The 57,671-nt window shown below is 34.7% G+C and carries 58 protein-coding genes, 1 tRNA gene and 1 rRNA gene; 21 read left to right on the forward strand and 39 right to left on the reverse strand.

The window, feature by feature from the left end:
* Window positions 1-86: 86 nt before the first annotated feature.
* The 11 genes from R1T42_RS06345 to R1T42_RS06395 all read right to left on the reverse strand — a co-directional run bounded on the left by R1T42_RS06345 (window position 87) and on the right by R1T42_RS06395 (window position 11,538).
* Window positions 87-160 (reverse strand) — tRNA-Ile (locus R1T42_RS06345).
* A gap of 147 nt (window positions 161-307) precedes the next feature.
* Window positions 308-1,833: ribosomal RNA gene (locus tag R1T42_RS06350) — 16S ribosomal RNA — on the reverse strand.
* A gap of 352 nt (window positions 1,834-2,185) precedes the next feature.
* On the reverse strand, window positions 2,186-3,532 hold the full coding sequence (locus tag R1T42_RS06355) for an MATE family efflux transporter (protein ID WP_317291729.1): 1,347 nt from the start codon (window positions 3,530-3,532) through the stop codon (window positions 2,186-2,188).
* Between the two features lie 107 nt (window positions 3,533-3,639).
* A complete protein-coding gene (locus R1T42_RS06360) occupies window positions 3,640-4,515 on the reverse strand; it encodes a PPK2 family polyphosphate kinase (protein WP_317291730.1) in 876 nt (291 codons plus the stop codon).
* A gap of 6 nt (window positions 4,516-4,521) precedes the next feature.
* Window positions 4,522-5,685 (reverse strand): sigma-54-dependent transcriptional regulator, encoded by a 1,164-nt coding sequence (locus R1T42_RS06365; RefSeq protein WP_036584666.1) that lies wholly within the window; start codon window positions 5,683-5,685, stop codon window positions 4,522-4,524.
* A complete protein-coding gene (locus R1T42_RS06370; RefSeq protein WP_317291731.1) occupies window positions 5,686-6,561 on the reverse strand; it encodes a DUF6268 family outer membrane beta-barrel protein in 876 nt (291 codons plus the stop codon).
* On the reverse strand, window positions 6,561-7,421 hold the full coding sequence (locus tag R1T42_RS06375; protein WP_317291732.1) for a mechanosensitive ion channel family protein: 861 nt from the start codon (window positions 7,419-7,421) through the stop codon (window positions 6,561-6,563). The genes R1T42_RS06370 and R1T42_RS06375 overlap by 1 nt, the downstream gene beginning before the upstream one ends.
* A complete protein-coding gene (locus R1T42_RS06380) occupies window positions 7,421-8,713 on the reverse strand; it encodes an ABC transporter permease (protein WP_317291733.1) in 1,293 nt (430 codons plus the stop codon). The genes R1T42_RS06375 and R1T42_RS06380 overlap by 1 nt, the downstream gene beginning before the upstream one ends.
* Window positions 8,706-9,635 (reverse strand): ABC transporter ATP-binding protein, encoded by a 930-nt coding sequence (locus tag R1T42_RS06385; RefSeq protein ID WP_036584655.1) that lies wholly within the window; start codon window positions 9,633-9,635, stop codon window positions 8,706-8,708. The genes R1T42_RS06380 and R1T42_RS06385 overlap by 8 nt, the downstream gene beginning before the upstream one ends.
* Window positions 9,636-9,842: 207 nt before the next feature.
* Window positions 9,843-10,976 carry a molecular chaperone DnaJ gene (gene dnaJ / locus R1T42_RS06390; protein ID WP_036584653.1) on the reverse strand — a complete coding sequence of 378 codons (1,134 nt, stop codon included), beginning with the start codon at window positions 10,974-10,976 and terminating at the stop codon, window positions 9,843-9,845.
* Window position 10,977: 1 nt separating this feature from the next.
* Entirely contained in the window at window positions 10,978-11,538 is a 561-nt protein-coding gene (locus R1T42_RS06395; protein WP_036584651.1) for a nucleotide exchange factor GrpE, read from the reverse strand.
* Between the two features lie 237 nt (window positions 11,539-11,775).
* On the opposite strand from R1T42_RS06395, the gene R1T42_RS06400 reads away from it, so the two are divergent.
* Entirely contained in the window at window positions 11,776-12,429 is a 654-nt protein-coding gene (locus R1T42_RS06400; RefSeq protein ID WP_317291734.1) for a YceI family protein, read from the forward strand.
* 89 nt (window positions 12,430-12,518) lie between these two features.
* On the opposite strand, the gene R1T42_RS06405 is transcribed toward R1T42_RS06400, so the two are convergent.
* The 9 genes from R1T42_RS06405 to R1T42_RS06445 form a co-directional block, all read right to left on the reverse strand.
* A complete protein-coding gene (locus R1T42_RS06405; protein ID WP_036584647.1) occupies window positions 12,519-13,430 on the reverse strand; it encodes a TIGR01777 family oxidoreductase in 912 nt (303 codons plus the stop codon).
* Window positions 13,431-13,596: 166 nt separating this feature from the next.
* Window positions 13,597-14,004, reverse strand: coding sequence for a DUF2141 domain-containing protein (locus tag R1T42_RS06410; protein WP_317291735.1), 408 nt, complete (start codon window positions 14,002-14,004; stop codon window positions 13,597-13,599).
* Window positions 14,005-14,120: 116 nt separating this feature from the next.
* On the reverse strand, window positions 14,121-14,525 hold the full coding sequence (locus R1T42_RS06415; RefSeq protein WP_317291736.1) for a hypothetical protein: 405 nt from the start codon (window positions 14,523-14,525) through the stop codon (window positions 14,121-14,123).
* Between the two features lie 14 nt (window positions 14,526-14,539).
* Entirely contained in the window at window positions 14,540-15,886 is a 1,347-nt protein-coding gene (locus R1T42_RS06420; RefSeq protein ID WP_317291737.1) for a DUF58 domain-containing protein, read from the reverse strand.
* Window positions 15,886-17,040, reverse strand: coding sequence for an AAA family ATPase (locus tag R1T42_RS06425; RefSeq protein ID WP_317291738.1), 1,155 nt, complete (start codon window positions 17,038-17,040; stop codon window positions 15,886-15,888). Before R1T42_RS06425 ends, R1T42_RS06420 begins: the two co-directional genes overlap by 1 nt.
* Window positions 17,041-17,046: 6 nt before the next feature.
* On the reverse strand, window positions 17,047-18,360 hold the full coding sequence (locus R1T42_RS06430) for a DUF4350 domain-containing protein (protein ID WP_317291739.1): 1,314 nt from the start codon (window positions 18,358-18,360) through the stop codon (window positions 17,047-17,049).
* A complete protein-coding gene (locus R1T42_RS06435) occupies window positions 18,357-19,115 on the reverse strand; it encodes a DUF4129 domain-containing protein (RefSeq protein WP_317291740.1) in 759 nt (252 codons plus the stop codon). The genes R1T42_RS06430 and R1T42_RS06435 overlap by 4 nt, the downstream gene beginning before the upstream one ends.
* Window positions 19,112-20,044 (reverse strand): hypothetical protein, encoded by a 933-nt coding sequence (locus R1T42_RS06440; RefSeq protein WP_317291741.1) that lies wholly within the window; start codon window positions 20,042-20,044, stop codon window positions 19,112-19,114. Before R1T42_RS06440 ends, R1T42_RS06435 begins: the two co-directional genes overlap by 4 nt.
* Window positions 20,013-20,993, reverse strand: coding sequence for a stage II sporulation protein M (locus R1T42_RS06445; RefSeq protein WP_036585375.1), 981 nt, complete (start codon window positions 20,991-20,993; stop codon window positions 20,013-20,015). Before R1T42_RS06445 ends, R1T42_RS06440 begins: the two co-directional genes overlap by 32 nt.
* 37 nt (window positions 20,994-21,030) lie before the next feature.
* Here R1T42_RS06445 and R1T42_RS06450 point away from each other — a divergent pair, with 37 nt between their 5' ends.
* The gene (locus R1T42_RS06450) at window positions 21,031-21,753 is read left to right on the forward strand and encodes an RDD family protein (protein WP_036585372.1); all 723 of its coding nucleotides are present in this window, start codon (window positions 21,031-21,033) and stop codon (window positions 21,751-21,753) included.
* Window positions 21,754-22,362, forward strand: a complete 609-nt coding sequence (locus R1T42_RS06455) for a trimeric intracellular cation channel family protein (RefSeq protein WP_317291742.1) — start codon at window positions 21,754-21,756, stop codon at window positions 22,360-22,362.
* Window positions 22,363-22,424: 62 nt separating this feature from the next.
* Here the strand turns inward: R1T42_RS06455 and R1T42_RS06460 are convergent, their stop codons facing one another.
* Genes R1T42_RS06460 through R1T42_RS06475 form a run of 4 tightly spaced genes read right to left on the reverse strand, consistent with a single transcriptional unit; the run spans window position 22,425 to window position 26,114 of the window.
* Entirely contained in the window at window positions 22,425-23,288 is an 864-nt protein-coding gene (locus tag R1T42_RS06460; RefSeq protein ID WP_317291743.1) for a rhomboid family intramembrane serine protease, read from the reverse strand.
* On the reverse strand, window positions 23,288-23,989 hold the full coding sequence (locus tag R1T42_RS06465) for a rhomboid family intramembrane serine protease (RefSeq protein ID WP_317291744.1): 702 nt from the start codon (window positions 23,987-23,989) through the stop codon (window positions 23,288-23,290). The genes R1T42_RS06460 and R1T42_RS06465 overlap by 1 nt, the downstream gene beginning before the upstream one ends.
* Window position 23,990: 1 nt before the next feature.
* Window positions 23,991-25,823, reverse strand: coding sequence for a DNA mismatch repair endonuclease MutL (mutL, locus tag R1T42_RS06470; RefSeq protein WP_042296259.1), 1,833 nt, complete (start codon window positions 25,821-25,823; stop codon window positions 23,991-23,993).
* 9 nt (window positions 25,824-25,832) lie between these two features.
* Window positions 25,833-26,114: a hypothetical protein gene (locus tag R1T42_RS06475; RefSeq protein WP_036584620.1), complete on the reverse strand. Its 282-nt coding sequence runs from the start codon at window positions 26,112-26,114 to the stop codon at window positions 25,833-25,835.
* 236 nt (window positions 26,115-26,350) lie between these two features.
* On the opposite strand from R1T42_RS06475, the gene R1T42_RS06480 reads away from it, so the two are divergent.
* The gene (locus tag R1T42_RS06480; protein WP_317291745.1) at window positions 26,351-29,953 is read left to right on the forward strand and encodes a S8 family serine peptidase; all 3,603 of its coding nucleotides are present in this window, start codon (window positions 26,351-26,353) and stop codon (window positions 29,951-29,953) included.
* 35 nt (window positions 29,954-29,988) lie between these two features.
* On the opposite strand, the gene ribH is transcribed toward R1T42_RS06480, so the two are convergent.
* Entirely contained in the window at window positions 29,989-30,510 is a 522-nt protein-coding gene (gene ribH / locus R1T42_RS06485; protein WP_317291746.1) for a 6,7-dimethyl-8-ribityllumazine synthase, read from the reverse strand.
* 4 nt (window positions 30,511-30,514) lie between these two features.
* Window positions 30,515-31,303, reverse strand: a complete 789-nt coding sequence (locus tag R1T42_RS06490) for a tetratricopeptide repeat protein (protein WP_317291747.1) — start codon at window positions 31,301-31,303, stop codon at window positions 30,515-30,517.
* Between the two features lie 183 nt (window positions 31,304-31,486).
* On the opposite strand from R1T42_RS06490, the gene recF reads away from it, so the two are divergent.
* From recF to R1T42_RS06505, 3 genes are read left to right on the forward strand one after another with little or no spacing between them, the layout of a single operon-like run.
* Window positions 31,487-32,566 carry a DNA replication/repair protein RecF gene (gene recF / locus R1T42_RS06495; protein WP_036584613.1) on the forward strand — a complete coding sequence of 360 codons (1,080 nt, stop codon included), beginning with the start codon at window positions 31,487-31,489 and terminating at the stop codon, window positions 32,564-32,566.
* On the forward strand, window positions 32,563-32,973 hold the full coding sequence (locus R1T42_RS06500) for a lipocalin-like domain-containing protein (protein ID WP_317291748.1): 411 nt from the start codon (window positions 32,563-32,565) through the stop codon (window positions 32,971-32,973). Before recF ends, R1T42_RS06500 begins: the two co-directional genes overlap by 4 nt.
* Entirely contained in the window at window positions 32,960-33,259 is a 300-nt protein-coding gene (locus R1T42_RS06505; RefSeq protein ID WP_317291749.1) for a DUF721 domain-containing protein, read from the forward strand. The genes R1T42_RS06500 and R1T42_RS06505 overlap by 14 nt, the downstream gene beginning before the upstream one ends.
* Window positions 33,260-33,303: 44 nt before the next feature.
* On the opposite strand, the gene R1T42_RS06510 is transcribed toward R1T42_RS06505, so the two are convergent.
* The gene (locus R1T42_RS06510; RefSeq protein ID WP_317291750.1) at window positions 33,304-37,668 is read right to left on the reverse strand and encodes a translocation/assembly module TamB domain-containing protein; all 4,365 of its coding nucleotides are present in this window, start codon (window positions 37,666-37,668) and stop codon (window positions 33,304-33,306) included.
* A 146-nt stretch (window positions 37,669-37,814) separates the two neighbouring features.
* Here R1T42_RS06510 and tsaD point away from each other — a divergent pair, with 146 nt between their 5' ends.
* Both tsaD and R1T42_RS06520 read left to right on the forward strand, forming a co-directional pair.
* Entirely contained in the window at window positions 37,815-38,831 is a 1,017-nt protein-coding gene (gene tsaD / locus R1T42_RS06515; protein WP_036584604.1) for a tRNA (adenosine(37)-N6)-threonylcarbamoyltransferase complex transferase subunit TsaD, read from the forward strand.
* Window positions 38,831-39,535 (forward strand): 16S rRNA (uracil(1498)-N(3))-methyltransferase, encoded by a 705-nt coding sequence (locus R1T42_RS06520; RefSeq protein ID WP_317291751.1) that lies wholly within the window; start codon window positions 38,831-38,833, stop codon window positions 39,533-39,535. Before tsaD ends, R1T42_RS06520 begins: the two co-directional genes overlap by 1 nt.
* 13 nt (window positions 39,536-39,548) lie before the next feature.
* Here the strand turns inward: R1T42_RS06520 and R1T42_RS06525 are convergent, their stop codons facing one another.
* The gene (locus R1T42_RS06525; RefSeq protein ID WP_036584600.1) at window positions 39,549-39,734 is read right to left on the reverse strand and encodes a hypothetical protein; all 186 of its coding nucleotides are present in this window, start codon (window positions 39,732-39,734) and stop codon (window positions 39,549-39,551) included.
* Between the two features lie 130 nt (window positions 39,735-39,864).
* Between R1T42_RS06525 and R1T42_RS06530 the strand changes: the two genes are divergently transcribed.
* The 7 genes from R1T42_RS06530 to purB are packed head-to-tail and all read left to right on the forward strand — an operon-like array spanning window position 39,865 to window position 46,076.
* Complete coding sequence (locus tag R1T42_RS06530; RefSeq protein ID WP_042296251.1) at window positions 39,865-40,503, forward strand: DUF4159 domain-containing protein; 639 nt, start codon at window positions 39,865-39,867, stop codon at window positions 40,501-40,503.
* A gap of 3 nt (window positions 40,504-40,506) precedes the next feature.
* The gene (locus tag R1T42_RS06535) at window positions 40,507-41,610 is read left to right on the forward strand and encodes an AI-2E family transporter (RefSeq protein ID WP_036584598.1); all 1,104 of its coding nucleotides are present in this window, start codon (window positions 40,507-40,509) and stop codon (window positions 41,608-41,610) included.
* On the forward strand, window positions 41,611-42,774 hold the full coding sequence (locus tag R1T42_RS06540; protein WP_317291753.1) for a THUMP-like domain-containing protein: 1,164 nt from the start codon (window positions 41,611-41,613) through the stop codon (window positions 42,772-42,774).
* Between the two features lie 9 nt (window positions 42,775-42,783).
* Window positions 42,784-43,467: an SIR2 family NAD-dependent protein deacylase gene (locus tag R1T42_RS06545; protein WP_317291754.1), complete on the forward strand. Its 684-nt coding sequence runs from the start codon at window positions 42,784-42,786 to the stop codon at window positions 43,465-43,467.
* A 4-nt stretch (window positions 43,468-43,471) separates the two neighbouring features.
* Window positions 43,472-44,116, forward strand: coding sequence for a hypothetical protein (locus R1T42_RS06550; RefSeq protein ID WP_317291755.1), 645 nt, complete (start codon window positions 43,472-43,474; stop codon window positions 44,114-44,116).
* Window positions 44,094-44,678: an adenylosuccinate lyase gene (locus tag R1T42_RS06555; RefSeq protein WP_317291756.1), complete on the forward strand. Its 585-nt coding sequence runs from the start codon at window positions 44,094-44,096 to the stop codon at window positions 44,676-44,678. Before R1T42_RS06550 ends, R1T42_RS06555 begins: the two co-directional genes overlap by 23 nt.
* 57 nt (window positions 44,679-44,735) lie before the next feature.
* Complete coding sequence (purB, locus tag R1T42_RS06560; RefSeq protein WP_317291757.1) at window positions 44,736-46,076, forward strand: adenylosuccinate lyase; 1,341 nt, start codon at window positions 44,736-44,738, stop codon at window positions 46,074-46,076.
* Between the two features lie 11 nt (window positions 46,077-46,087).
* Here purB and R1T42_RS06565 read toward each other — a convergent pair whose 3' ends face one another.
* On the reverse strand, window positions 46,088-46,783 hold the full coding sequence (locus tag R1T42_RS06565; RefSeq protein WP_317291758.1) for a hypothetical protein: 696 nt from the start codon (window positions 46,781-46,783) through the stop codon (window positions 46,088-46,090).
* A 185-nt stretch (window positions 46,784-46,968) separates the two neighbouring features.
* Between R1T42_RS06565 and R1T42_RS06570 the strand changes: the two genes are divergently transcribed.
* Window positions 46,969-47,139, forward strand: a complete 171-nt coding sequence (locus R1T42_RS06570; RefSeq protein ID WP_042247515.1) for a YqaE/Pmp3 family membrane protein — start codon at window positions 46,969-46,971, stop codon at window positions 47,137-47,139.
* Here R1T42_RS06570 and R1T42_RS06575 read toward each other — a convergent pair.
* On the reverse strand, window positions 47,134-47,832 hold the full coding sequence (locus R1T42_RS06575) for a hypothetical protein (RefSeq protein ID WP_317291759.1): 699 nt from the start codon (window positions 47,830-47,832) through the stop codon (window positions 47,134-47,136). The two genes, R1T42_RS06570 and R1T42_RS06575, sit on opposite strands and share 6 nt — an antisense overlap.
* Before the next feature lie 186 nt (window positions 47,833-48,018).
* Between R1T42_RS06575 and R1T42_RS06580 the strand changes: the two genes are divergently transcribed.
* Entirely contained in the window at window positions 48,019-48,174 is a 156-nt protein-coding gene (locus R1T42_RS06580; protein ID WP_036584577.1) for a YqaE/Pmp3 family membrane protein, read from the forward strand.
* A 58-nt stretch (window positions 48,175-48,232) separates the two neighbouring features.
* Here the strand turns inward: R1T42_RS06580 and mazG are convergent, their stop codons facing one another.
* On the reverse strand, window positions 48,233-49,006 hold the full coding sequence (mazG, locus tag R1T42_RS06585) for a nucleoside triphosphate pyrophosphohydrolase (protein WP_317291760.1): 774 nt from the start codon (window positions 49,004-49,006) through the stop codon (window positions 48,233-48,235).
* A 154-nt stretch (window positions 49,007-49,160) separates the two neighbouring features.
* Between mazG and R1T42_RS06590 the strand changes: the two genes are divergently transcribed.
* Window positions 49,161-49,910 carry a thioredoxin family protein gene (locus tag R1T42_RS06590; protein ID WP_042270157.1) on the forward strand — a complete coding sequence of 250 codons (750 nt, stop codon included), beginning with the start codon at window positions 49,161-49,163 and terminating at the stop codon, window positions 49,908-49,910.
* On the opposite strand, the gene R1T42_RS06595 is transcribed toward R1T42_RS06590, so the two are convergent.
* The 4 genes from R1T42_RS06595 to R1T42_RS06610 form a co-directional block, all read right to left on the reverse strand.
* Entirely contained in the window at window positions 49,907-50,767 is an 861-nt protein-coding gene (locus tag R1T42_RS06595; RefSeq protein ID WP_317291761.1) for a hypothetical protein, read from the reverse strand. The two genes, R1T42_RS06590 and R1T42_RS06595, sit on opposite strands and share 4 nt — an antisense overlap.
* Before the next feature lie 11 nt (window positions 50,768-50,778).
* Complete coding sequence (locus tag R1T42_RS06600; RefSeq protein WP_317291762.1) at window positions 50,779-52,242, reverse strand: magnesium chelatase; 1,464 nt, start codon at window positions 52,240-52,242, stop codon at window positions 50,779-50,781.
* Window positions 52,243-52,346: 104 nt separating this feature from the next.
* Window positions 52,347-53,003: a hypothetical protein gene (locus tag R1T42_RS06605; protein WP_317291763.1), complete on the reverse strand. Its 657-nt coding sequence runs from the start codon at window positions 53,001-53,003 to the stop codon at window positions 52,347-52,349.
* A 75-nt stretch (window positions 53,004-53,078) separates the two neighbouring features.
* Window positions 53,079-54,224, reverse strand: coding sequence for a vWA domain-containing protein (locus R1T42_RS06610; RefSeq protein ID WP_105069664.1), 1,146 nt, complete (start codon window positions 54,222-54,224; stop codon window positions 53,079-53,081).
* A 193-nt stretch (window positions 54,225-54,417) separates the two neighbouring features.
* On the opposite strand from R1T42_RS06610, the gene R1T42_RS06615 reads away from it, so the two are divergent.
* Window positions 54,418-54,960 (forward strand): inorganic diphosphatase, encoded by a 543-nt coding sequence (locus tag R1T42_RS06615; protein WP_036584563.1) that lies wholly within the window; start codon window positions 54,418-54,420, stop codon window positions 54,958-54,960.
* Window positions 54,961-55,084: 124 nt separating this feature from the next.
* Here the strand turns inward: R1T42_RS06615 and R1T42_RS06620 are convergent, their stop codons facing one another.
* Complete coding sequence (locus tag R1T42_RS06620) at window positions 55,085-55,606, reverse strand: hypothetical protein (RefSeq protein WP_042247526.1); 522 nt, start codon at window positions 55,604-55,606, stop codon at window positions 55,085-55,087.
* Between the two features lie 57 nt (window positions 55,607-55,663).
* Between R1T42_RS06620 and R1T42_RS06625 the strand changes: the two genes are divergently transcribed.
* Window positions 55,664-56,371 carry a hypothetical protein gene (locus tag R1T42_RS06625; RefSeq protein ID WP_317291764.1) on the forward strand — a complete coding sequence of 236 codons (708 nt, stop codon included), beginning with the start codon at window positions 55,664-55,666 and terminating at the stop codon, window positions 56,369-56,371.
* Here R1T42_RS06625 and R1T42_RS06630 read toward each other — a convergent pair whose 3' ends face one another.
* From R1T42_RS06630 to R1T42_RS06640, 3 genes are all read right to left on the reverse strand, one after another.
* On the reverse strand, window positions 56,372-56,575 hold the full coding sequence (locus R1T42_RS06630; RefSeq protein WP_036584559.1) for a helix-turn-helix transcriptional regulator: 204 nt from the start codon (window positions 56,573-56,575) through the stop codon (window positions 56,372-56,374).
* Entirely contained in the window at window positions 56,575-57,027 is a 453-nt protein-coding gene (locus R1T42_RS06635) for a hypothetical protein (protein ID WP_317291765.1), read from the reverse strand. The genes R1T42_RS06630 and R1T42_RS06635 overlap by 1 nt, the downstream gene beginning before the upstream one ends.
* Window positions 57,028-57,110: 83 nt before the next feature.
* Window positions 57,111-57,593 (reverse strand): DoxX family protein, encoded by a 483-nt coding sequence (locus R1T42_RS06640; RefSeq protein ID WP_317291766.1) that lies wholly within the window; start codon window positions 57,591-57,593, stop codon window positions 57,111-57,113.
* Window positions 57,594-57,671 lie beyond the last annotated feature (78 nt).

Here is a 57,671-nt window from a genome sequence, read left to right on the forward strand (position 1 = left end):
ATTCAGAATTAGCAATGTTGAACAACCAACCTCTAGAATTTCCTTTAAGTATTTTAATGAACTATTGTATAGCGAACCATACATTGTAGTCTCAGGCAGACTCGAACTGCCGACCTCTACATTATCAGTGTAGCGCTCTAACCAGCTGAGCTATGAGACTGTATAACTAAACAGACATAACTATCTAATTAAAAGTCTTTTCGACTTAATATATCAAGATTGACAACTTTAAAATATAAATAAACACGCTAATCAAATAGCTTAACCATACAAATCTATTGTTGTTCCATTATTTCAGGAACTCCAGAAAGGAGGTGTTCCAGCCGCACCTTCCGGTACGGCTACCTTGTTACGACTTAGCCCCAGTTACCGGTTTTACCCTAGGCAGCTCCTTGCGGTCACCGACTTCAGGTACCCCCAGCTTCCATGGCTTGACGGGCGGTGTGTACAAGGCCCGGGAACGTATTCACCGCATCATGGCTGATATGCGATTACTAGCGATTCCAGCTTCACGTAGTCGAGTTGCAGACTACGATCCGAACTGTGATAGGGTTTATAGATTCGCTCCCACTCGCGTGGTGGCTGCTCTCTGTCCCTACCATTGTAGCACGTGTGTGGCCCAGGACGTAAGGGCCGTGATGATTTGACGTCATCCCCACCTTCCTCACGGTTTGCACCGGCAGTCTCGCTAGAGTCCCCGACATGACTCGCTGGCAACTAGCAATAGGGGTTGCGCTCGTTATAGGACTTAACCTGACACCTCACGGCACGAGCTGACGACAACCATGCAGCACCTTGTAATATGTCCGAAGAAAAATCTGTTTCCAAATCTGTCATACTACATTTAAGCCCTGGTAAGGTTCCTCGCGTATCATCGAATTAAACCACATGCTCCACCGCTTGTGCGGGCCCCCGTCAATTCCTTTGAGTTTCATTCTTGCGAACGTACTCCCCAGGTGGGTTACTTATCACTTTCGCTTGGCCACTCAGACGTCAATTCGTCCAAACAGCTAGTAACCATCGTTTACGGCGTGGACTACCAGGGTATCTAATCCTGTTCGCTACCCACGCTTTCGTCCATCAGCGTCAATATATTGTTAGTGATCTGCCTTCGCAATCGGTATTCTATGTAATATCTAAGCATTTCACCGCTACACTACATATTCTAACCACTTCACAATAATTCAAGACTAACAGTATCAATGGCAGTGCCGGAGTTGAGCCCCTGCATTTCACCACTGACTTATTAGCCCGCCTACGGACCCTTTAAACCCAATGATTCCGGATAACGCTTGCACCCTCCGTATTACCGCGGCTGCTGGCACGGAGTTAGCCGGTGCTTATTCTTACGGTACCGTCAGCTATCCTCACGAGGATAGGTTTCTTCCCGTATAAAAGTAGTTTACAACCCATAAGGCCGTCTTCCTACACGCGGCATGGCTGGATCAGGCTTGCGCCCATTGTCCAATATTCCTCACTGCTGCCTCCCGTAGGAGTCTGGTCCGTGTCTCAGTACCAGTGTGGGGGATCTCCCTCTCAGGACCCCTACCTATCGTAGCCATGGGGAGCCTTTACCTCTCCATCTAGCTAATAGGACGCATACTCATCTATCACCGTAACCTTTAATTATAAAACCATGCGATTCTATAATACTATGAGGTATTAATCCAAATTTCTTCGGGCTATCCCTCAGTGATAGGTAGATTGTATACGCGTTACGCACCCGTGCGCCGGTCGTCAGCAGAAAGCAAGCTCCCCCTGTTACCCCTCGACTTGCATGTGTTAGGCCTGCCGCTAGCGTTCATCCTGAGCCAGGATCAAACTCTTCATCGTAGAATCTTTTTAAAGATCGTTTTATGACCTATATAATCAATACTACTTAATTAGCGTAATTGTGTTTATTTACATTAAATCTTACCAGAAAATATTATAAAATATCTCCTTATTATTTTTGTGCTGTCAATCAAAATCTCAATGAACTACTTCAAATCATAAAATTAAAACTTTGACAATCCTCTCCCGATTCTTGAACTAGTATTCTAACCTTCTTTGAAGAACTAACGCTCTACTTTAGACATCACGTCTGCTGCAAAGCGGGTGCAAATATACTCACGTTTTTCTCTACCAACCAAACTTTTTGTCAAATTAAATTAAAATAATTCGTAAAACACAAACAAACAAGTCATTACGAAAATGATTTAACAAATCTAACCCTTATCAAATATCGATAACGCAGATACATCAACATACTTGACACACTTAATCCTAGTAATAAGCCAATCCAAATACCTTGCCCGCCGTAATCAAGCACAATCCCTAAGTAGTAAGAAACAGGAAATCCGACTAACCAATATGCAATAAAACATATTGCACTAGGTATCCATACATCTTGTAATCCTCGTAATGCACCCAAGAAGACTACTTGTAAACCATCACTTACTTGAAAAAATGCAGCTACAATCAACAAACTAGAAGCAATATTCACTACTTCTACGTCTTGAATATAAATCCAAGGTAATTGATCCTTAAAAGCATAAAATATTACAGCAAAAATCACATCTAAAATTAATGTCAACAAGAATATAGATCTCGCAATTCTTTTAAGCTCTAAAATATTACCATTTCCCAGTTGATTACCAATTCTTATGGTCGCTGTTACACTAAGACCAACACCAACCATAAATGTCATTGCTGATAAATTGAGAGCAATTTGATTTGCTGCCTGACTTTTAGTACCCAACACACCACTAAGAATGATTGCTGCAGTAAAAAGACTAACTTCAAAAAACATTTGTAGCGCTGTAGGAAATCCTAAGTTCAATAATTTTTTAAATATTACAACAGAAAATGCTTCTACTGTAGAAAAATATCTTTTTAGCTCTACTTTTCGCGAAAGCAAAAACATCAAAACAGGAACCATGAGTATCCTTGCTACTAAAGTCCCATAAGCAGCTCCTTCAACCTCTAATCTTGGAAACCCAAACTTTCCATAAATCAATAAATAGTTCAAGATAATATTCACAATGTTTGCTATTATCGTAGCCTGCATGGCAAACACCGTCTTAGAAAGACCATCTGCAAATTGTTTAAACGACTGGAAAATCATTAAAGGAATCATGGATATCGCTACAATTCTCATATAAGGAATAGCTAAAATAATAACCTCTTCTGGCTGATCAAGGTAATACAAGATTGGTTCTGACAGAAATAGAAGAACACATAATATCACTCCATTAATTGTGGAAACTAAAACTCCATTGTGAAAAATACTTTTTACTTTTTGAAAATCACCTTTAGCATCAGCCTCAGCAACTAAAGGTGTTATCGCAAATGAAAAACCAATACCTATACTAAGGGCTATAAAAATTAATGTATTTCCTAGAGAAACAGCAGCTAGCTGAGCGTCACCCAATTTACCTACCATTACATTATCTGCAAATGCAACTAGAAGATGCGCTATTTGCCCAGCCATTATAGGATAAGCAATATTTAAATTCTTACCAAATTCACGTGTATAGTCCTGTAGTGCCATGCTTATCAAAAAGATGGCAAAGATAATGACAAAGAGCTACTCAAATTATGATATGAAAATCTTTAAAGTTAGAATTATCATAAATTGAAAAAACTATAAAGAGTTAACTATTCGTTTTCTAAAACTTTAATATAGTCATCAATTTTTTCAACGTCATTATCATCTAATTGTGGCATTACAATATGGGTTTTAGATTCTAGCGTCTGTAATAAGATATCGCAAACAATTTTACGCGCCATAGGTTTGTCATCAGATGGAATTATATACCAAGGAGCAATGTCTGTTGAAGTATTGGAAATAGCTTCTTCATAACAGCTCATGTATTTATCCCAAAGAGCTCTTTCTTTCAAATCACCTCCTGAAAATTTCCAGTTTTTTTCAGGAAGATGCAGTCTTCTCAACAATCTATTTTTTTGTTCGTCTTTAGAAATATTCAAGAAAAACTTAAAAATATATGTTCCGTTTTGAGAAAGTTCTTTTTCAAAATTATTTATCTGCTCAAAACGCATCTCCCAAAACTCTTCATTCACATCATCGGTACTCTTAATACCTGGTAAATTCTCAGCCATTAAGTATTCAGGATGTACACGTGTAACTAACACGTTTTCATAATGAGTACGATTAAAGATTCCAAAATAACCCTTTGATGGTAGCGCTATATAATGTCGCCATAGATAACCATGTGATAATTCCAGTTCAGTAGGTACTTTAAAACTGTGTTGTACGACACCACGAACATTAAAGTCTTTAAAAACTTCCCTTACCAAACTATCTTTCCCTGCAGTATCCATACCTTGAAAACAAACCAATACAGCATGGCGATCATGAGCATAGAGTTTTTCTTGAAATTTAGCTAACGCTCTTCGAGATTTTTCAAGTGATGCCTTTGCTTCTTTCTTACTCAATAATTCCTTAGGTGTAGTATCAAAATTACTTAACTTGATATCCCCAGAAGCGAGATAATTTAAAGGGTTGGTTTTCATACGTCTTTATTTACTAGCAAATGAATTAACATCTGTCTCACTTATTTCTTCACTACCTAAAATAATTAGTCGTTCCACGACATTACGCAGCTCTCTAATATTACCCGTCCAATCATAATTTTGCAGCTTTCCTACCGCTTTATCAGAAAACTCCTTTGTAGTACCACCATGTTCTTTTGCTATTTTAGCTGCAAAGTGCTTTATAAGTAACGGAATATCTTCACGTCTATCATTAAGCGATGGCACATTAATGAGAATAACAGCCAAACGGTGATATAAATCCTCTCTAAATTTATTTTCAGAGATCTCTTTTTTTAAATCCTTATTAGTAGCTGCAAGAATGCGCACATCTACTTTAATATCTTTATCACTACCTACTCTTTGTATTTTGTTTTCTTGTAGAGCTCTCAGCACCTTTGCTTGAGCTTTAAGACTCATATCTCCTATTTCATCTAAAAAAATAGTTCCGCCGTTTGCTGCCTCAAACTTACCAGCACGGTCCTTATTAGCTCCGGTAAAGCTACCTTTAACATGACCAAAGAGCTCACTCTCGATCAACTCACCTGGTATTGCAGCACAATTTACTTCGATAAACGGTGCTGATGATCGGTGGCTTTTTTCATGCAACCAATGTGCTACTAATTCTTTTCCCGTTCCATTGCCTCCCGTAATAAGAACACGAGCATCTGTAGGAGCTACCTTTTCAATAATGTTTTTGATAATAAATATCAGCTCACTATCACCGACCATTTCATAGTTCTTACTTACTTTCTTTTTTAGACGTTTATTCTCTACAACAAGACTTTTACGATCTAATGCATTACGAACTGTGTTAAGTAATCTATTTAAATCTGGCGGCTTAGAAATATAATCAAAAGCTCCTAAACGCATCGTATTGACAGCCGTATCTAAATCTCCATGACCAGATATCATAACAACTGGTATTTCAGGTTTGATTTTTTTGATTGCCTCTAGCACCTCAACTCCATCCATTTTAGGCATTTTAATATCACATAGAACTAGATCATAATCTTCTTTCTTTATGAGTTCAATGCCTTCTAACCCATCTACTGCTTCTGTAACAGTATAACTCTTATTCTCTTCAGACAGTATTTTACTTAATACACGTCTAATTGCTGCCTCATCCTCTATTAATAGAATATTTGCCATTTATATTTTAAATTTTATACCTGCTCTAGAATAGAACGTATTACTATCATTTACATTTTTAACATCATCACCACCTGCATCTCTTAACCTTATATCGTTAAAGATAGTATATCCAGTATACACATAAACACTAATATGTTTAGTAAAGTTATACTGATATCCAGGACCGGCCATAGCTGTAGTCATTGAAACATTATCTGCAACGCCATTAGTTGTGTTTACATTGTTTTGAATATTTCCATAAAACCCATCTAATCGTGCATATAATTGTACCATATTTTTATCATTAAAGCGATACACGAGATTCATTTTTGGAGCTCCTAAGGTGAAACTCCATTTTGGAGCAAATTCTCTGTAATAGTTCAAATACGGTAATGGAAAAGGACGTCCAGCAGTTGTGGAGTATTGAATCCCTACGACTAATCTCCAAGGTTTTCCACCATCATCTCTTTTTGTCATACTTTTAATAAAATAAGCGCTGGCCGTTAAAAAATAATCATCACTAATAGCTTTTCCTGCATCAAAATTTGATGCTGCTAACAAGCCTATACGAGTTCCTAATCTCCAGTTATTTTTTAAAGGCGTAGTGTAACCTAATGCAACTTCATAACTTTCATACCGATCAGTACCGAATTGTCTGAAATCTTCAGAATCTTTTACTACAAAGTGAACATTCCTGTATTCTAGATACGGAACGAGATAAGTACCATCTCCAATTTTAAGGGGTACATTCACAAAGGTTCTAAATCTCCTGAAACTATTGTCTGAATTGCGTTGTGGGAAATAGGTATACTCTGTACGGAACAAATCGGTACCTTGTGAATACGCTTTCGCGAAAGCGAGTATAAAAAAACAAATTAGAAGTCTTTTGAACATTAAATGGTTTTATCTTTTGATTGAAAAATATGAACATCCCTTTGTGGAAAAGGAATTGTAACATTTTGAGCTCTAAAGGATTTGTCAATAGCAAATCTCAACTCACTTTTAATACGAGGATCCACAAAACTATCTCGCACAAAAAAGTAAAGTGCAAACTCTAACGCACTATCTCCAAAATTATTGAACAAGACAAATGGTTGAGGACTTTTAAGTACACCGCTTTGATTAGTTGCGCACTCAAGCAACAGCCTTTTAACTAGTTCTGTATCGCTACCGTAAGCGACACCTACTTTTATATTTTCTCTCGTTTTTGGGTGGTTTTGGGTATAATTATATATTGTCTGTTGTAAAAATAAATGATTAGGAATCACTAGTACTTTATCATCTCTAGTTATAGCTCGTGTTGTACGCAATCGTATTTCAAAAACACGACCTACCTTACCTTCCATTTCTATAATATCATTCACTAACAATGACTTATCAACTAATATGGTAATTCCTGCAATTATATCCTTAAAAAAGTCTTGCAGGGCAAAACCAATACCTACAAATAATGCCGCACTAGCCGTTAATATAGCAGTTAAGTCTACACCAGAACTGTTGAGAACGATAATTATGACTATAATGTAAACTATGTAATTGAAAAACTTGAAAATACTATCAAATTTGAGCTTGTCGGTTTCATCCATCTTACGTGTAAGAAGTCTTTTTATACCTCTTAATGCAAGCGATGCTAAAACGATAGCCAGTATTGCCAGAATAATATGACCGGCGTCTAGATGAAAATCACCAGGTTTATCTGCACTGATTATTTCATAATCAAAGAATCCTTTAAGCTTTTTCCAAAGTTCTTTCATTAATACTTAAGCCATTTATATAGTTCTTTCCAATTTACTTTTTTACCATACATTAATATACCTACTCTGTATATTTTTGCAGCAAACCATGCCACACCAAAGATACTTACATATAGTAATAACATACTAAGTCCTATCTCCCAGTATGCAATCTCTCCAAAAGGAATACGCATTAACATCACTATAGGAGAAGTTAATGGGATATACGAAAATATGACTGCAACAGTTCCATGAGGATTATCCATGACAGAAAAGAATCCTACATAGATTGATAATATTAAAGGTAATATAACCGGTAGCATAAATTGCTGTGTATCTGTTTCATTATCTACAGCAGCACCTATCGCTGTATATATTGCTGCATATAAAAAGTATCCACCTATAAAATAAAGAAAGAAACAAATCACCAATTTAAGTAAAGGTAGCTGCATGATATCATTAATAATGAGCTGCATCTTATCCATATTCTCTAATTGGGACATGGCCATTTCGTTACCAGGACTCTGCACGGCTTCAGGCCCTAAAAATGTACTAGCAATGGTGAAGAGAATTCCGCCTAGTATTACCCAAATGATGAACTGAGTAATTCCCGCAAGCGATGTTCCGGTAATTTTACCTATCATTAAATAAATAGGTTTAATAGAACTAATAATAATTTCTATAATACGATTTGTTTTCTCTTCTATAACTGATCGCATTACCATATTACCATAAATGATAATAAACATCATTAATAAATATCCTGCTCCACCACCGAAAGCCATTTTAATCCATCCGTTTGCTTTACTGGTTTGCACACCAGTATAACTTTGTAATTTTAAGTCTGCTGTGATTTTAGATTCTTTAATAGTCTCTAGATTAATACCTCTGGCTACTAATCGGTCTTCTGTAGCTTTTTTACTAATCTTATCTTCTATCTCATTTATAAAACCTAAAGATGGAGAATCATCAGAATATAAGGTAACCTCACCTAACTGATTCTTATTTTCACTTATATGTATTAATCCATAATAATCTGCTGTTTTACTTGCGTCTATAGCTACCTGCAAATTATTATTTTCAAGTATTATATATTCTGTACGTTCTGAGTCTTCAAAAAGTGGAGCATATATACTCGTGTCATCTAGTATAGCAATTTTTCTAGTAGTATCATTATTAAGACTAGTAAGAAAGCCGACTAGTAAAGCAACACCCACAAATATCATAGGACTTACAAAAGTCATGATAATGAAGGTTTTGTTTCTGACCTTATTAAGGTATTCTCTTTTAATTATAAGCCACAACTTATCCATCTTGCTTCACTGTTTTAATAAAGATATCATTAACACTAGGTATAATTTCACTGAAATGGGTCAACTCGCCTAAACTCGTTAAATCATTTAACGACTGGGCTATAGTTATATCTTCTGGCAATCTAATTTTAAAATCTAATGTATTATCTAAACCAGATAACTCGATACCTTCTGCATTATATAAATCTGGTATTGATTGTAAAGTTCTAGCATTATCTTGAGTAATAAGTGACACAGCGTATTCTCTATTACGAAATTGTTGTTTCACCTCACTGAGTTTACCACTTAAAACTACGTTAGATTTATTGATAAGAGCTATGTGGTCACACATTTCTTCTACACTTTCCATACGATGGGTAGAGAATATAATAGTTGCTCCTTGATCTCTTAATTGCAAGATTTCATCTTTTATTAGATTTGCATTCACAGGATCAAAACCAGAAAACGGTTCATCAAAGATTAGTAAATCTGGTTCGTGCATTACCGTGACAATAAATTGCACTTTTTGAGCCATCCCTTTTGATAGTTCTTGTAATTTCTTGTTCCACCAGCCTTGCATTCCTAAACGATCAAACCAGTATTCTAATTTTGCCTTTGCTTCAGATTTTGAAAGACCTTTAAGCATGGCTAGATAGATACATTGTTCACCTACCTTCATGGATTTATACAGACCTCTTTCCTCTGGCATATAACCAATTTGTGAGATATGTTTAGGCTCAAGTGGTTCTCCATTAAGAAGAATATCACCACCATCAGGCATCGTAATTTGATTTATAATTCTGATTAAAGATGTCTTACCAGCTCCATTAGGTCCTAGTAATCCATAAACACTTCCCTTGGGAACTGCAATATTTACGTCATTGAGTGCCCTAAAGTCACCGTAACGTTTTACAATGTGTCTTGCTTCAAGCGTGTTCTTCATATTATATCTAAAGCTTGCTAATTTAAAAATATCTCGCACCTTCTAACGAGCATTTACATTTATTTAGGTTACAAATAACAAAAAACCCACCTTCCTAATTAATAGAAAGGTGGGAAAAATTGCTATGAAAAAGAAAAATAACATTTGGTTGGTTAACCAATTGTTAAACCAAATATATAATTAAATTTTCAATTATTTAAGATTCTTTTAAGAAAACATATCCTTCACTTTCTCAAAGAAAGATTTGTCCCCTTTTTCAGGTGCTGGTTCAAAATGCGAGTCTGCCATCATGGATTCAAAAAATTCTTTTTGATCTCTTGATAGGTTACGTGGCGTCCATACATTAACATGTACTAATAAGTCACCGGTTGCATAGCCATTAACATTAGGCATACCTTTACCGCGCAGTCGCAATATTTTACCGCTTTGTATTCCTGCTTCAATAGGAATACGAACTTTACCAGTTACCGTCTGAATTTCTTTAGTCGTTCCTAGAACCGCTTCTGGCACACTTACATAAAGATCATAATGTAGATTATTACCTTCACGCTGCAGTTCTGCATGTTCCTTAACCTCTATATCAACTAATAAATCACCGGATATTCCATTACCAGGTGCTTCATTACCTTTCCCGCTTACTTTTAACCTCATATCGGTTTCTACACCAGCAGGTATTTTGATAGATACAGTTTCCTCATCTATTACCAGTCCTTGTGCATCTGCTCCAGCTGGTTTTTTATCCATGGTTTGTCCTGCTCCACCACACACATTACATGGTGCACTGGTTTGCATACGACCTAAAATGGTATTCTGTATACGTGTAACCTGACCAGATCCACCACATGTAGTACATGTTTTATAGGTAACACCTGGTGCTTGCTTTTTACGTTTTACCTTAACTTTTTTCTCAACTCCTACAGCTGCTTCTTCTAGTGTTAAAGAAACTCTTATACGCAAGTCTTTTCCTTTAACTCTACGACGTCCGCCGCCACCGAAACCGCCGCCACCGCCGAAACCAGAGAATCCGCCGCCACCGAAAATATCTCCAAACTGGCTGAATATATCGTCCATATCCATGCCACCGAAACCACCGCCGCCGCCGAAACCGCCTGCACCACCTGATGTGTATGCTTGATGACCTAACTGATCATAACGAGCTTTTTTCTGCTGATCGCTTAAGGTTTCATAAGCTTCTGCTGCTTTTTTGAAATTCTCTTCTGCGGTTTCATCACCAGGATTTTTATCTGGATGGAATTCAATTGCTTTCTTACGGTAAGCCTTTTTAATTTCTGCTGCCGTGGCACTTTTTGAAATGCCTAATATGTCATAAAAATCTGCCATGTTATTGTCCTATAACTACTTTAGGGTAACGTATTATCTTATCACCCAGTTTATAACCTTGCTCAATTACATCAATTATTTTTCCTTTCATCTCATCACTAGGTGCAGGAATCTGTGTAATCGCCTCATGATAGTCTGCATTAAAAGCGTCTCCAGCTCTAACTTCCATTTGCTCTAATCCTTTACCATTTAAGGTATTGCGCAGTTTGTTAGAAATAAGAGTAACTCCTTCAATAAGGTTTTTATCTTCTGACTTATTGATCTCAATCATTGCTCTGTCAAAATCGTCTATAACTGGCAACATGTCTTTTAAAACACCTTCTCCAGCTGTTTTAAATAACTCGATACGCTCCTTTGCTGTGCGTCTTTTAAAATTTTCAAACTCTGCAAATAGTCTTAAGAACTTATCCTTTTCTTGTTGCAGTTGCTCTTCTAATTCTACTATAGGATCTTTTTGCTCTTGTTCTTCATCTGTAGTGTTATCATTTACACCATCCTGTTGATCAACAGTTTGCGATTCTAGATCGTTTAATTCTTGTTCTTCGTTTTTATTCTTTGCCATAACTGGTCTCCTAGTTTTGTTAGGAATTAATGGTTAACATATTGCCGTTGTTTGTTTAAATCGTGCTTTCGCGAAAGCGTAATCACAACAGCCTTTTTGCTCATTCTACATCCTATAGTCAAAAGTACTGCCATACAAAAATCAATGTCAAAATGTCACTGAAATATTTAATATAGTTTTAACGGCTTTATTTGTAGGTACATTTAATTTTACAATTCAAATTAAAAAATATAAACAATGAACACAACATCAATAAAATTAATGGGAATGGCTGCCGTGGTAGCGTTTACAATGTCATGTAAAGATGCACAAAATGAAGTAGAAGCTACTGCTGCCGAGGCTGAAGCACAAGCTACAGTTGAATCTATAACTTATAAGGTGGACACAGCGGCATCTAATATCGCATGGGTAGGTTCAAAGCCTACTGCAGACCACACTGGGAACATTTCTTTAACTAGCGGTATGGTAACTGTTAATGGTGAGTCACTAGAAAGTGGTGAATTTACCATTGATATGAAAAGTATTGAAGTAACTGACATAGAAGGTGAAGGAGCTATGAAATTGAAAAATCACTTATCTGGTACTGTTGAAGGAACTGAGACTGATTTCTTTAACGTAAATAAATACCCTACTGCAAAATTTGTTGTAACTGGAATTGAAGGAAACATGTTATCCGGTAACCTCACACTTAAGGATGTTACTAAAAATGTAACATTTGCTGTAACTGTTGCTTATGACGGTGATAAGATGATGTTAGATAGTGAAGAGTTTAAGATCAACCGTACAGACTGGGGAATTAAATATGGTTCACAGACTTTCAGTGATAAAGTATTAGATAGTGCTATCGCAGACGATATTAAATTAACTGTAAATCTAGTTGCTACTAAGTAATTAAGATTTGAGTGTAGATTGAAAGGAAAATCCCTGAGCAGCAGCTCAGGGATTTTTTATATATGACAATTAAAAGTAAACTACTTCCCTTAATCTATATATTGCTCTAATGCTTGATCCAGTTGTGGATATTTAAATTGATATCCGGCTTCTTCTATTCTCTCGCTACTTACATGCTGGCTCGATAATACTACCGCAGCCATCTCACCGAGCATAAGTTTCATTACAAACTTAGGTACATTAGGTAAAAAAACAGGTTTACCCATTGCTTTACCTATAGCTTCCATCATAGGCCTATTGCGCACTGGATGTGGAGCTACTCCATTATAAACGCCTTCTAGTCTATTCTCTGACAGATAGTAAAAAATCCCTACTAGATCATCAATAGCAATCCAGCTTTGCCACATTTTACCATTTCCAAATCCAGCGCCAGCATAATATTTAACCGGTTGTGCCATTTGTTCTAATGCGCCACCTTGTGCCGCTAGCACTATACCTATTCTGACAATGGATAATTGTACACCTGTTTCTCTAAATTGTTGCGCTATACTTTCCCACGCGATACAAACGTCTGCCAGATAATTATCTGCATATGGCGGAATGTCGTTTTCTTTAAAAGCCTCGGCATCTTGATCATCTGGATAAATACCTATCGCACTAGCTGTAATAACTTGCTGTACCGTGTGATCATTATCCTTCAATAAATCTACTAATAGTTGTGTACTATCAATACGGCTGGACATAATACTTTCTTTGGCTGCTGCTGTCCATCGTTGAAAAACAGATTCTCCTGCGAGATGAATTATCGTATCGACACCATCAATACAGCTAGAATCTATGGTCATGTTTTTAACATTCCACAAAAAGCCTTTATAATTAGGTTCTGTTCTAATCGCGCTGGAACGAGTGGTCAGATAATGAACTGTATGACCTTTTGAGATAAATAAATCTGCTATTTGCGAGCCTACTAGACCTGTCGCACCTGTTATTAATACATTCATATAGGTAAAGTTAGTCGCTAGCGACTAGTATGTAAAATGCTTTTGTATAGAATTAACTTTTAAGATGTTAGAATCTAGATCAATGAAGCCTTCTTTTATGTACCTTATTGAACTAAAAAAACCCATTACTAAAGAAAGTAATGGGTTTTTAAAAAAGGTATTAAGTTTAAAGTCTGATAGTCATTTCTGTATCTTCTTTTAAGGTAAATTTTGAATCTCCAAAAACTGGTGGTCCAAAACTCATCTGTCCTCCACTTACGTTATAATTTTCGGCAGGCATACCGTCTTTAAAGTCCATTCTTTGATTACCATTTAAGTCATGTAATACTATAATAGCATATTCTCCTGGAGCAACATTTTCAAAAGTTACAGTCGCTACTCCATCTTCAATTTTTACCGCAGCGCTTTGCACAGGTGCTGCTACCATAAATGTTTCTTTAGTATTAAGTGCAAACACCATTTCACCTTTATCGCTAGTCGCGTTAGGAACGGTAACTTTTAAAGTGTGTGTTGTTTCTTGAGCAAAACTTAATAGTGAAATAAATAATGTGATTGTTGTGATGATAGTTTTCATAATTGTGTGGTTTTTGTTGTTTGATGAGACAAATATGCATCACGCTTTCGCGGAAGCGAACTTTAAACGACCCAACTGTCATAAATAACTACCGAGTTGTATTTTTAATCAAGTTGTTACTCATATTCCTTAAGTATAGCTACTAATTTATCTAAATCTGCAGGACGTAATTGATCTATAGGAAATGAGTCCACGCGGTTGATACGACGTATTAGTAAATGTTGATCTTCTACCCAAACCTGCGATATAAACTTCATGTCCAGCTCTAAAGTCTTACCTTCTATCTTAAGTTTAACTTGATCATCTCTTTTCCAATGTAAAGCATTTTTGCAAGTTGCTAACCATATTAAATAGGCTAATCCTATTAAATATAGCACCACACCTGGAATACCAAACCAAAGATCAGGAACAATAAATTGTGGAAATACAATCAGTATCCCAATAGCAATAGAAAGACACCATTGAACCCATCTAGGATAGGCACGCCACTTGGTATTAAAAAAATAAAACTTTTTAGCCATCTTAATTTATAAGATTATAAAAGACCTCTTGCTTTAATCTCAAGATATTTATTAATGGTATTTACAGTAAGGTGTTGCGGTTCTGTAAGAATGGTTTGTATACCATATTTGTTCAACTCATTAACGATGAGTTTCTTTTCATAGATAAACTTTTCTGCGATGGTTTTATCAAATATCTCACGAGTCGTATCTACCTCTTCTATAAGCATCTCTTTAAGTTCTGTGTTCTCAAAGAATATGATCACTAGTAAATGATTTTTAGCAATCGCTTGTAAATATGGTAATTGTCTATGTAAAGCATCAAGTGTTTCAAAGTTTGTATATAATAAGAGTAAACTACGATTTGTAATCTTGCGTTTAACGTCTATATATAATCTAGAAAAATCACTTTCTTTAAAATCTGTATCAACATTATAAAGTGTCTCGAGAATAAGATTCATTTGCGAAGCTCTTTTTTGAGCTACCACCTGATTAGATATGCGGTCTGAAAAGCCAAACATACCAGCTTTGTCACCTTTTTTTAAGGCTATATTACTAATCACTAAAGTCGCATTAATCGCATAATCAATCAATTTCATACCTTCAAAAGGCATTTTCATGACACGTCCTTTATCAATAACAGAGTAAACTGGTTGCGACTTTTCATCTTGATACTGATTAAGCATTAATTGCCCACGTTTTGCACTGGCTTTCCAGTTGATATTGCGCACATCATCACCTGGCACATAGTCTTTAATTTGCTCAAATTCCATAGTGTGCCCTATCCTACGTATTTTTTTCATTCCGTAGTCTTTGAGTTTATTGGTAAAAGCCATCAACTCATACTTACGCATTTGTAAAAAAGATGGATATGTAGGCGCCATAGCATCTGCATCAAAAAGATAACGCCGTTCTATAAAACCTAAAAAACTGGATACATAGACATTTAAAGACCCAAAGTGATACTCACCGCGTTCTACAGGTCTCACCGTATAATTAAACTCTCTAGACTTACCTGACTCGATAGTTGCATCTATAACAAAGTCTCGTTTCTGGAACTGAATAGGTAACTCATCAATAATTTTAATTGCAATTTTATAAGGGTATTGATTCGCAATCGCAATATTTATAGGGTTATTGTCTCCATTAGATAATTTATCTGGAATATTACGTTTTGCTTTAATTCCTTTTTGAAGTCGATATACTAATATAACATCGAGAATAGTAAGTGCTATAAACAGATAAAACGCAAACTTTAAATAGCTAAAAATAGCCGGGAATAAGAAAGAGACTATCAATAATATCACAAGCCCAATAAGCACTTGAAAAAAGCGCTTTGAGAAGTAAATACTCTTATAGAATTTATGTAGTTTCTTTTTCACTATCTAGGAATCTCTATGGTTTCTAAGATTTGTGCTACAGCTCGATCTGCAGTGAAGCCTTCCATTTCTCTTTCAGGAGTTAAAATAATTCTGTGTCGCATAACAGATTTTGCAATGTATTTAATATCGTCTGGTGTTACAAAATCACGTCCCATAAGAGCCGCATAAGCTTTAGACCCATTCATTATAGCAATTGATGCACGTGGTGATGCTCCTAGATAAAGATTTGCATTATTACGTGTGTTAAGAACAATCTCTGCTATATATTTAATTAGATTATCTTCAATGATAATGTCTTTAATAATAGTTTGATATTTTTTAATTGCAGCTGCTGATAGTACTCCTTCAATCAGCGTTTCTGGATCTTCATTTTTTCTAGCGTGATTACCTTCTAGTATCTTAATTTCTTCGTCTAGATTAGGGTAATCGACGTTAATCTTAAATAAGAAACGGTCTAGTTGTGCTTCTGGCAATCTATAGGTTCCTTCTTGTTCTACTGGGTTTTGAGTTGCAAATACTAAGAATGGTGTATCTAAATTGTACTCATGCCCATCAATAGTTACCTGACGCTCTGCCATCGCTTCAAATAGTGCCGCCTGTGTTTTTGCTGGTGCTCGATTGATCTCGTCAATAAGAATAATGTTTGAAAAGATAGGTCCTGCCTTAAATTCAAATTCATTGTTCTTCATACTAAAAACGCTTGTACCTAATATATCACTAGGCATTAAGTCTGGTGTGAATTGAATACGTGAAAAACCAATTTGCATGGTTTTGGCAAGTAATTTTGCTGTTACCGTTTTTGCTACACCAGGAACTCCTTCTATTAAGGAATGTCCATTTGCTAGAATAGAAACTATCAATAAGTCAATCATCTCTTCTTGACCGACTATTACTTTACCTAATTGCTCTTTAATTTTAACAACTGCAGCAGACAATTCTGTTAAATCAAGCCTATTTTTAAAAGCTAATCCATCTGACTTAGTAGCTTCTTCTACTTGAGGTTGATCTGGAACAAAAGCAGAAGATCCAGACTCTTGATCTGGTGTTTGAACAAACTGCTCTTGTGCGGCCTCGTGAACAGGTTGAGAATTAGTATCTTGATCTGATTGTGACTGGTTATCTTGTGGCTGGAGTTGGTCTTTATTTTCTTCCATAGTTATTTATTCCTTTAAAAAGGCTTCAATCCTTTTATTAAGTTGTTTTAATTCATATTCATTGTGTACTGATTTAGTACGCAACTTATTGATGTATAAAATGACATCTTCTGTAAAATTTTGTGATCTACCCGATTTAACCGCTAGTCTCTTTATGAAAGTAGTGTCTAATCTTTGAGTGTCTACAAAATATTTAGAACGCAATCGTTCTAAAAAATAATTAATCTTTTTATCAATAATACCGCTATAATCACCTGTTTGATAATATAAACTACCTATCGTCTTTGTAAATTCTACCGAACTATTTTTAAGTGGTTCTACAATAGGTATAATGCGCTGTCTACGTTTACCAGCAAAAATCATATAGATAATCACACCCAACAATGCTATATAATAAGCCCATTTTAAAGCAGGTTGAGATAGCACAAAACGCATGGGTGAGGTAATAACTTTGCGACCAGACTTACCATAGTCATCAAAGAATACTGGACCATCGTTCATATAGCTTAAAGCCTCTACAGCATACTGGTGTTTACCATCTTTGAGCATGTAATAGTTAGTAAATGATATAGGGTTGAGATTATAATAAAAAGCACCATCTCCAACCTTTATCTCGACAAAATTAACTTGTGGAGTCTCTCTGGTTAATCTTTTCTCTTCTTTATCATCTACATTAATATCAAGTTTTTCTTCTTTTTCACCTTCATCATTATCAATAGTTTCTTCAAGATAATCTGCAATGTATCCTTTAGAAGGTTCAAAGGCTAGCACCTCACCTAACACTTTAGTGTTTAAGGTATCATAAACTTCAAAAAACTTATAATCTGCACCTTTATCATAGACATAACTCCTATCTTTTAAAGATTTATTAACCAGTCTAGTTCTTACTGTATCCCTTCTAGAATAAGAGTAAAATGAAGAAGAGTTGGTCTCCAATCCTAACGTGTCTGCCAGAGTGCCATAAGCGCCATTACTGGCAATAAACACTTTATTACCACGCGCAACAAAATCCATTAAATAGTCACTTTCTACACTATCAAAACTGAGATAATCATTTATGAAAATATAGTTGGCATTTGTTATAGAATCATTCTTTAATAAAAAGTCGACAGGCACTTCATCAACAGATGTGATATCATCTCTATTAAAAATTTCATCTAACTGATCATATAATACAAACGCACCGAATGGTATTTTATCACCACTAGTAAAACTCTTTTGCCAGTTTAATGGTCTAGGTCTACTGCTTTCAAAAAAGAAAAGCATAACCACCACACCTAGCAGTACATATAGTATCGTTTTTGCTCTCTTATCTATCATGATGTCTGATTTTTAAGAGATTCAAACTTTGTTCTAGCGTCGTTAAATGTATGTTCATTAAGTTCAAACTCTCCATACCAAACATAATCATAGAGGTAGGATATTTTCTTAAAATGCTCTTTGAGGGCAGGCTCGTTAAGTTCGCGATAATAGTCGGAATTTGTTTTTTGAAAATCCCATTCAATCTTCTTATTAGTACTCAACCACTTTAAGGCGTCTAGATATAAATAGCGGACCGCATTTCTATAATTACCAGTAGCAACACTGTCTTTAATTAATTGACTCAAGTCGATTTGCTCGATGTGAGTTTCTTCCATATTTACGGTTGCTGCAACTCTAGCATTGCGAGTTAATAACGATTGGGCGCTTTCTTTAGAGAGCAATCTTACTAGAAAGTAGATCCCTACAGCGGCCATTATTATAAATATTAAAATCTTTAAAACGTCTGCCCAAAAAGGATTAATATCGATTCCAAATACATCACCTATCCAATTGAAAACACCGTTAAGAAATCTAGTAAAAAAGTTATCACCTTCATCAGACACTTCATAGTAGAAAAAATCATTACCGGTGTACTGTTCTCTCAGGTCATCACCTATATTCGGTATGTCCAGACTACGATTATCATAATCTCGGTTTAACGTGTCGGTAATTTCTCGAGGTCGTTCCTCTATTTTAGGAATAAGATCTTGTAGTGATTGCGCTTTCGCGAAAGCGGATATCAAAACAATACCTAAAAGCACTAATTTTCTCATATGTTCTCACCTATTTTTTCAATACGAGAACGCAAAAAAGTATTGTGCTTAAATTCATGTAAATTGAAATATACAAAAGCGTTAATGGTTTGCGATAACAATTGTATAAACATCAACATTAAACAGAATAAACTTATGACTACCACCAATAATATTTGACCAAAGACGCTTTCATCAAGACTAGTTCCTGACTCCACCGTATGGAAAATATACACACCTACAAGTATCGCTGGTAGTAGGTTTAGAGCCATTAAGGCTATTTGAATAATTAATCCTAACACAAAGTTCACTCCTATCGCTTTCCAAAAATTACTAAAAAGTAAATCCCATGCTTCACCAAATGCTCCAAAAACGGTAGAATCTTCATTGTGAACATAACTAAATATAGTGAGACTGATCCACGCATTAAATCCTAAACCTATGAAGATGCTAAGTATAGAGCCTAAGAATGGTATAAATGCTAGTATAACTTGAACGATTATATAAACAATATAAAGTCCAACAGCTACTAGAGCAACTAGAAAAATCCCTCCAAGATGACGTTTAGCCTTTTCCCAAGCATCTTTACGTGGTATATTATTAACCTTGCGCTGCTCGTATAAACTGACGTAAGCACTAGATAAAGTATAATTTAGCAATGTGGCAATTAATAACACCAGTATTAATAATATCACACCTATTCCCGTAATCATCGCTGCAGACTCTTCTGCATTTGATCCACCTATAGAATAGCTATTTTGCGCGATAGCAATAGCCACGATACCAGTGATCATTAGATAGACACTGATTAATATAAAAATGACAAAGATGCCATTATACCCTACGAACATATTGATGATTTCTTTAAAGTTTCCTTTCAAAAAATCAAAATATGCAGATATTATTCCTCCAAAGTCCCTACGTAATCTGGGCTCTATATACTTCCTCATTTTTTCTTTTTAGGTAATTAGGATAAATAATGTAATATCCTACAATAATAACAGAACTCAATAACAAAATTGCATATTTAAGGATCGAAGGCATAAAAGCATATCTGGTGACAAACCCTTCAATAAATCCAGCAACTATAAAAAGCGGTATAGTACTAATTAGTACTTTAAGTCCCTTTTTAGCACCTTTTACAAAAGATACCCGTCTAGAATAAGTGCCAGGAAACAATATAGAATTACCCATGATCATTCCGGCAGCACCACAAATAACGATTACAGACAGTTCGATAGTACCGTGCAACATAATTACACTCCACGCCTCTACAGCTACGTCTTCATTTGAGAACATAGCAAAAAAGGTCCCTACCATTATACCATTATTAAATAAAATATAACCCGAACCTATAGATGTCAACAGTCCAGCGGCAAAACACAACATTCCTACCTGAATATTATTTTTAGTAATCCATAAAAACATGCCCAACGCACCATCATCTTGATATATACCTGTAGGATTACCATTTCTTATGTTTTCTAAAGTTTCATTAACATAACGATCACCTAATATTAGTCTAGTAAAAGAATCGTCATATATAGTACTTATGGCACCTATAGCTACTGCTATCATAAAAATAGCAAAGGCATAAAAAAGCGTACGTTGATGATCTGCAAAAAATAAAGGAAACTCTGTCTTCCAGAAATCTACAATACGATTACCGCTTTCTTTTTTATTTACATATATTTTTTGATGCGCTTGACTTGCTAAAGAATTTAAATACAGTAAAGTTTTACTTTTTTTGTAATAAGTTTGAGCAAATGATAAATCGTTAGTCAATTGTATATAGAGCTCTGCAAGGTAATCTGGATCAATTTTAGAATTTGAGTCTAGAGCCTTTTCAAAAGCCACCCATTTTTCCTTATTTTGCTTCACAAAAGCTGCTTCACGCATAGCACGTTTTTTGGCTAAGATAAAAACTAATTTCAGCATGTCCAACACAAATGTAAATACAGCTCAAAATGTTAATATTAACTATCAGGTTTCTAGTCTAGGATATCGCATCGTCGCATTTATTATTGACCTGCTAGTCATGGCTGTGTATTTAATTGTAATTGATTACATCGGTTTAGGTTTTAGGGATATAGTAGATAACAACACTTATTTTGGTATTTCAGAATTACTTTTCCTTCCAGTAGCTTTTTATAGTTTATTCTTTAATATCGCATTTGGTGGTCGTACTCCTGGTAAATTTATTATGAAAATGAGAGTCGTTAAAATAGACGGATCACCAGCTAGATGGTCTGACTATTTAACCACATGGATTATAAGATTAATAGATATCTGGTCTACTAACGGCGGCGTGGGAATTATTGCTATCATTTTTACAGAGAAAAATCAGCGATTAGGAGACTCTGCTTCAGATACTATTGTTATCGACGCTCGCAAAACAACTAAAATTAGTCATACCATCTTAGAAGAAGTGGATCAGAGTTATGAACCTACCTTTATGATGGTTAATAATCTAAGTGACAATGATGTTAACGAGATTAAAGAAATTTATAGACTCGCTGCAGAGAGTCGTGACTTTAAGGCTCTACACCAATTACGTCATAAAGTAGAAGAGCTGTTGCAGACTAATTCAGAATTGAGAGATGGTATTTTTATACGTACGATCCTTAAAGACTATACATACCTCACACAAGGACGCTAGATGGATTTTATACAAGTAATTGATTTAATGGGAACGGTGGCGTTTGCCATATCTGGTGCTCTTGCCGCTTATAACAAGAAGTTAGATGCTTTTGGGATCATAATCATAGCATTTGTAACTGCTGCCGGTGGCGGTACCTTAAGAGATATACTACTAGGTGTTAGTCCAGTTTCTTGGATGACTAATATGAATCTAGTCTATACTATATTAATATGTGTACTGGTAACTTTCATATTTAGTCAGAAGTTGTTAAAACTGCGCAAAACACTTTTCTTTTTTGACACGATAGGTATCGGTTTATATACCGTTGTAGGTCTAGAAATGGGAATCACTGCAGGACTACATCCGTTTATTTGTGTCACACTAGGTTGTATTACGGCCTGTTTTGGTGGTGTGATCAGGGATATACTAGTAAATGAGATTCCCGTGATTTTCCGTAAAAACATTTATGCTACCGCATGTATCGCTGGTGGCGGTATTTACTTTATTCTTAGAAAATTTGAGGCTCCAGAAAACATCACATTTATCGTGTCAGGTATTTCGGTTATTGTGATTCGTATGCTGGCCGTTAAATTTAAATGGCAATTACCACGTCCTTACCTTGATTAATTTTGAAAGTATTGGTAGAATTATTACGCTTTCGCGAAAGCGTCATTTAAAGACATCGCTGCTTAATCCTTACCTGCTTTAAATAAAAAATCTTTCTCTGCTTTACTAAGGCTTTCATAACCGCTTGCAGATATTTTATCTAGAATAGCATCAATTTTCTTTTGCTGTGTAGACTTCTCTTTAGCAGTACTATTAGTAGATTTCTTATTGCGGTAAACCGTTTTCATAGGCGCCTTCTTTTCCTTTTTAGGAGTCGATTTAAACATTGATTGAAACCAATCACCAACTGATGAGAGTCCTTTCAAAATATCTATACCATCACGCATTTTATGTGCGGTATAAAATCCAATTGCGATACCACCTAAGTGTGCTAAGTTTCCACCGACATTATCACGAGCAAAAATACCAGCAATCGTCATGACCAATAGAAAGTATCCTATATACTTGAGTTTTAAATTAAAGAAAATCAATCGCACCTCTGTATCTGGCAGATATGAGCATACAAATAAGGCTACTGCATAAACACCAGCACTTGCTCCTACTAATCCAGCTGAATTTACATAGGTAGAAAACAAGCTTTCGCCTAATAAATAAAAAGCAGCTCCACTTAAAACACCTGCAAAGAATAAAGTGATTAGTTGACGACTATTAAAAAAATTAAGCATCATCTGTCCAAAACTGAACAGTATCAACATATTCCAAAATAAATGAAAAATACCGGAATGTAAAAAGGCATAGGTTATTATGGACCACGGTTGTAATAAAGTCTCCCATAAACCTGGTGGTAACCTGAACCAGTAGTATGATGGCGCATATACATATTGTAATAACCACGACACTAAAGTTAACGCTACAATGACAACAATTAATTGACCTAATGCGGATTGCTGTGCATACTTACTTTTTAAATCATCTATGAAAGTCATTAATCCCAACGGTATTTGTCCATGCTATTTCTTTTCCAGTACCAGGTAATTATAAAGCCTACTATAGCACCACCGACGTGTGCTGCATGACCTATATTATCTTGTACACCTGTAATACCTAATGTCGCTATGGTCTCGTATGCAAAGTAGGCACCTATCAACCATTTTGCCGCAATAGGAAAAGGAATAAATAGAATTTGTAATTTCACATTAGGATATAAAAAAGCAAATCCTGCCAGCACACCAAAGGTGCATCCACTTGCGCCTACCATTACACCCCAAAAATTAGGGTCACTAGCGGTCCCAAAAAGCTGTTGATCTACAATAGCTTGAGTAGCGCCTGCTTCTATCGCCTCACTAGTCCATGTTATATACTCGTAGTAGTCTATTCCAGTAGTTAATAAATAAGCTCCTATTCCAGAACTTAAGTAAAAGAAAATAAACTTATTGTTTCCCATCCAGCGTTCCAGTGGCGGACCAAAAATAGCTAACACATACATATTCATTAAAATATGTAGAAAATTTGCAGAATCATGCATGAACATGTGAGATATTGGTTGCCATATTTGAAACCTTGGATCTTCAAAGAAATGAAGAGCAAATGTGTCATATAATCCTGGAGCAATAAAAACAGTCCCTATATAAAAAACGACATTAAGAATAATAATACCTTTTACTACAGGCGTCATGTTACTAAACATACTAGTTGAACTTTAAATTTAGGCTTTCGCCCGTGATATTTATGAACACCTTTTTTCCTTGAGCGGTAAGTTCTGACTCTTTACAAGCAAATAATTCATCGACAAGATTCTCCATAGCCTCTTGACTCATAGATTCTCCACTTCTGATGGCCATTCCTCTAGCCATGGTAGCTGCTAGCCGATCTGATTGAGAAAAACTTTCTTTAGGTAAATCTAATTCGCTATCTCTGATGATAGTTTCCAGAACTTCTGGCACGTGTTTTTCTTTCAACTGGATAGGTAAGCCTACAATTTCAACAACATTATTTGCTAATGTTTTAAAGATAAAACCTGTCTGCTCTAGCTGTTCTTGTAATTGTGTTAAAATAGACACTTCATCAACAGGTAAATTAAGTCTCAACGGAAATAATAATTGTTGACTTGTACCTCTTTGTACAGTGATATGCTTTAATAATTGCTCATACAAAACACGTTCGTGAGCACGATTTTGATGAATGACCAGCATACCACTCTTTAATGTGCTGATGATAAATTTGCGCTGTAATTGAAAAATATTGCGTGTTACTTTCTCTTCCTCAAACATCGATGTAGTCATCGACACCTCTTCTGTCTCATCTAGTAAGGTTGAAGAATCATCTAATCCAGCATATAGCGATTCCCATGCTTGCGGCGCAGGTTTACTATAAGATGGAGTTGATTTACTGGTGCTAGAACTAGAACTGCCTGTATTTGAAAATGGATTAAAATCTGGATTAACTTCTATTTTAGGAGAACTGGTATTTTTCTTAGTATACTCATAAGGAACCTCGTATTGAGGTTCTTTGTCAAAATCAATCGCATTAATACTGAACTGTCCTAGTGCATGTTTTACACTTGCTCTAACAATGGCATATAAACTATGCTCATCGTCAAATTTGACCTCAGTTTTTGTAGGATGAATATTGATATCCACACTATCTTTAGGCACATCTAAAAATAAAAAATATGTTGGATTATTTTTCTCTTTAAGCAAGCCTTCAAAAGCACTAGTCACGGCGTGATGTAGATAATTATGCTTAATAAATCGGTCATTAACAAAGAAATATTGTAAACCTTTAGTTTTACGAGCAAACTCTGGTTTACCTACAAAACCAGATATTTTAACTAGTTCTGTTTCTTCTTCTACAGGAACTAACTTTTCATTAGTCTTTGCTCCCATAATATTTACAATACGCTGTCTGTAATTACTAATTGGTAAATTAAATAGCTCTGTATCGTTACTAGAGAATTTAAGTCCTACTTGAGGATGCGCCATAGCAACACGATGAAACTCATCAGTAATGTTGCGTAATTCTACATTATCAGATTTTAAAAATTTACGACGTGCTGGTACATTGTAAAACAAATTGCGAACGCTAATCATAGTTCCCTTTGTGGTTACGACAGGTTCTTGATTGACAACCTTACTACCTTCTATTTCAAGAATAGTACCTAGATCATCATCTTCTCTCTTGGTTTTTAACGACACATGTGCAATAGCCGCTACAGAAGCAAGCGCTTCACCACGAAACCCTTTTGTGTGCAAATCAAAAAGATCATTTGCATTAGTGATTTTTGAAGTAGCATGTCTTTCAAATGCCATACGAGCATCAGTCATGCTCATCCCTTTTCCATCATCAATGACCTGCACAAGTGTTTTACCAGCATCTTTAATAATTAAAGAAATTTGTGTGGCTCCAGCATCGATGGCGTTTTCTAACAACTCCTTTACAACACTGGCAGGTCGTTGCACAACTTCTCCAGCCGCGATCTGGTTGGCCACGTGATCGGGCAATAATCTTATAATGTCTGACATGAAGTCAATCTAAAATTTAAATATGGATAAATCAAAATCAATTAACCATAAAAAGACTAATACAAGCACAGCTACAATGATATATAAGCGTTTTTTAACACCTGCATCTACACCTTGCTTATAATCACTCATCGCTGTATTAAACCTATTTTTTAAACCACCAGCATCAATAGTTGATCGGTGTTCATCAAATTTATGTTTAATTTCAAACGGTCGTGTTCCTTCCTCTTGTTTATAAAAGCGAGGCTCGTAACTATACTTTTTATTTTTGCGACGTGTTAGAATTCCCATGATTATGGTTTATTACAAAGTTAATAAATATGCTATTGTAGATACGTCAAACACCATACCGACTATCAACAATATGACTAATAATTAAAAAATAGCCGTTTAAAGACGTGTTATGTTGAATAATTACGCTTTCGCGAAAGCGTAATCATCAACAAGTCAACCCATTCTATAACAGTGTAATATTTTTGTGATGTTTAGGCATTATATTTAAGGATTCCAAAAAAGACTTTTATAACATGAATCTAACCAATCCAGTAAACAGCATCCTTAAAGGGACTATCTCTTTTCTAATCATTTGTTTTAGTACGTTATCTTTTTCTCAAGACTCATATCCGATAGATTTTCAAGGAGATATCATTACCATGGAAACTAATATCGATAACTTTCAATGGTCACAATTTCCATCAAATAGTGTATTAAAAAACAGCTATACTGGATGGATACAATTTGCACAAACTCCTACTTACATAGTTCAACAAGAATTAAAAGCTGCAGGAATTACACTTGAAGCCTATTTACCTCATAGAACATATGCTTTTACAGCATCACAAGAAGTAAGTCCTATATTTTTAAAACAAAAAGGAGTCATTACAATTAGACCTTATGATAATCGCATGAGATTATCACATGATCTTAAAAATGAGACTATCGGTAATTGGGCTATTCGAGGAGATAAAATCCTTATCCAGATTCAATATTTCAAATCAATTACTCCAGAGGAAATTAGTATATACTTAAAAAACGATAGTATTGATATTATAGAAGTTTTTACCAGTGGTCACAACGTCATGGTCGCCATTGACAATGATCGTATTAATGAGATTGCCTCTCGTAACTATGTTCAATATATGGACATCATAGTACCTCCATCCATAAAAGAAGATACTGATGGAAGAGGTTTACACAGGTCTAATAATCTAGACACGCAACAGGTTGGTGGAAGAAACTACACTGGTGCTGGAATTGGTGTTCTAGTAAGAGATGATGGAATTGTTGGACCGCATATCGATTTTGAAGGCCGCATAGACAACTCACAGGCTAGTGGTTCAGGACAAACGCACGGCGATGGTGTTGCTGGTATTTTAGCTGGTGCTGGAAACCTCAATCCAGAAAATCGCGGTATGGCAGCTGGATCTAATGTTTATGTCTCAAATTATGCTTCTTCTTTTCTAGATAGCGCGACGACATCACTTATCGCAAATGGAGATGTTCAAATCACCAACTCTTCTTATGGAAATGGATGTAATGCAGGCTATACTATAACTGCAAATACTGTAGATACTCAAATTAATAATACACCTTCATTATTACATGTATTTTCTGCAGGAAATTCTAATGGGTCTGATTGCGGATATGGTGCTGGTGGCCAATGGGGAAATATAACGGGTGGACACAAACAAGGTAAAAATGTAATTGCAACCGCAAATGTAAATGATGATGGTACTCTTGCGGGAAGCAGTAGTAATGGACCTGCTACAGATGGACGTATCAAGCCAGATATTACAGCTCATGGGCAAGGTCATATATCAACTAATGAAAACAACGGTTATTTATCTTTTGGAGGAACCTCAGGTGCGGCACCTGGAATTGCAGGTGTAGCGGCTCAATTATATGATGCTTATCAAACCATAGCAAATGGTGTTTTACCAGAGTCAGCTTTAATAAAAGCTATCATGCTTAATACCGCAAATGACGTAGGTAATACTGGTCCTGATTTTCAATACGGCTGGGGAATTGTAAATGGGTTAAGAGCTGTTAAAACTATTGAAGGACGTAATTTTTTTAGCAGAACGGTTTCACAAGGTACATCACAAAGTCGTGTTGTTCCTGTACCACAAAATGCTTCACAAGTTAGAATAATGCTATACTGGAATGATCCGGCAGCTGCTACTGGTGTTTCCACTGCCCTAGTTAACGACTTAGATCTAGTGGTGAGTGATCCAGCTGGTTCTATTTACAATCCATGGGTTCTCAATAGCAGCCCAAATGCTGTGACTCTTAATGCTCCAGCTACTACTGGAATAGATCGACTGAATAACATGGAACAAGTCGTAATTGATAATCCTATCGCTGGTGATTATACTGTAGATATTACAGGATTTAATATACCCATGGGAATCCAAAAATTCTATGTTGTTTATGAAATAATAGAAGACCAACTGAACATCACATATCCTAATGGTGGTGAACCTTTAACACCAGGTAGTACAGAGTTTATTCAATGGGATGCTACTAATACTAGCGGTAATCTCTCATTAGAATATAGCTCTGATAACGGTACGAGTTGGAATGCAATCGCAACTGTAAGTAATACAAGTTTATTATATGAATGGACTGTTCCTAACGATGTCTCTGGTCAATGTCTCGTAAGAATAACTGATAGTAATGGTAATACAGACACTAGTGACGCTGCATTTTCTATTGCTCAACGAGTGACAGGTTTAAGCATTACGCAAGTATGCCCGACATATATTAATGTATCATGGAACGCGATGCCAGGTGCCACTTCATATGATATTTATACTTTAGGACAACAATTTATGGAAGTAAATGGTAGCAGTACAACTTTAAGCTACAGTATACCTATTACAAACATTAACGAAGTACAATGGATAGCGATCAGCGCTTCTGGCGGCAATGGATGGACTAGTCTGCGTACCAATGCTATAGAATATGACGGCAGTGGATTATTAAATTGCTCACTAAGCAACGATTTAACGGTTGTAAGTATTTTGAACACCACAGCAGATTTTCAAACCATTTGTAATCCTGGACCTATCATTGTATCGGCCAGTATAGAGAACCTAGGATCACAAGACCAGTCTAACTTTACAATATCATATCAAATCGATAATAATGCTATTATACAAGAGACTTATAATGGAACTCTTAATGCAGGTTCTTCCATTTTATATAACTTCAACACACCAGCAACTGTGAACGCAAATGGTGCAGGCACATTACGTGTTTGGGTAAGTACAACTAATGATGAACAATTAGTAAACGATGAAAAAACACTTGATTATTTTGCAACAGCAACAAGTGAATCATTAGACATTGTAGAACCTTTTGATGTAAATGGTGTACTACCTACAGGATGGATACTTGATAATCCAGATGGAAATACGACATGGACTGAAGAGATGAATGTTATAGGAGTTAATGGAAATCCGACAACAGCTGCATTCATTGACGGTGCAAACTATACCTCACGTGGACAAACAGATTCTTTTACTACAAATTATTATGATTTAAATTTTAATGGTACCGCTACACTTACTTTTGATTTAGCAAAAGCACAATGGTCTGCAACCTACAATGATGGACTAAGAGTAGAATTATCTACGGATTGCGGTAGCACATACAATCAAATTTATTTTAAAGATGGCTTAACACTTGCCACGGTACCCTATACTAATAGTACTTGGACACCTAGCAGTGCTTCAGACTGGCGACAAGAAAGTATAGACTTAAGCTCGTTTGTAGGTAATGATATAGTATTAAGGTTTGTTAACCTTAATGATTACAGTAACAGTACATATATTGATAACATATCTCTAAATAGCACATTATCAAATAAAGAAAACAAATTAGCAAGTGCTGTAAATTTATATCCTAACCCAGCAAATACAATAGCATTTATAGAAATAGATAAACTTACCGCAGAAACTGTAGAAATTCAAATTATGAATAGTTTAGGTCAGGTGATTCTACAAGCTGATAAAGTCAAAAGTTCAATGACTACAAAGCTAGATGTGAGTAATTATAAATCAGGACTATATTTTGTTAGAGTTAGCACTGGAGAATTACAAACAACAAAAAAGCTGATTATAAAATAATCAGCTTTCAAATATTGTTATAAAAAAGTATCTAATTAATGGTCGTTTTTAATAGCGGCCATTTTTATTGCAGCTATAGCCGCCTCAGACCCTTTATTTCCATGTTGTCCACCGCTACGAGCAGCAGATTGTGCATGGGTATCGTCTGTTAAAACACAAAATATAACAGGTATACGTGTTTTATTTAAATTAAGGTCTTTAATTCCTTGAGTAACACCTTGACATACAAAATCAAAATGAGCCGTTTCTCCACGTATCACGTTACCTACCGCGATTACAGCGTCTAATGGCTTTTTAGTCCTTCTATTAACAACTGGATAGGATCTGTGCTGCATCGTTTTACATCCATAGATCAACTCAAAAGAACCAGGAACGTTCATTCTATGAATATTAAACTGGTCAACACCACAGTCCATTAAAGCCTCTACAGCACCTTTATAAAGGTTTTCTGTAATATCATCATTCCATTCAGAAACAACAATCCCGATACGCATTGCTGCGGCATCGGGTATATTGTTTTTATCGTAATGTGATAAATCTTTTCCTTGTGTTGCCATGTAACTAGTTACCTGATGCTTGTGCCTGACCTAAAAGTACTTTTGCAGTACTAGCCTCATCTGCATCAGCATACATAGATTCTATTTTTTCTAGAGCCTCGATCGCTGTTGATTTATCACCAGTAGCAAGAGCAGCATTAGCAGCTTTTAATAAATACTTAGGAGAAGTAAAATCGTTAGGATTAGTCTCAGCAGCTTGCATGTAATAAGAAACAGCATCTGCAGTTTGATTAACTTGTACTAGTGCATCACCGATTCCAGCAAGAGAAATAGATTCTAATACAGAATCTCCACCTTTATAAGCAGTTAAATGATCAATTGCTTTTTGATAATTATTTCCACCTAAATTTAGATATGCCATTCCAGCTTGATAATTTGCAAGGTTAGCTGCATCAGTACCAGAGTACTCATCGATGATTCTAGTAAGACCAAATTTACCATTTCCACCTTCTAAAGCTAGAGTGTATAGTGAATCTTGAACATCACCTGTAGCAACGATAGCGTCATTGTAATAAATGTTTGCTTGGGTCATCTCTGCCACAGCCTCTTCAGACTTAGGGCCTAATATGAATTGTGTGTAAGCCCACCATAGTAAAGCTATTACAGCAAGTCCACCTATAACATATAAGATTGTATTTTGATTTCTACTTACCCATTCTTCCGTCTTATTTGCTCCTTCATCTAAGGTGCTAAAAACTTCTGCTGTAGTAGATTCAGTTTCTAGAACTTCTTCTACAACTTCTTTCTCTTTCTTAGTTTTAGGTTTGTATCCTCGTTTATTATAGGTTGCCATAGTTTATTTATTGAACGCGCAAAAATATAATATTTATCCATAATTAAAAATGTGTTTAAAGCTTTATTCTTCTTAGTTTCAAACCATACCTTTGCGAGAGGTTGAAAAGTGAGCTTTAAATCACGCTTTCGCGAAAGCGAAATAATCTCAACACATTGCAATTCAAAACATTACCAATCATATATGCATCTCGATTTTTTGAGCTTAGTAAATTATAAAAGTTTCGCATCTGCAGAATTTGAGCTGGATGAGAAGATTAATTGTTTTGTAGGTAACAATGGCGTAGGAAAAACCAACGTTCTAGATGCTATTTACCATCTTGCATTTGCAAAAAGTTACTTTAATCCCATTACAGTTCAAAACATTAAACATGACGAGGACTTTTTTGTCATTAATGGAAATTTTAATAAAAATGACCATGAAGAGAAAGTGGTCGTAAGTGCAAAAAGAGGTCATAAACGTGTCGTAAAGCGCAATGGTAAAGCTTATGAAAAATTAAGTGAACATATAGGATTGATTCCACTGGTCATTATATCACCTGCAGATCGTGATTTAATCATTGAAGGTAGTGATACTAGGCGCCGTTTTATGGACAGCGTTATATCTTTAGATAATCAAAATTACTTAAATCAACTGGTTACTTATAATAAGTTGATTCAACAGCGCAACGCGTTGTTAAAATATTTTCAAGCCAACCGTACTTTTGATAGAGACGGATTAGAAGTATATGATGAACAGCTCATCGTACTGGCTACCTTTATACATAAAACTAGAGTAGACTTTCTAGAATCCTTCACTCCTATTTTTAAGAAATATTATGCCTATATTTCACAGAGTGAGGAAGATGTAAATATTTATTATAAGTCTGATCTTAATGAAATCGCTGCCAAAGAAGTGTTTGAAAAAGCACTCCAAAAAGACATGCAATTACAATATAGTAGCGCTGGAACACATAAAGACGATTTATACTTTTTACTTAATGGGCATGCTGTTAAGAAATACGGTAGTCAAGGACAACAAAAAAGTTTTTTAACGGCTTTAAAGCTAGCCCAGTTTGAGTTTATTAAATCTCAAAGTGGCACAGTTCCTATTCTATTGCTTGATGACATTTTTGACAAATTAGATGAAAATCGTGTTTCTCAAATTATCAATATGGTGAATGATGAACAATTCGGTCAATTATTCATAAGTGATACGCATCCTGAACGTACAGAACAAGTGGTAAAAGAGATACACCAATCGTATAAGATTTTTAAATTATGAGAAATTTAATTTTATTATTGATATTAATCAGCGTTACTGCCTGCAGTAATAATAGTAAAGAAATGGTAAATGCCATGGAAGGTTATTGGAATATAGAAACGGTCACCTTACCTGACGGTAGCGAGAGAGAATTTCCTTTTTCAAATCATATGGATCATTTTGAAATTGAAGGATATAATGGTGTTAAAAATAGAGTAAGTCCTACTTATGATGGAGGCTTTATTAATTATGGAAGTCCTGTTGCCTTTACATGGGAAGTTGTTGACCAAGTTGTTGTATTAACATTTAAAGATGGAGATAGTCGATACCAACAGACCTTAAAAAAGTGTAATGGATCAACACTTATCTTATTGCATGATAACGGAACAGAATACATTTATAAAGCACACGAGAATGCGCAAGAATAAAAAAGACGACTTCTTAAATATGAGCGAGGCTTTAAATGATTTTAAAACTCAAAATAAACTTCAAAAAGGGTTTGCTCGTGTTGATGTAGAAACGGCATGGAAAGAAGTTATGGGTAATGGTATCATGACTTACACAACGCAAATTAAATATAGTGGCACTACTCTATTTATAAGTTTATCCTCGTCTGTTTTAAGAGAAGAATTACTTTATGGACGTACTAAAATCATGGAAAACCTCAACAAGCATTTAGGTAGTAATATGATTGAAAAGCTAGTATTGAGATAAAGGTTTATAACTATGCTTTTGCGAAAGCGTAACTCAACTGAACCTTAGAATTTTACAGGTCCATTATTTAAAGTTGTTGATGCAGATTGTTTAGGCTGTTGTTTTTCAATTTCTAATTTTTTATTAAAGATTTTTTGATATAACTCTTTTAAAGTATCAAAGTCTACCGACCATGATAAACCTATTCCTTGAGCATATCCACTTATATCACCTATTTGCTGCAGGTTATCTTCACGATTGAATATTTTCAGTCTTAATGATCCATCTTTATTAAGTAAAAATTCAATTTCTACATTACCTATGACAGCACGCTCTGTGGCACTTGTACTACCTACTGGAACTCCTAGTTTACCATTTATCAAAACACGATCTGTGATTTGAGTAGTCACAGTTACACCGAAACGATCTGATCGCTGTAAATCACTATTAGGATTACGCTCTGAAGCTTCATAATTAACACCAAATTGAATATCGCCATCACGATTACCTACCAGATCATTCACTATACCAGATAAGCTTTCTACTAGGTTACCAGTTACAGCATTTTGACCTATACTGTTAGGATTATAAAATGTTCCTCCAGTAATGAGAGACATAGCTTGTAAATAACGTTGTGCTTTATCTTCTAAACGATATTGAAGCTCTGAGCTTACTACAGAGTTGGCATTCGGGAATTTGATTTCAAACTCTGGATCAAAGTAGGATAAATTCCCTTCTAACTTTGTAATAACTTCTACCGGAATTTGTGAATTTATATTAGGATTATCTAATAGAATCGCAGGATTTGCTTGTGTTTTATAAGTTGCACTTACATCTATGTTAGCTTCTGTTGGACTACCATTCCAGTCCACGGTACCACCTGGTTGAATAGTAAATTCTTTATTAACTATACCGGCATATTTAAAATTATAAATACCATCATAGACTATAAAGTCACCATACATATTAAACTTACCTAAGGTGTTAATTTCAAGTAATAAATTACCAGCGCCACTTCCTCTTAAATAACTTCCATTTTCTTGATCTACGGTAATTTCTACCTCGGCAGCAGGAGTTACTTTAAGATTAAACCTTAATTCTAACCCTGAAATATCTTTTATTTGAATGTCTTCACCTGATACACGAGCTTCTTTCTCTTCTGGACTTAAGAAGTAAATGACCGAATTATCACCTATACTTTCGGCATCATTTAAGGGTACTTTAAATATGGTGTCTTCTCCGGTAGTAGCATTTACGTCGATAAACAATTTATCTGTAGGTCCACTTATACTTGCTGTACCGTCTATAAATGCGGTCCCATAATATAAAGATTCTGGCGTTAATCCTGTGTCTAAGACTAGTAATCTATCAGAGCTAAGGTTGAGCCCTAATTCCCAGAATCCAAAATTCTTATGCTTTATAACTCCAGATAACGTTCCTTTAGTACCATACCTAGTATCTGTTAGTTCAATAGTATTGAAGTCAAATAAATCAGTACTTACAGTAATTTCACTATTTTGAGCTAAGTCAAAATCTGTATTAAGATATGGTATATTCAATCCACCATCTTTTATCACTAATCCACCACTAAGATTAGGTTCTACTAATAAACCTGTAAGACCTATCTCTCCTGTCGCAAATCCTCTCATATTATCGAGCACCTCACCACCTAATGGACTTAAAGCGACTAAATTGAATTCATTAAAATTAAAATCTACGTTAATCTTAGATTGATCACCGCCAGTATTAACCGTACCATTTGCCCAAAGTGTGCGCTGTACGTCATCTTTTAATTGAGCATTTACTTTATACTGGGTTAAATTCTCATTTCCAGCAATAATTAATTCAAAATCTCCTAATGGAGTATCATTTACTTCAAAATCAGATACCGTAAAATCACTGGTAGGTGCATATTTACCATTACTTTGATTTAGTTCTAAAGAGCCATTTATGAGGCCTTTCATTTTTAAACTATCTATAGGCGATGTTAAACTAGAAATACGCACATCTTTAAAATCTAAATGAAGTGCTTTATTATCCTTACCACTTACATCACCTGCTAGAGTAATAAACTCTTTTGAGTGTTTAAATACTAAAGTATCTAGGCTAAATTTTTTAAAATCATGATCAAAGGTGAGTTGTACCTCTTTATCATCATTATTTAAAAACCATTTTTTGCCTTGAAATTTGATATCGCTCTTCCTTATTCCTACCACAGATTGACTACTATCGTTTACCGTGTGATAAAAACTAAGGTTGTATTTATCTGATTCCCTTTTTTCACTGGCAAATTCGGTTCTAAAGAATAAGGTATCCTTATTAGTTACATTAATTAGTTTAAAATCATTAACGTCATAAACACCATTCTTTACGTTATCAATCTTAATATAGGTATTAAATAAAGGGTTTTGATTATTGATTTGCACATTAACCTTGTCTAACTTAATATCGTCAAAAAGCTTAATCTCTGGTGTTCTAAAAGTCATTTTAAACTGAGCTTCATTTGATGCTACTTGACCCTTTAATGTTGTGTTTTCGCCTAGAGCGATATCTGGAAAAACAAGATCTACTATTTTATCATATATCTGAAATTCATAATCTAGATATTGATCTTTGGTCACTGTTTCTGACCTATAGTTGGTGTATACATTACCAATAGCGTTTTTAAAAAGCTCAGGTATTTCTTCTAGTTTAAATTTACCTGACAATTCTCCCTCAATAATGTCTGGGCTATTGATTGTAATCTTGCGAACGTCTTCATCAAATGAGGATACTACTTTAAAATCTTCAAATACATATTCTTTATTATCGTTTTTATAGCTGGCATCTTTAAACTCAACAAAACCATACGCATCATTGATTGTAGTTCCTTGCATCGCCATTACAATATCACCTTTCAATATAGCCGTAGAATCTCTTTTAAAAATATTTATAGCATTTAGGTCTGCATATTCTATGCTAGCCTTAAAGTCATATTTATTAGTTTCTTGTGAAAGATCTGCTAACCCATCAAAGGTCATTTTAATATTGGGATCGTTAATAGATAAGCTTCCATCAAACAATGGCTTTTTAAGTGTTCCATTAACTTTAATGTTACGATAAACATAACCGTTATACTCTAGGTTAATGACACCACCGTTTATATTCGTATTCAATTGATCTGGATTAAAACCTTTTCCATCCACAATTAAATTAAGGGTTGTTTTGCCTAAAGACGATACTCCAAGTAGAGAACCAATGTCTAGGTCTGTTACTTGAACCTTTCCTTTATATCCTGGTTGAGTACTTTGAATATTAGTAAGCACTAAATCGGTATCAAAAGACCCTTTACGAGAAGTACCTTTTAAACGTGACACTACAGTATTTGCATTTACAGATGCATATCCTTGTGCATTAACGGTACCTAATGCGTCAACTTCTACTGGCAAAGATTTTCCTAATATGTTTGGCAAAAAGGCTTTTAAATCTTTATTACTAACTCTTAATTGATTAAAGTCTCCTTCAATATAAAATTCATCGAGATTATCTACCACATTTACAAAATGCATATCTCCATCAATAGAGATATCATTAAGTGCTCTGGCCTTCATCTGATCTACATTAAAATCATTGAGAATTCCAGTCATATGACCACTAAGTTCTACTGTTTCATTTTTAACAATCTCATTATAAAATAATCGCAACTCATTAGTCGCTATAATAGATTCATCAATTTGAAAGTCCCAATCCACTTTATTTGTAAAATCAGAGAAATTATTATTCTGGTAATTCAGTTTTAAATCTCCTTCTAACTTTGATCCTGCGGTCTCTATATATAAATCGGCAATGTGAATTTGAGAACTTGTATAAGTGAAATTAGATTTTAGGTTTTTGACTATTAAATCAGTCACACCATTTTCTTCTTTCATAACACCTGTATGCATTAAGAAATCAGAGTTTTCAATACTTGCAGTAATCACACCACCATCAATCTTAAAATCACTAGCAACCATGTTCAGATTTCTTGCATTAAAAGATTCTGGATATTTGATAGTTTCATCAAATACTATAATATGAGAATTAGTAACATTCAGTTCACTTGCTTCTAAAATAAATGGAGCGTTACTTGAACTTTCGCTACTTCCAAATTTATCTATGAACAGACTTAAGTTATCTCTTGCATCTTCTTTATATCTATGAATGTTTAAATACAACCCATCTAATTCTACAGACCCCAGATCTGGTTGTCCATTAAATAAATCGCTAAAACTTACAATAGAGGTTTCTAAATTTCTTACAAATATTACTGTGTCTTTTCTGTGATCCAGCGCTAATGCGTTTTCTAAGGAGACATTACCAGAATAACTGACATGGATTTTATCAATAGAGATGTCAGTATCATAACTATCATTAAGATATGTAGTTGTCCATTGTGCTGCTTTAGTTTGCACTGATGGAAAGCTGAATGCGATTACTAGAATAATAAATAGCACCAGTAGCACTAGTAGTATCCTTAGTAATATTTTTAAAATCCTTTTAATAGTAGTAGATGATTTACTTTTGCAAATGTCACCAATTTTTATGCCTTAGTATCATAATGCCCACACAAAATACATACATTCTTGCAATTGAGTCTTCATGTGATGACACTGCTTGTGCAATTCTAGAAAATGACCGCGTTTTATCTAATGTCGTCGCTAACCAAAAAATACACGAACAATATGGTGGTGTAGTGCCAGAGCTCGCTTCTAGAGCACATCAATCTAATATTATTCCTGTTGTTGAGGAAGCTCTTAAACTAGCAAAAATTGACAAAAAACAATTAAGTGCCATTGCATTTACTAAAGGTCCAGGTTTAATGGGCAGTCTATTAGTAGGTACCAGTTTTGCAAAATCATTAGCATTATCGTTAAATATACCATTACTAGATGTACATCACATGCATGGTCATATTCTAGCGCATTTTATAGATGATGGTCAGGAAAAACCTAGTTATCCCTTTTTAGCACTTACTATAAGTGGTGGACACACTCAAATAGTTCAAGTCAATAGCTCTAGTAATCTAGTTGTACTAGGTACAACTCAAGATGATGCGGTTGGTGAAGCTTTTGATAAATCAGGTAAAATTCTGGGACTAGGTTACCCAGCAGGACCACAAATTGATCGATTAGCTAAATTAGGAAACCCAAGAAAATTTGAGTTTCCAGTCCCTAAAGCACCAGATCTTAATTACAGCTTTAGTGGTTTTAAAACTGCTGTTTTATATTTTCTTCAAAGAGAGACTAAAAAAAACGAAGACTTTATAAAAGAAAATCTAGAAGATATTTGTGCCAGTATTCAATATACCTTAATTAAAATTTTATTTAAAAAATTAGAAAAAGCAGTTATTCAAACAGGGATAAAACAAGTTGCTATAGGTGGTGGTGTAAGTGCAAACTCTGGTATCAGAGAACATCTTAAATCTATGGAATCAAAAGGATGGAAAACCTTTATCCCGCCATTTGAGTATACCACAGATAACGCAGCCATGATAGGGATTGCAGGTTATTTTAAATATTTAGAAAATGATTTTGCAGGATTAGACACCACTGCTTCACCTAGAATACATATGTAATGCAATTATTTTATAATTCTCAATTAGATACTCAATCCACTTCCTTCACATTAGATCGAGAAGAAAGCAAACATGTATTTAAAGTTTTACGCAAGAATATCGGTGATATAATTAATCTTACTGACGGTATAGGTAATTTGTATCATGGTACCATTAACCATATTACAAGTAATAGATGTGATTTAGACATCGCTTTCGCGGAAGCGTATCCACCATTACCATATCAATTACACATCGCCATTGCTCCTACTAAAATGAATGATCGCATGGAATGGTTTCTTGAAAAAGCAACAGAAATGGGAATCACTAGAATTACACCTATCTTATGTAAACATAGCGAACGACAAAAAATTAATCTAGATCGTTTTAATCGTATTATCATTAGTGCGATGAAACAATCACTACAATTCAATAAGCCAAAACTAGATGAGCTTACCACTTTTGAAGATTTTATAAACTCAGACCTATCAGGTTCCAAGTTTATAGCTCACTGTGAAGATGGTGATAAAAACCACCTCATCAATATGATAAGTAAAGGTAACTCGTCAACAGTACTTATAGGACCAGAAGGTGATTTTACGCCACTAGAAATTGAACTAGCATTAAATAATAATTTTAAGCCAGTAAGTTTGGGTGCAACTAGATTGCGCACAGAAACAGCAGGTGTTTACACCGCAGCAACATTGAATATTATAAACAATTAAGGTCTATTTAAACCTATTGTTCATTTTCAATGAGCAAAACACCATCAAGATCAACTTGTTGTTGAACTTCTATTTGATGAATATTTTCTTTTTGTTCTTTCTTTGAATAATCCTCAATGCTTTGAAAAGCAACAGTTCCTAATGCGAGTAACATAGAACAAGTGGGAATAATGATTCTTAGCGAAGTGTTAATTTGCATGATAATTGATTTAAGGGGATTTAAATATATATAATTAATCGTAACGACTTAACCTTAATTTCACTTTTATCTAACAATTATTTGTTAATAATGTATCCTTGCTTATTAAGATTGTTAGATATTTGAACATATGAAGAATTTTATACTACTCTTTTTTTGCTCTACATACCTTGTTATGGCACAAGATGTCGCTGTACTTAAGTATAATGGTGGTGGTGATTGGTATTCTAACCCTACAGCACTTCCTAACCTAGTTACTTATTGTAATCAAGAAATAGGAACTACACTTTCTGAAGACATCGCTACTGTTGAAGCAAACAGCATTGATATTTTTCAATATCCCTTCATACACATGACTGGTCACGGTAATGTGGTTTTTAGTGAAGATGATTTATCTAATCTTAAAAATTACTTGTTAAGCGGCGGTTTTCTGCATATTGATGATAATTATGGAATGAAACCATATCTAGAAAAAGAACTACTTAAATTATTTCCAGATAAAGAACTTATTGAATTACCGGCTAGTCACGAGATATTTAATAATCATACTCAATTCCCACAGGGCTTACCTAAAATTCACGAACATGATGGTGAACGTCCACAAGCCTTAGGCATTTTTCATGAGGGAAGATTAGTCCTATTATTTACCTTTGAATCAGACCTAGGAGATGGCTGGGAAAGCCCAGAAGTACATAATGATCCACCAGCTGTGCGCAAGAAAGCGCTAGACATGGGAGCTAATATTATAAAATACGTTTTCACAAACTAATCTATGTCTACACCATTACTTAATTCCAAATCCATAGCATATGGTATTTTAAGAGCCCTACTTATTATAGGTGGTGTCTTTGTGCTATTATGGTTTATTTGGAAAATTCAATCTGTATTATTATACATAGGGATTGCAGCTGTTATTTCATTAATCGGTAGACCAATTGTAGTCTTCTTGAGAGATCGATTAAAATTTCATAATACCCTAGCAGTCATAATCACTATATTTTTCATCCTACTTATTCTTGCCGGAGTTACTTATATGATTATACCGATCATGCTAGAACAAGGTGAGAATCTAAGTCGCATTGATATTGAAGAAGTAAAAGGTAACCTCGAGGTTCTTAATATTGAAATAAGTGAATACTTTGGGATTAAACGTGTTAATATTTTTGAGCGCATTCAAGGATTAGAATATGTACAAAACTTTGATGTAGAGTTAATTCCTCAGTTTGTAAATGGAATTTTTGGAACGTTAGGTAATATCATGATTGGACTATTTTCAGTTATTTTTATCGCTTTCTTTTTACTTAAAGATAGTAGACTACTGGTTGAAGGAGTACTCGTTTTCTCAAAAAAAGGAACCGAAGGACAATTCCTAAGAGCGTTCAACAAAATAAAAAAACTGCTTTCTAGATACTTTATAGGCTTGGTTCTTCAAGTATTTGTTCTATTTATTCTCTATAGTATCATTTTACTTATTGTAGGAGTAGAAAATGCTTTAATCATAGCTTTTTTCTGTGCGCTATTAAATCTGATTCCTTACTTGGGTCCAGCAATAGGTTCTATTTTAATGATGGGATTTGTCATTAGTGATAATCTAGGAGCAGATTTTACACATACCATATTACCTAAGCTGGTCATAGTAGCCATAGGATACTCTATTGTTCAATTAATAGATAACTTTATTAACCAACCACTTATATTTGGTAAAAGTGTAAAGTCACATCCTTTAGAGATTTTCATAATTATATTAATCGCTGGATTATTGTTTGGCATTATAGGACTAGTACTTGCTATTCCCACATATACCGCTTTAAAAGTGATTTCTAAAGAATTCTTGAGCGAGTACAAGATTGTTCAAAAATTGACACGCAATCTATAGATGAATTTAAAGCTGTTACAGCCTATAGTGCGAGAATATTTATTGGAACATCTCCATGTAAACGCTGCTTCATTTCTTTTAAAGTCACATCCCTTTGATAGTATTAGTCCGCAAGAACTTACACAACAGCTTGTCGGATTGCAAAAAGCACGTTTAAAGTTTGAACCGCTATTCATCAATGATCAAGTAATTTTCCCTCCTAAGGTAAACTTAGAGCAAACCAGTTCTTGGTCTACCGCTACTTATAAGGCAAACCTTTTTCAAGGTGAGAAAATGATAGATCTTACCGGTGGATTTGGCATTGATACTTCCGCTTTCGCGAAAGCGTATACCAACACCACACATATAGAACTTAATAAAGACTTACAAAGACTAGCTAAACAATTATTTACTGCACAAGAATTAACCACCAAAAGTTATGCTGGTGACGGGCTGCAATATCTTACTGAAAGTACATCTCTATGTGATTTAATCTATATAGATCCTAGTCGCAAAACCGACACAAAAAGCAAAGCGATACAATTAGAAGATTATGAGCCTAATGTTATTAAGAATCTAGATCTACTACTTTCTAAAGGAAAGAAAGTGATGATCAAAACATCACCCATGCTAGATATAACAGCTGGATTAAAGCAACTTAAAAACGTTTGTGCAATACATATCGTCGCTGTAAAGAATGATGTAAAAGAACTTTTATGGGTTCTAGAAAAAGACGTAAATGAGGTCATTATCCATTGCGTAAATTTAGAAAGTCACCAGCCTAATCTAGTATTAAATCATAACGATACCGCTAGTATTGAACTCAGTGAACCACTGGATTATCTTTATGAACCTAATGCCGCAGTAATGAAATCACAAGCATTCGGTCACCTGTGTCAGAAGTATGGAGTTTCAAAAATCGATCAAGACGCACATCTTTTTACTGGTAAAAAAAGCATCGACTTCCCTGGCAGAACCTTTCTTGTAGAAGAGGTTAAAGCATATAAACCCAAAGACATCAAACGCTCATACGCCAAAAGCCATCGCGCTGTCGTCACCAGAAACTTTCGCGAAAGCGTGCACCAACTACGCACAAAATATCAACTCAAAGAACACGAGACCGATTATCTTTTCTTTACCAGTTCTATGGGAAAACCTATTGTAATACAAGCAAAGAAATTATAACTTGTATGCATGAAAAACTTAGTTGTATTAACAGGCGCTGGAGTAAGTGCAGAAAGTGGTATTTCCACCTTTAGAGATTCTGGTGGATTATGGGAAGGACACGATGTGATGGAAGTAGCGTCACCACAAGGTTTTGCCGCAAATCCTGAGCTTGTTTTAAATTTTTATAACCTGCGTAGAGCACAATTGAAAGAGGTCGAGCCCAATCTAGCACACCATTGTATTGCCGGAATGGAACGTAATTTTAATGTGCACGTGATTACACAAAACGTAGATGATTTGCATGAACGCGCAGGATCTAGTAATATAATACATTTGCATGGTGAGTTACGTAAAGTTCGCAGTAGCAAGAATTATCATGACCAGCTACACTGGAAAGATGTTTTACATTTAGGCGATCTTTGCGATGCTGGTTCACAATTACGGCCACATATTGTTTGGTTTGGTGAGGAAGTTCCTGCGATGGAACAAGCGATAGAAATCACCGCAAAAGCAGACGTGTTACTCATTGTAGGCACCTCATTACAAGTATATCCAGCTGCTGGATTAAAAGATTATGCTCCTGACCACTGCCCTATTTATTTTGTAGATCCACATCCATCTTTAGAGAGTAATGGTAGACTTAAAGTGTTTGCTGAGAATGCGAGTACTGGTGTTCAAAAGGTGGCTGATTTGTTGAATATGGAGTTGTAACAATATGAAATACATTCTCCTTTTATTATCAATCATTTTATTTACAGCTTGTAACAAGTTGAAAAAAGAAGCTTTAATAATTGAAGAAACTATCGACTCTACAATTCAAAAAAAAGAACCTATAATAGAAGAAGAAAAAGTTCCTGAAATAATTTTTCTGGATACCACTTCTCATATGGACATTTATCAAATTAAATTAGAGAATTCTAAGTATCAATATGAAGTAACAGTTGATTCTAGTTACTGGTATAAGAATACTCAAAATGGATTCTCTTATTTTAAAGATAAATCAAATACAGCTTTTGACAAGATTAGAAAACGACTCAAAAAGTTAGATAAATCTGTTTCAGGTAGAAATGCCATCTTTTTAAATAGTAAATTAAAAATGCGAGGAAACTTTAGACCTCGTGGAAGAGTGATTGAGTATATTTTTAAAAATGACTCTATTGCACAGTCCATTTATGATCAACTCATGCAAGTTAAAAAAGACCTTCGTAAAGATTGGGAAATTGCAGTAGATTGGAAATGCCCGGCTATCATGATTTTAAAAGACAATCGCATCTATCATATTATAACCGGTGGTCATTATATGATGGGAATGGAAAATGAGATCGCAACTGTTATGTTTGAAAAAAATAAAGAAGAATAGCTTGACCGCAAACCAACTCAAAACAGAACTTCAAAACCTCAAAGCCTATAAAGACGAGCGCGTAAGATTAGGTATCGCTGCAGTAGAAAGTAATTTACTATCAGAACTAATCAACTTATGTAAACCTGAAAGCGGCGTTTCTCATCAAGCCTGCTGGTCGCTGGAGCAATCATTTTTACTTCACGAAAAATCTTGTTATCCCTATCTCAAAGAAATAGGAGCATTATATGAAATGCCCATCAACTCTTCGGGTATGCGAGCGCTTTGTAAAATATCAAGCATACTTTCTAAAAAGTTCTATAGTAAAAAAGAAAGCATAGTAAAATCTCTGTTGACTCAAACCATACGTGAACAAATGGTAGAAGGTTGTTTTCAGGTATTAATCACTACAGACAAGACCGCAAACATGGCTTATGCGGTGTATTCTCTATTTGAATTTGGAAAAGAATTTGACTGGATTTATCCAGAGCTTAAACCTATTTTACTTCAAAAACTAGACGAAAATTACGGCAATGGTTTCAAGTCTAGCGCCAGACGTATCATTGCAAAATTAGATTCCTAATTAGAGATAAATCAGCTTTTAAAATTGTAATTTAGCACGCTATTAAAGATAGAACTTATGCCTACTGCTTTACAAGCTATTTCTCCTATAGACGGTCGTTACCGTTCAAAAGTCGACACACTTGCTCCTTTCTTTTCAGAATCTGCTTTGATACGTTATCGTGTCTTGGTTGAGATTGAATATTTTATCGCTTTAAGCGAAAGCGGAATCCAACAACTCCAACCATTTTCTGAAGATACTCAAGAGCAGTTAAGAAACTTGTACCGCAACTTTACAGATGAAGATGCACAAGCCATTAAAGACATCGAGAAAGTCACCAACCACGATGTAAAAGCCGTAGAGTATTTTATTAAAGAACAGTTCGACAAACTAGGTTTACAAGCTCACAAAGAATTCATCCATTTTGGACTGACTTCACAAGATATTAATAATACAGCCATACCACTTTCCATAAAAGATGCTGTAGAAGAAATTTACCGACCAGAAATAGAAGCACTAAAAGAAACCTTGGAAAAGCTTTCTGCAGATTGGGCAAATATTCCTATGCTAGCTCGCACACACGGACAGCCAGCTTCTCCTACTCGATTAGGAAAAGAATTCTATGTATTTGCAGTACGACTAGATGAGCAATTAAACATGCTCGATAAAGTACAACATGCAGCAAAATTTGGCGGTGCGACAGGAAACTACAATGCACATCATGTTGCTTTTCCACAAGTAGATTGGAGAAATTTTGGTGAAGATTTTGTAGAAAGCAGACTTGGTTTAACGCACAGTTTTCCAACTACTCAAATAGAGCACTATGACCACATGGCTTCTCTATTCGATACTTTAAAACGCATCAATACTATTATAATAGACTTAGACAGAGATATATGGACTTATATCTCCATGGACTACTTCAAGCAAAAAATTAAGAAAGGTGAAGTCGGTTCTAGCGCCATGCCTCACAAAGTAAACCCTATCGACTTTGAAAATAGTGAAGGAAACCTAGGTCTCGCAAATGCTATTTTTGAGCATCTTGCTGCAAAGTTACCTATCTCTAGATTGCAACGTGATCTAACAGATTCAACTGTATTACGTAACGTAGGTGTACCATTTGCACATACCATTATTGCTATTAAGGCAACAATGAAAGGTTTAGGAAAACTACTTCTTAATGAAGCTAAGATTGCTCAAGATTTAGAGAATAATTGGGCAGTAGTTGCAGAAGCGATTCAGACGATATTGAGACGTGAGGCTTATCCAAATCCTTATGAAGCCTTAAAAGAATTAACACGTACTAATGAGAAAATCACAGGTGATAGTATTGCTAGATTTATCGATGGCCTAGACGTAAGTGAAACTATTAAAAGTGAAATGAAAGCCATAACACCAGCTACCTTTACTGGTATATAATTTCAAAAATATCAATCTATAATAAGCACTTCTATATGAGGTGCTTTTTTATTTATAAAGCTTTTGAGTTGCTCTAATTGATCATCATTCCAATTATATTGATAAAGTCGATCTACCTTACCATGTATTGATTTCATACTAATCATTTCTTTACTCAATCGTATTTCTTGAAAATCAGTTTTAGACTCATAGTAAATGACTGAATTCATCACAAATTTTAAATGAGCCCCTTGAAAATATATTTGTATCGATGGTATAGGTGGTGTAAAAGCATTAACCGCTATTACTATAAATGGTAATAGATAATAAAGACCTTCAAAAGGGTTAAAATCTTCACTTATCCAGGCTTGAATTGCATTATAAACGAAAAAACCAATGAAACATGTTGAAACTGCAATCCAGAAAATATTTTTCGATTTATCATACCAACTTAAAGACACATTATTTATGGGTATAAAGGCATCGATATCACGAGGTTCTTCATAATTCAATTTTTGATAAATCATGAATGAGGATTGAATACCTACCCAAATCAATATGATTTTAAAGAAATCTATAGATTCCCAATCCCAATAAATGAGAATAACTAAACCAATCATTATAATCATACTAGCTAAAAAAAAGTAGCCAGACGATTGCTGTTTCTCTTTCAATAAGAAATAACGTTCCTCAGCAAATAGGTCTAAACTTTTTAAATATTTCAACATGGAATAAGGAGTAAACTATTAATAAAGGGTATGTCAACGAACACAAAAAACTTTGTAATGATAAAATCCTACGTAAAAATGCACTATTAAGCGAGTTAATCATACCTGTCAACTTAATAAATTTATTTTATATCAATTTTAACACGAAAGGAAATATGTTCACTATACTTTTGTAGGAAAAAGCAATGAGTACTCTGACTATAATTCTTAACGTTCTAGCTCCACCTGTAAGTGTATTTATGAAAAGAGGAGTTCATAACGATTTTGCAATTAGTATTTTATTGACTTTATTCTTCTTTATACCAGGTATTATTCATGCCTTTTATATTACTAGACAAAAAAACCGAGTTTTATAAAAAGTAATGTTTAAATACTTGCTGACCTTGTAATCCACTAATTTTAATAATATAAAATGTTTTAGGTTGCATCGTTAAAATCTCGAGATAGTCTTCTTCCATTCTTCTATTGATTTTCAACACTAAACGACCAGTAAGGTCATACAATTCAATCTCATAAAATTCTTTCTTACTAAAAAGCAATACGTTTTTTACAGCTTTAACACCTAAATCCTTATTGGCAATCTTATTACTTAATGTAGCCGCTTGCCATCCATAATCAGATCCTTTTAAATCTGCGCTTTGTCTAGATAGATCAGTCGTGGCGATAATAAAGTACCAATCATTTACAACAGTATTAGCTGGTAAGTTCACCACGTTTAAACTAGGTTCTTCTTGATACATTCTACCAGCCACATCAATTTGTGCAACATATGCATTTAAGGTAGTGTCAAAATTAAAAACCACAAATGTATTGGTATCACTAAAGTCATCGTGATAATCCCATGTTAACGGATCAGCATCTGTTTGAAGTCCTGTATAAAGAAGTAAATTAGGATCTCCCATAGGATCAAATAATGAATAATCACCTTGTGATCCATAAGTAATGGTAAGAATCCCAGAATTAATATCAACTGGATTGGGATTTATAACTATTTGAGCACTTAAGAATAAGCTTGTATTGAAAAAACAAAAAAGTATAAAATGTTTCATATGTGTAGTTTACAACAACTAAAATAGAAAAATATAGATATAATCGTTCTATAAAACAACGATAATACATTCAATAAGTCTTATTACGTAAACACATCAAACAAGTTAATATATTATCAATTCAATAATTTTTAAGAAAAAAAGTTAAAAATTGATATAACTTTGAGTAAATCAAAAACATCAATCATGAGTATTCTAACCATTATTTTAAACATTTTTATTCCACCAGTAGGTGTCGCAATGAATAAAGGAATAGGTAAAGATTTTATAATAAATTTAATTCTTACCCTAATATTTTTTGTTCCAGGAGTTATACATGCCTTCTATGTAACTGCCAAATAAAGACACAAAACATATATATATTTAAAAAGCCAACTTATCAAAAGTTGGCTTTTTTATATCACATCTTCTTAGCTTCATTCCAGTACACATCCATCTCTGCAAGTGTCATATCATTTAGTTGCTTCCCTATTTCTTTGGCCTTGGTTTCTAAATACTGAAAGCGTTTTATGAATTTCTTATTGGTTCTCTCTAAGGCATCTTCGGGATTGACTCCTAGATGTTTTCCAAAATTCACAAGTGAAAATAGTACGTCACCAAATTCGGCTTCAATCTTATCTTGATCTCCTTTATCAACCTCAACTTGCAATTCATCTAGTTCTTCGTCTAGCTTTTCTTTTACCTGTTCTGGTTTTTCCCAGTCAAAACCAACACCTGCTACTTTATCTTGGATACGAGAGCTTTTAACCAGTGCTGGCAAGGATTTAGGCACACCTTCTAGAACACTGCTTTTTCCTTCTTTAAGTTTAAGAGCTTCCCAGTTTTTCTTTACCTCTTCTTCATCTGCTACCTCAACATCTGCATAGATGTGTGGATGTCTAGAGATTAATTTATCACAAATACCATTTGCCACAGTACCTATATCCCACTCATCAGTCTCTGATCCTATTTTAGAGTAAAAGACAATATGCAATAGTAAATCGCCCAACTCTTTAGGAATCTCTACTCTATCATTGTCTAAAATTGCATCACCTAACTCATAGGTTTCTTCAATGGTTAAATGACGTAAAGATTCTAGCGTTTGCTTACGGTCCCATGGACAACCTTCTCTCAGTTCATCCATTATAGTTAATAACCTATCCAGTGCTGCGAGTTGCTCTTTTCTATTATTCATTTTTTCTATAACTATGTAAATGGTTTTTCTATTATTAAATTGTGAGGTATAGCAGTTATATTTGTTACGCTTTCGCGAAAGCGTAATTCAAACAATCCTATCGCCACAATAAAGATGGCATAAAATTAGTTCCTATTATATCAAACAATCCGATATGCGACAGATACTTTTAAGCTTTTTTGCACTTGTTATAACCATTCCAACTCTAGCCCAAAACTGGGTCACTGATGAAAGTATGGAAGAAACTGTAATGCTAGAGGACAACCAGCTTAAGGTTTTATACTTTACAGCGTCTTGGTGTGGTCCATGTCGTTACATGAAACCTATCATGCAAGACATTGATGAGGATGAAACCGTGGATACCACAGTATACTTTATGGATACCGACAGTAATATTGCCGACGATATTTTAAAAGTGAATTCGATTCCTGCCTACTTTTTTATTAAAAACGGGCGTGTGCTAGGTCGTACAGGTAGCGCCGTTAAACGTGAAGATATGGTTGATATGATAGAAAGACATGACGACATGACTATTGAAGGAAACCTACTTGCCTACCGTGGCAAACCTTCAAAACATGAATTAATTGCAGGTGCAAACCCTAAACTTACAGTAGAAAATCTAGAGACCATCTGGTATGATGCGCACCAACTCAATGCATTATCTTGGAAAATTTATCAAAAACTTACTGATCCACAAGATATAGCTTGCGCACTTATTTTAATTCAACGCTCAATAGAGCTTGAAGAGTTTACTTCTAACCTAGAAACCTATGCGCACTTACTCGCTAAAAATGGTGAAAATAGAAAAGCTCTTAAAATGGCTAAAAAAGCAAAAAGAAAAGCCGAAAAGAATAATGAGTTTACTGGAATTATTGAGGAGTTGATTACAAAATTAGAAGCTTAAGTTTCAAAAAGCAGGTTTTCTAGTTCAATAAAACATTCTATATATCGTTCTTCATCTTCATTATCCAGTCCATCAATAATACATTGATATAATAGTTTACTTTGTCGATTAGGTGAAATGGATTGCATATTTTGAAGCTCTTTCTTATAAGTATCATTATCAACATACTCAGACAATCTTAACCTAGAGGCGGCATATTTTTGAACATTCTTATGTTTATCATCGATGGAGTCCAATAATTGATATGCTTTTTTGAAGTCACCTTGATTCATGTACGACTCTGCTTCTAGATAGATATTATTTGCCTCCATTAGGCCATTTAAAAAAATCATAGAATTAGATCCATATCTACTGGCAAATTGATTTACGTTTTGACCTAGACTTAATCCATCATAAACGCTATATATGTTTGCTATTTCAAATTCCTTTTGACTATTAGGAGAAATATAGAAAACTAAATAATTATAGAAAGATTCTTCATTCTCCAGAATGTAAGTAAGCCTTATGACATCATCTTTTTTATGAATGTGTAACAAATTTAATTTTGAAGCATTTACAGCAAGATGTTCAAATAAATTATTATTAAATGTTTCAAACATCTGGTGAATAATGTTCAATACAATTTGAGGTGGTTTTTCACCTGGTCGCAATTCAGGTATTCTTACCCTTTTTGAGAATTCAATAGCATCAAAATAATCAGATAAAACAGCTGCCTTGTCATGGTTATAAGCATCTTGAATAATATTAGCTAGTTCTTCTGCCTTAAGTCGCTCTTTTTCTGTCATTTCTTGAAGTTGCGCTTCATCAGCACAACTCCACAGAAATAACGGTATGATGAATAATAGTAATCTTTTCAAAAGTGTTTATTTTAAATCCCTTTGATAAAATTACTGTATAAATCATTAAATTGATATCCTTCAGTAAATCGTTTTTTACTCAATTTATCAAACTCTACTAAAGACCATAAAATAAATTCTTTCAAGAAATAACGATCTTCCATAGGGAATTCTGGCTGGTATTTTTCCACTAGGTCTGTTAATGGCGTTACCTGATCTAATAGTGCTTTATAATCTGCATCATTGAGTTCATCAAGTAATTCTAAGCCATCATTATTAAAAAACCATTCTAGTAGCTTGTCATAAGGCGTTTCTTCATCCGGTTTTTGAAGTTTCTTAATTTCAGGAAAATATTCTGGGAACAATTTCTTTGTCGCATCTCCTATTAATTCATTTGCAACAAAGGCAGCACCTTCTTGCTCTCCTTCATAGACCAACTCTATTTTACCAGTAATAGAAGGAATGACACCAGTGAAGTCTGAGAAGCGTAATGTGGTCGAATCGTCTCCATTCATCAGTGCACGACGTTCTGCAGTACTCAATAAGTTTTCATAAGCAGTGATGCTCATACGTGCACTTACACCACTCTTTTCATCTACATATTCACTATCACGTGCACAAAAGCTTATTTGCTCTAGCAAGTCTTTTGCTAGTTCTGGAACTGCTACTGTATTTTCAGTACGTTCATCTTTACGAGCTTCTTGTTGTGTAATCGTTTTGGCGATTTCTATGGTTTCTGGATAGTGCGTTAAAATTTGTGAACCTATACGATCTTTAAGCGGTGTAACGATACTACCTCGATTGGTATAATCCTCAGGATTTGCCGTGAATAGAAATTGCATATCGAGTTCTAACCTCAACTTAAAACCACGTATTTGAATATCGCCTTCTTGCAGAATATTGAATAATGCTACTTGAATACGTGCTTGTAGATCTGGCAATTCATTAATTACAAAAATGCATCGATTGGCACGTGGTATCATTCCATAGTGGATCACTCGGTCGTCTGCATAGCTTAGTTTAAGGTTTGCTGCTTTTATAGGATCTATATCACCTATTAAATCTGCCACGGTAACATCTGGTGTTGCTAGTTTTTCATAAAAACGATCATCTCTATGCAACCACGAGATGGGTGTTTTGTCACCATGTTTTTCTATCAACTCAATGGCAGTCCTGGATAATGGTGCTAATGGATCGTCATGTATCTCACTATCTGATATATATGGAATATACTCATCCAGCAAACCTGTCATTAATCGTGCTAGTCGGGTTTTTGCCTGACCACGCAATCCTAGTAAGTTGATATTATGTCTTGATAAAATCGCTCGCTCTAATTCTGGAATTACGGTATTTTCATAACCATGAATCCCTGTAAAAGAATCGACTCCATTTTTGATATTTTCTCTCAGGTTATCTCTTAGTTCATCTTTTATAGGTCTCGATTCCCATCCTGATTTTTTAAGTTGACCTAAGGTGTTTATTTTTTCTATGTTCATCTTTTATTGTTATGTGAGTCTTAAATTTTCGAGTTTTTAATCTCATTTGTAAAAATTACAGACTCATTTTTAAAGTGTTAACTATATGTTTATTATTGACTTATTTATGAGTCAGCCTCTAATTTCCCCTGTCTACTCTTAATAGATTTTTCTATTTGTCGGTTTGCAAAGGCTCTCATTATAAAACCAAAACAAAGTCCACCAATCAACCATAGTACAGCATTCATAATGATGAGGTTAGTACTCAAAGATTCTCCTAAGAGCCAGTAGTATAACGTCATAAAGACAAACATAAATCCTCCAAAAAACAGACTTATTTTTAATCCCTTTTTAATCGTTATTTTTTTTGCTTCAAACGTCATATTCAAATTCTCAAATCGCGCGGGCTGCGCTGCCTTCCATCTTTCTCTATTGTTTTTATTGAACGGCTTTAAAGCTCCAAAAACTAATGCCGAAAACCAATTGCGCAATGGCGGGATTGTTTCCTGGCAATTATCACAATGGTAACCATACCAGTTTTTATTATGAGTATTATTTTGCTTAGACCATTTTAATCCAGAATGTATGGTATCGCAATGTGGACATGGTATATAAGTACGCTCAGCAAGTCCTTTGCTATTATCCTTCTCTATAAACAGAACCTTAGGAGTGACAACACCTACAAATTCAGAAACTGCTACTCCAGGATTAATAATCCAATGTAACATCATAGGATGTTTCCAGTTCCAGATCTTATATTTTTCTTTATCGTAGTTTTTCATTTTATGGGTTTGAGAGTCTTGATTGGATTTTCAATTTAACTTTTACAAGCTCAGTCTGACATTTATATTATTCTATCACTTCAAACGTTTCTTTCTATTTGCTTCATAATCTGTAAAGATCATTTCCCCTAGACCTTGCAGTCCTGTGAAAAATGCTTTTCCTTGATTAGCCTCAGTAAACTCATCTACAAATCGTTGTAAATAAGGATCGTTGGCTATCATAAATGTGGTTATGGGAATGTGCAATCTTCTTGCTTGTGCTGCCATGGTGTAACACTTCTCTACGATGTATTCATCAAGTCCATTACTGTTTTTATAATAACGCCCATCTTTTAATCGCAAACAACTCGGTTTCCCGTCAGTAATCATAAAGATTTGTTTATTGGTATTACGCTTGCGACGCAGTATATCCATGGCAAGTTGTAAACCAGCGACCGTATTAGTATGATAAGGTCCTACTTTGAGGTAAGGCAAATCGGCAATTTTTATGGGCCAGGCATCGTTACCGAAAACGATAATATCTAAAGTGTCTTTAGGATAACGAGTCGTTATTAACTCTGCGAGTGCCATTGCTACTTTTTTAGCAGGTGTGATACGATCTTCTCCATACAAAATCATGGAGTGCGAGATGTCTATCATTAACACCGTAGACATTTGGGCTTTAAACTGTGTATCTTCTACGACTAAATCATCTTCAGTCAGGTTAAAGTTTCCCATACCATGATTGATATGCGCATTGCGCAAACTCTCTGTCATAGAAATACGGTCCAGTCCATCACCAAAACGATAAGCTCTGTAATCTCCACTGTGTTCATCACCTTGGCCAAGTTTACCTGTTTTATGATTACCACTATTTCCTTTACGCATGTTACCAAAGATTTGTTCTAGGGCATGCTTGCGTAATAGCTGTTCTGTCTTTGCAGTAATCGTAAAACCAGCTGGGTTTTCATCATCACCACTTCCATCGCCGCCAGCATTGGGATCTATTTCTTGCTTTATAAAACCGCGTTCTAGTAAATCATTGATAAAATCTTCAATCGTATAGTCTGGTGTGGTAAGTTGATATTCTTTATCAAGTTCACGAAGCCAATCGATAGCCTCATCAAAATCACCTGAAGTGTGTGTAATGAGTTCTTTAAAAATCCCAAATAGTTTATCAAATGGATCAACATCTTTAGGGTTAAAAAGTTCAAATTTATAACCTGCTCTTTCTTGCATCATAGGTTAAAGATAGTCGTGAAAAATGGCATTTCCTTCCTTAAAGATTCAATTTAACATGGGTTTAAAGTTTAGAAAAGGGTAAAAAAATCTGTTTTAGGTGTAAACTGACCACTTTTACCGATAAGTTAATCAGAAAATGCTTTCGCGAAAGCGTAAACCATACTACTTTTGCAGCCTTGAAAAACAGAGAACTATGAGACAACATCCATGGCATGATGTAAGTTATGGCGAAGATGCGCCAGAGAAAGTAATGGGAATTATTGAAATCCCTAAGAATACAAGAGCAAAATATGAATTAGATAAAGATTCTGGTATGTTGATACTGGATAGAGTTATCTATTCTTCTATGTATTACCCAACCAACTATGGCTTCATTCCACAAACATATTGTGATGATGAAGATCCACTAGATATTTTAGTATTATCTCAAATTGAGATTGTACCTATGTGTCTGGTAGAGGCTAAGGTTATAGGTGTAATGCAAATGTTAGATGGTGGCGAGATGGACGATAAAATTATCGCTGTTGCTGCAAACGATATGTCTGTTGCTCACTTTAATGATGTAAGTGAATTACCAGAATTCTGGAAAAAAGAAATGCGTAATTTCTTCCAAGATTATAAAAAATTAGAAAATAAAACTGTAGAGGTTGAAGAGTTTCAAGGTCGTGATAAGGCGATGGAAATCGTTAAACAATCTATTGAAGATTATAAAAAGAAGTTTCCTAACAATCAATAGGCCTTCTACTTACCTACTTTAAGTAGTGATGTAAAAAAAATCCAGCTCTAAGAGCTGGATTTTTATTTGAAAATATTTTACCGCAGTATTCATCAGCTCAAAGTTGAAGATGCTATTCCATAAACTATTTACCACTACCTTTAAACTGCTGTTCTTTACTAGCAAATAATACGTTAAATGTCGTTAAGCTACCATATATCCTTGTAATGTACTGTTGTAAATCAACTTTAGCCTGATCATCTAGATCTGAGCTATTGATCTTTTGTTCCATAACACGTAGTCTATCTCGCAGCATGACAATTTTATGCCAGAAAGTGTTAATAGGTATTTCTTTTACAGACAGGTTAGAATCTGCTGGTTTGAGCACCATAGTACCATTCTTATACTTATCTGCAAGAGGAACGATTTGCGTCACGTCAGAGAATCGTTCTAATATCTCTCTTAAGCTTTTCTCTACGTCATAAAAACTTACCGTATCCACGTCATCCTCACAGGCCTCAATAACCTCAAATTCTTCATCCAGATCTAATGTCTCTAATCCGTCTTTTTGAAAAGTAACCCAATAATGTTTTGCAGTAACATTAGTAACGACACCAAAACCATATGAGTCATGATTAATTCTTGAGCCTATTCCTAGTAATTTCATTTGTTATATTATTATGTCCATTATCTTTGACCCGAAATTGCACAAAAACATTCAGCTTTGAAAAAAATCGGAAGAATTTTATTAAAAATCGTTCTAGGGATACTTGCGTTACTTTTAGTCGTTTTTATCGTTTTAAAAATAGTTTTTAATGACGATGTACCGCAAGGAGAAAAAGGTGCTGCGGCAGATGAGCTAGGATATGCTATCCTTGAGTCGATTAACAATAAAGAATTTACGCAAGTAAAAGAAATTCATTGGACTTTTAGAGGTGTCAATAAATATGTATGGAAAGTCCAGCAAAATGCTGTAGATGTTTACTGGGAAGACTATAAAGTTGCTTATGCAACTCAATATCCACAAATAAGTTTTGCATGGAAAGGTGATCAAAAACTGAGTGGTAAAGAATTAGAAGATGCCATTGCCTATGCTTCAAAAAACTTTAATAATGATAGTTTTTGGGTTGTTGCGCCATATAAAATTTTTGATATTGGCACAGAGCGCGAGCTCATTAAAGAAGATGGGAAAAGAAAACTACTCGTACGTTATAATTCTGGTGGATCAACTCCTGGTGACGTTTACCTATGGGAAGTTGATGAGAACAATGTTCCTATAGCTTTTAAAATGTGGGTAAGTATTATTCCTTTTGATGGTATCGAGGCAAAATGGAGCGATTGGAAAATGACGGATGGTGGTTTTCCTTTACCAACTACACGTAGCCTGTATGGTATAGAAATACCCGTTACTAATGTGAAAGTGATGAAATAATCACTCATCACTTTCTTCAAGAATAAAAATATCTTCAACAGGTACTTTAAAAAGTCTAGCCATTTTGAGAGCTAGTACGGTTGATGGTACATATCTATTTTTCTCAATAGAACTTATCGTTTGTCTAGATACACCAATAGCTTGAGCTAATTCTGTTTGATTCATCTGATGGATCGCACGTTGTACATGAACTGTATTCTTCATTACAACTGCTTTTTAAAAATCTGAAAGTACATTAGATAATAAAACAGATATGAAGAGATAATAAAGAAAAAACTCTGATTATATTCCCATTGCTGTGGTAACTCATCTTTGATACTATTAATTGTAACGACTACTATTCTCATCATCAATAGTGTGAATGTCCCTAATACAAATGCAAAAGCAAACGCTCGATACCTTAATCTTTTAATGCGTTCATCTTCATTTTTATCTTTAGCTAGTGTCATTATAAAAAGACCAACTAAAATAAAATGCATACACAATTCCTTAAAAAAAAGAACATGATCACCTGCCTGTAAGGCTACTATTGTCATTGTAAGAATAGAAAGAATACATACTCCTATACCTATCCATAAAAATGAAGCTGGTAATAATGGAAATGCACCACCTTTTTTTTCTAACTCGCAAAATCTTTTTAAAACAGAATTTTTCATATTGTAAAGTTATTTTATAATACTGACAAATATACTTTACATTATGGAAAGAATACTATGTTTTACAAGTTATTATTTTTTATTTATTCAATAGTCTCATATTTGATGTACTCTTCTACATCTTCAGATTCTGTCTCATTATATACTTGCCAAAGTTGATAATAGTCTACAGATAATCTATTGTAATATAGATTACTGACTAATATAACTTTAGCGACAATTAAGTAGGTATGCCATAGCGCCGCTTGATAATCTCCACTTATATGAAGAAAAATAGTTACCAGAATCCCTAAAATAATAGACCAGCGCAAACATACTGACGTATATAAACCGGTTAAGATAAGGACACCTATAAACAGCTCAACAAATGGTAGAAATGGGGATACTATTCCTAGTAAATTTTGAAAACCAGTCTTATCAGAATAATTAATACTATCTAGGTAAAAAGCATCAAAATCAAAAAGATTCAAACTAGCATGATAGATTAAATATGCACCTAGAATTGTTCTTAAAAGGAAATAAGCGACAGAGAATTGGTCATTTTGGGTTTGGTATAAATGCTTCATAAAAGCGTATTTTAAAGATTAATAGATATTATAGACGTGTTTAATTCTCCTTTGGTTTTTAAAAAATTGTTTTTTAGA

The sequence above is a fragment of the Nonlabens ulvanivorans genome (genome assembly GCF_032922765.1).
Taxonomy (GTDB): domain Bacteria; phylum Bacteroidota; class Bacteroidia; order Flavobacteriales; family Flavobacteriaceae; genus Nonlabens; species Nonlabens ulvanivorans.

Coding starts and splice junctions, on each gene's coding strand:
- R1T42_RS06380 (WP_317291733.1), bottom strand. CDS start 8,713: ATGGATAAGTTGTGGCTTATAATTAAAAGAGAATACCTTAATAAGGTC.
- dnaJ (WP_036584653.1), bottom strand. CDS start 10,976: ATGGCAGATTTTTATGACATATTAGGCATTTCAAAAAGTGCCACGGCA.
- R1T42_RS06545 (WP_317291754.1), top strand. CDS start 42,784: ATGAAAAACTTAGTTGTATTAACAGGCGCTGGAGTAAGTGCAGAAAGT.
- R1T42_RS06465 (WP_317291744.1), bottom strand. CDS start 23,989: ATGTTTAGTAACATGACGCCTGTAGTAAAAGGTATTATTATTCTTAAT.
- R1T42_RS06520 (WP_317291751.1), top strand. CDS start 38,831: ATGCAATTATTTTATAATTCTCAATTAGATACTCAATCCACTTCCTTC.
- R1T42_RS06505 (WP_317291749.1), top strand. CDS start 32,960: ATGCGCAAGAATAAAAAAGACGACTTCTTAAATATGAGCGAGGCTTTA.
- R1T42_RS06395 (WP_036584651.1), bottom strand. CDS start 11,538: ATGGCAAAGAATAAAAACGAAGAACAAGAATTAAACGATCTAGAATCG.
- R1T42_RS06480 (WP_317291745.1), top strand. CDS start 26,351: ATGAATCTAACCAATCCAGTAAACAGCATCCTTAAAGGGACTATCTCT.
- R1T42_RS06570 (WP_042247515.1), top strand. CDS start 46,969: ATGAGTACTCTGACTATAATTCTTAACGTTCTAGCTCCACCTGTAAGT.
- R1T42_RS06440 (WP_317291741.1), bottom strand. CDS start 20,044: ATGAGGAAGTATATAGAGCCCAGATTACGTAGGGACTTTGGAGGAATA.
- R1T42_RS06460 (WP_317291743.1), bottom strand. CDS start 23,288: ATGACTTTCATAGATGATTTAAAAAGTAAGTATGCACAGCAATCCGCA.
- R1T42_RS06600 (WP_317291762.1), bottom strand. CDS start 52,242: ATGAACATAGAAAAAATAAACACCTTAGGTCAACTTAAAAAATCAGGA.
- R1T42_RS06405 (WP_036584647.1), bottom strand. CDS start 13,430: ATGAATGTATTAATAACAGGTGCGACAGGTCTAGTAGGCTCGCAAATA.
- R1T42_RS06365 (WP_036584666.1), bottom strand. CDS start 5,685: ATGGCAAATATTCTATTAATAGAGGATGAGGCAGCAATTAGACGTGTA.
- R1T42_RS06615 (WP_036584563.1), top strand. CDS start 54,418: ATGAGACAACATCCATGGCATGATGTAAGTTATGGCGAAGATGCGCCA.
- R1T42_RS06500 (WP_317291748.1), top strand. CDS start 32,563: ATGAGAAATTTAATTTTATTATTGATATTAATCAGCGTTACTGCCTGC.
- R1T42_RS06550 (WP_317291755.1), top strand. CDS start 43,472: ATGAAATACATTCTCCTTTTATTATCAATCATTTTATTTACAGCTTGT.
- R1T42_RS06475 (WP_036584620.1), bottom strand. CDS start 26,114: ATGGGAATTCTAACACGTCGCAAAAATAAAAAGTATAGTTACGAGCCT.
- R1T42_RS06530 (WP_042296251.1), top strand. CDS start 39,865: ATGAAGAATTTTATACTACTCTTTTTTTGCTCTACATACCTTGTTATG.
- R1T42_RS06490 (WP_317291747.1), bottom strand. CDS start 31,303: ATGGCAACCTATAATAAACGAGGATACAAACCTAAAACTAAGAAAGAG.
- R1T42_RS06535 (WP_036584598.1), top strand. CDS start 40,507: ATGTCTACACCATTACTTAATTCCAAATCCATAGCATATGGTATTTTA.
- R1T42_RS06430 (WP_317291739.1), bottom strand. CDS start 18,360: ATGATAGATAAGAGAGCAAAAACGATACTATATGTACTGCTAGGTGTG.
- R1T42_RS06425 (WP_317291738.1), bottom strand. CDS start 17,040: ATGGAAGAAAATAAAGACCAACTCCAGCCACAAGATAACCAGTCACAA.
- R1T42_RS06385 (WP_036584655.1), bottom strand. CDS start 9,635: ATGAAGAACACGCTTGAAGCAAGACACATTGTAAAACGTTACGGTGAC.
- tsaD (WP_036584604.1), top strand. CDS start 37,815: ATGCCCACACAAAATACATACATTCTTGCAATTGAGTCTTCATGTGAT.
- R1T42_RS06450 (WP_036585372.1), top strand. CDS start 21,031: ATGTCCAACACAAATGTAAATACAGCTCAAAATGTTAATATTAACTAT.
- R1T42_RS06590 (WP_042270157.1), top strand. CDS start 49,161: ATGCGACAGATACTTTTAAGCTTTTTTGCACTTGTTATAACCATTCCA.
- R1T42_RS06630 (WP_036584559.1), bottom strand. CDS start 56,575: ATGAAGAATACAGTTCATGTACAACGTGCGATCCATCAGATGAATCAA.
- R1T42_RS06360 (WP_317291730.1), bottom strand. CDS start 4,515: ATGAAAACCAACCCTTTAAATTATCTCGCTTCTGGGGATATCAAGTTA.
- mutL (WP_042296259.1), bottom strand. CDS start 25,823: ATGTCAGACATTATAAGATTATTGCCCGATCACGTGGCCAACCAGATC.
- R1T42_RS06445 (WP_036585375.1), bottom strand. CDS start 20,993: ATGCGTGAAGCAGCTTTTGTGAAGCAAAATAAGGAAAAATGGGTGGCT.
- R1T42_RS06565 (WP_317291758.1), bottom strand. CDS start 46,783: ATGTTGAAATATTTAAAAAGTTTAGACCTATTTGCTGAGGAACGTTAT.
- R1T42_RS06575 (WP_317291759.1), bottom strand. CDS start 47,832: ATGAAACATTTTATACTTTTTTGTTTTTTCAATACAAGCTTATTCTTA.
- R1T42_RS06635 (WP_317291765.1), bottom strand. CDS start 57,027: ATGAAAAATTCTGTTTTAAAAAGATTTTGCGAGTTAGAAAAAAAAGGT.
- purB (WP_317291757.1), top strand. CDS start 44,736: ATGCCTACTGCTTTACAAGCTATTTCTCCTATAGACGGTCGTTACCGT.
- mazG (WP_317291760.1), bottom strand. CDS start 49,006: ATGAATAATAGAAAAGAGCAACTCGCAGCACTGGATAGGTTATTAACT.
- R1T42_RS06370 (WP_317291731.1), bottom strand. CDS start 6,561: ATGTTCAAAAGACTTCTAATTTGTTTTTTTATACTCGCTTTCGCGAAA.
- R1T42_RS06525 (WP_036584600.1), bottom strand. CDS start 39,734: ATGCAAATTAACACTTCGCTAAGAATCATTATTCCCACTTGTTCTATG.
- R1T42_RS06620 (WP_042247526.1), bottom strand. CDS start 55,606: ATGAAATTACTAGGAATAGGCTCAAGAATTAATCATGACTCATATGGT.
- R1T42_RS06455 (WP_317291742.1), top strand. CDS start 21,754: ATGGATTTTATACAAGTAATTGATTTAATGGGAACGGTGGCGTTTGCC.
- R1T42_RS06610 (WP_105069664.1), bottom strand. CDS start 54,224: ATGATGCAAGAAAGAGCAGGTTATAAATTTGAACTTTTTAACCCTAAA.
- R1T42_RS06580 (WP_036584577.1), top strand. CDS start 48,019: ATGAGTATTCTAACCATTATTTTAAACATTTTTATTCCACCAGTAGGT.
- R1T42_RS06375 (WP_317291732.1), bottom strand. CDS start 7,421: ATGAAAGAACTTTGGAAAAAGCTTAAAGGATTCTTTGATTATGAAATA.
- R1T42_RS06435 (WP_317291740.1), bottom strand. CDS start 19,115: ATGAGAAAATTAGTGCTTTTAGGTATTGTTTTGATATCCGCTTTCGCG.
- R1T42_RS06640 (WP_317291766.1), bottom strand. CDS start 57,593: ATGAAGCATTTATACCAAACCCAAAATGACCAATTCTCTGTCGCTTAT.
- R1T42_RS06415 (WP_317291736.1), bottom strand. CDS start 14,525: ATGGCTAAAAAGTTTTATTTTTTTAATACCAAGTGGCGTGCCTATCCT.
- R1T42_RS06355 (WP_317291729.1), bottom strand. CDS start 3,532: ATGGCACTACAGGACTATACACGTGAATTTGGTAAGAATTTAAATATT.
- R1T42_RS06540 (WP_317291753.1), top strand. CDS start 41,611: ATGAATTTAAAGCTGTTACAGCCTATAGTGCGAGAATATTTATTGGAA.
- recF (WP_036584613.1), top strand. CDS start 31,487: ATGCATCTCGATTTTTTGAGCTTAGTAAATTATAAAAGTTTCGCATCT.
- R1T42_RS06605 (WP_317291763.1), bottom strand. CDS start 53,003: ATGAAAAACTACGATAAAGAAAAATATAAGATCTGGAACTGGAAACAT.
- ribH (WP_317291746.1), bottom strand. CDS start 30,510: ATGGCAACACAAGGAAAAGATTTATCACATTACGATAAAAACAATATA.
- R1T42_RS06400 (WP_317291734.1), top strand. CDS start 11,776: ATGAACACAACATCAATAAAATTAATGGGAATGGCTGCCGTGGTAGCG.
- R1T42_RS06410 (WP_317291735.1), bottom strand. CDS start 14,004: ATGAAAACTATCATCACAACAATCACATTATTTATTTCACTATTAAGT.